Annotated in this window: 53 protein-coding genes (2 of these 53 cut by a window edge); 29 read left to right on the forward strand and 24 right to left on the reverse strand. The window is 71.1% G+C overall.

Features of this window, described 5'->3' with window-relative positions; translation table 11 throughout:
- Positions 1-922, reverse strand: partial view of a phosphoenolpyruvate carboxykinase (GTP) gene (locus tag ACGFZS_RS12155; RefSeq protein ID WP_355716892.1) — the 5' portion only. It extends 905 nt beyond the left edge of the window; the window shows 922 of its 1,827 coding nt (coding positions 1-922); the start codon lies at positions 920-922; its stop codon lies off the left edge, out of view.
- Between the two features lie 322 nt (positions 923-1,244).
- Here ACGFZS_RS12155 and ACGFZS_RS12160 point away from each other — a divergent pair, with 322 nt between their 5' ends.
- The 4 genes from ACGFZS_RS12160 to ACGFZS_RS12175 all read left to right on the forward strand — a co-directional run bounded on the left by ACGFZS_RS12160 (position 1,245) and on the right by ACGFZS_RS12175 (position 4,983).
- Complete coding sequence (locus ACGFZS_RS12160) at positions 1,245-1,931, forward strand: hemolysin III family protein (protein WP_365687062.1); 687 nt, start codon at positions 1,245-1,247, stop codon at positions 1,929-1,931.
- Positions 1,932-2,044: 113 nt separating this feature from the next.
- Positions 2,045-3,613 carry an MFS transporter gene (locus ACGFZS_RS12165; RefSeq protein ID WP_393795003.1) on the forward strand — a complete coding sequence of 523 codons (1,569 nt, stop codon included), beginning with the start codon at positions 2,045-2,047 and terminating at the stop codon, positions 3,611-3,613.
- Positions 3,610-4,224, forward strand: coding sequence for a TetR/AcrR family transcriptional regulator (locus ACGFZS_RS12170; RefSeq protein WP_393795004.1), 615 nt, complete (start codon positions 3,610-3,612; stop codon positions 4,222-4,224). The genes ACGFZS_RS12165 and ACGFZS_RS12170 overlap by 4 nt, the downstream gene beginning before the upstream one ends.
- A 42-nt stretch (positions 4,225-4,266) precedes the next feature.
- Positions 4,267-4,983, forward strand: a complete 717-nt coding sequence (locus ACGFZS_RS12175; protein WP_393795005.1) for a Mut7-C RNAse domain-containing protein — start codon at positions 4,267-4,269, stop codon at positions 4,981-4,983.
- 83 nt (positions 4,984-5,066) lie between these two features.
- Here the strand turns inward: ACGFZS_RS12175 and ACGFZS_RS12180 are convergent, their stop codons facing one another.
- The 6 genes from ACGFZS_RS12180 to ACGFZS_RS12205 form a co-directional block, all read right to left on the reverse strand.
- The gene (locus ACGFZS_RS12180; RefSeq protein ID WP_393795006.1) at positions 5,067-7,457 is read right to left on the reverse strand and encodes a galactose oxidase-like domain-containing protein; all 2,391 of its coding nucleotides are present in this window, start codon (positions 7,455-7,457) and stop codon (positions 5,067-5,069) included.
- Positions 7,454-8,626, reverse strand: coding sequence for a glycosyltransferase (locus ACGFZS_RS12185; protein WP_393795007.1), 1,173 nt, complete (start codon positions 8,624-8,626; stop codon positions 7,454-7,456). Before ACGFZS_RS12185 ends, ACGFZS_RS12180 begins: the two co-directional genes overlap by 4 nt.
- The gene (locus tag ACGFZS_RS12190) at positions 8,623-10,263 is read right to left on the reverse strand and encodes an ArnT family glycosyltransferase (protein WP_393795008.1); all 1,641 of its coding nucleotides are present in this window, start codon (positions 10,261-10,263) and stop codon (positions 8,623-8,625) included. The genes ACGFZS_RS12185 and ACGFZS_RS12190 overlap by 4 nt, the downstream gene beginning before the upstream one ends.
- The gene (locus ACGFZS_RS12195; RefSeq protein ID WP_393795009.1) at positions 10,260-11,528 is read right to left on the reverse strand and encodes a glycosyltransferase; all 1,269 of its coding nucleotides are present in this window, start codon (positions 11,526-11,528) and stop codon (positions 10,260-10,262) included. The genes ACGFZS_RS12190 and ACGFZS_RS12195 overlap by 4 nt, the downstream gene beginning before the upstream one ends.
- A 213-nt stretch (positions 11,529-11,741) precedes the next feature.
- On the reverse strand, positions 11,742-13,769 hold the full coding sequence (locus tag ACGFZS_RS12200) for a thioredoxin domain-containing protein (protein ID WP_393795010.1): 2,028 nt from the start codon (positions 13,767-13,769) through the stop codon (positions 11,742-11,744).
- Positions 13,750-14,340 (reverse strand): ArsR/SmtB family transcription factor, encoded by a 591-nt coding sequence (locus tag ACGFZS_RS12205; protein WP_393795011.1) that lies wholly within the window; start codon positions 14,338-14,340, stop codon positions 13,750-13,752. Before ACGFZS_RS12205 ends, ACGFZS_RS12200 begins: the two co-directional genes overlap by 20 nt.
- A gap of 170 nt (positions 14,341-14,510) precedes the next feature.
- On the opposite strand from ACGFZS_RS12205, the gene ACGFZS_RS12210 reads away from it, so the two are divergent.
- Positions 14,511-14,906, forward strand: coding sequence for a hypothetical protein (locus tag ACGFZS_RS12210; RefSeq protein ID WP_393662884.1), 396 nt, complete (start codon positions 14,511-14,513; stop codon positions 14,904-14,906).
- A 77-nt stretch (positions 14,907-14,983) separates the two neighbouring features.
- The gene (locus ACGFZS_RS12215; RefSeq protein ID WP_393795012.1) at positions 14,984-18,184 is read left to right on the forward strand and encodes a tetratricopeptide repeat protein; all 3,201 of its coding nucleotides are present in this window, start codon (positions 14,984-14,986) and stop codon (positions 18,182-18,184) included.
- Positions 18,185-18,190: 6 nt separating this feature from the next.
- On the opposite strand, the gene ACGFZS_RS12220 is transcribed toward ACGFZS_RS12215, so the two are convergent.
- Positions 18,191-18,418, reverse strand: a complete 228-nt coding sequence (locus ACGFZS_RS12220) for a hypothetical protein (RefSeq protein WP_359222184.1) — start codon at positions 18,416-18,418, stop codon at positions 18,191-18,193.
- A 1-nt stretch (position 18,419) separates the two neighbouring features.
- The gene (mca, locus tag ACGFZS_RS12225; protein ID WP_393795458.1) at positions 18,420-19,280 is read right to left on the reverse strand and encodes a mycothiol conjugate amidase Mca; all 861 of its coding nucleotides are present in this window, start codon (positions 19,278-19,280) and stop codon (positions 18,420-18,422) included.
- Between the two features lie 127 nt (positions 19,281-19,407).
- Here mca and ACGFZS_RS12230 point away from each other — a divergent pair, with 127 nt between their 5' ends.
- The 6 genes from ACGFZS_RS12230 to ACGFZS_RS12255 all read left to right on the forward strand — a co-directional run bounded on the left by ACGFZS_RS12230 (position 19,408) and on the right by ACGFZS_RS12255 (position 26,486).
- Complete coding sequence (locus tag ACGFZS_RS12230; protein ID WP_393795013.1) at positions 19,408-19,806, forward strand: DUF4307 domain-containing protein; 399 nt, start codon at positions 19,408-19,410, stop codon at positions 19,804-19,806.
- 168 nt (positions 19,807-19,974) lie between these two features.
- On the forward strand, positions 19,975-20,475 hold the full coding sequence (gene greA / locus ACGFZS_RS12235; RefSeq protein ID WP_365687113.1) for a transcription elongation factor GreA: 501 nt from the start codon (positions 19,975-19,977) through the stop codon (positions 20,473-20,475).
- A 140-nt stretch (positions 20,476-20,615) separates the two neighbouring features.
- Positions 20,616-21,443: an FAD binding domain-containing protein gene (locus ACGFZS_RS12240; RefSeq protein ID WP_393795014.1), complete on the forward strand. Its 828-nt coding sequence runs from the start codon at positions 20,616-20,618 to the stop codon at positions 21,441-21,443.
- Entirely contained in the window at positions 21,440-24,157 is a 2,718-nt protein-coding gene (locus tag ACGFZS_RS12245) for a molybdopterin-dependent oxidoreductase (protein ID WP_393795015.1), read from the forward strand. The genes ACGFZS_RS12240 and ACGFZS_RS12245 overlap by 4 nt, the downstream gene beginning before the upstream one ends.
- A gap of 6 nt (positions 24,158-24,163) precedes the next feature.
- Positions 24,164-25,138, forward strand: a complete 975-nt coding sequence (locus ACGFZS_RS12250) for an antibiotic biosynthesis monooxygenase (RefSeq protein ID WP_393795016.1) — start codon at positions 24,164-24,166, stop codon at positions 25,136-25,138.
- A 142-nt stretch (positions 25,139-25,280) separates the two neighbouring features.
- Entirely contained in the window at positions 25,281-26,486 is a 1,206-nt protein-coding gene (locus tag ACGFZS_RS12255; RefSeq protein ID WP_393795017.1) for a cytochrome P450, read from the forward strand.
- Positions 26,487-26,510: 24 nt separating this feature from the next.
- On the opposite strand, the gene ACGFZS_RS12260 is transcribed toward ACGFZS_RS12255, so the two are convergent.
- The 3 genes from ACGFZS_RS12260 to ilvA all read right to left on the reverse strand — a co-directional run bounded on the left by ACGFZS_RS12260 (position 26,511) and on the right by ilvA (position 29,742).
- Positions 26,511-27,290 (reverse strand): ABC transporter permease, encoded by a 780-nt coding sequence (locus ACGFZS_RS12260; RefSeq protein ID WP_355716950.1) that lies wholly within the window; start codon positions 27,288-27,290, stop codon positions 26,511-26,513.
- 17 nt (positions 27,291-27,307) lie between these two features.
- Positions 27,308-28,324, reverse strand: coding sequence for an ATP-binding cassette domain-containing protein (locus ACGFZS_RS12265; protein WP_393795018.1), 1,017 nt, complete (start codon positions 28,322-28,324; stop codon positions 27,308-27,310).
- Positions 28,325-28,512: 188 nt separating this feature from the next.
- Positions 28,513-29,742 (reverse strand): threonine ammonia-lyase, encoded by a 1,230-nt coding sequence (gene ilvA, locus ACGFZS_RS12270; RefSeq protein ID WP_393795019.1) that lies wholly within the window; start codon positions 29,740-29,742, stop codon positions 28,513-28,515.
- 161 nt (positions 29,743-29,903) lie between these two features.
- Here ilvA and ACGFZS_RS12275 point away from each other — a divergent pair, with 161 nt between their 5' ends.
- The 3 genes from ACGFZS_RS12275 (at position 29,904) to ACGFZS_RS12285 (ending at position 31,657) form a co-directional block, all read left to right on the forward strand.
- Complete coding sequence (locus ACGFZS_RS12275) at positions 29,904-30,404, forward strand: MarR family transcriptional regulator (protein ID WP_365687141.1); 501 nt, start codon at positions 29,904-29,906, stop codon at positions 30,402-30,404.
- Between the two features lie 501 nt (positions 30,405-30,905).
- Positions 30,906-31,412 carry a sigma factor-like helix-turn-helix DNA-binding protein gene (locus ACGFZS_RS12280; RefSeq protein WP_393795020.1) on the forward strand — a complete coding sequence of 169 codons (507 nt, stop codon included), beginning with the start codon at positions 30,906-30,908 and terminating at the stop codon, positions 31,410-31,412.
- Complete coding sequence (locus ACGFZS_RS12285) at positions 31,409-31,657, forward strand: hypothetical protein (protein WP_355716826.1); 249 nt, start codon at positions 31,409-31,411, stop codon at positions 31,655-31,657. The genes ACGFZS_RS12280 and ACGFZS_RS12285 overlap by 4 nt, the downstream gene beginning before the upstream one ends.
- Before the next feature lie 42 nt (positions 31,658-31,699).
- On the opposite strand, the gene ACGFZS_RS12290 is transcribed toward ACGFZS_RS12285, so the two are convergent.
- Positions 31,700-32,857: a cystathionine gamma-synthase gene (locus tag ACGFZS_RS12290; RefSeq protein ID WP_393795021.1), complete on the reverse strand. Its 1,158-nt coding sequence runs from the start codon at positions 32,855-32,857 to the stop codon at positions 31,700-31,702.
- Positions 32,858-32,999: 142 nt separating this feature from the next.
- On the opposite strand from ACGFZS_RS12290, the gene ACGFZS_RS12295 reads away from it, so the two are divergent.
- From ACGFZS_RS12295 to msrA (ACGFZS_RS12305), 3 genes are all read left to right on the forward strand, one after another.
- Positions 33,000-34,118 carry a hypothetical protein gene (locus ACGFZS_RS12295; protein ID WP_393795022.1) on the forward strand — a complete coding sequence of 373 codons (1,119 nt, stop codon included), beginning with the start codon at positions 33,000-33,002 and terminating at the stop codon, positions 34,116-34,118.
- Between the two features lie 121 nt (positions 34,119-34,239).
- Complete coding sequence (locus tag ACGFZS_RS12300) at positions 34,240-35,874, forward strand: M48 family metalloprotease (RefSeq protein WP_393795023.1); 1,635 nt, start codon at positions 34,240-34,242, stop codon at positions 35,872-35,874.
- 111 nt (positions 35,875-35,985) lie between these two features.
- Positions 35,986-36,654 (forward strand): peptide-methionine (S)-S-oxide reductase MsrA, encoded by a 669-nt coding sequence (gene msrA / locus ACGFZS_RS12305; RefSeq protein ID WP_393795024.1) that lies wholly within the window; start codon positions 35,986-35,988, stop codon positions 36,652-36,654.
- Here the strand turns inward: msrA (ACGFZS_RS12305) and ACGFZS_RS12310 are convergent.
- Positions 36,591-37,025 carry a winged helix-turn-helix transcriptional regulator gene (locus ACGFZS_RS12310; RefSeq protein ID WP_393795025.1) on the reverse strand — a complete coding sequence of 145 codons (435 nt, stop codon included), beginning with the start codon at positions 37,023-37,025 and terminating at the stop codon, positions 36,591-36,593. The genes msrA (ACGFZS_RS12305) and ACGFZS_RS12310 overlap by 64 nt on opposite strands.
- Before the next feature lie 94 nt (positions 37,026-37,119).
- Between ACGFZS_RS12310 and ACGFZS_RS12315 the strand changes: the two genes are divergently transcribed.
- Positions 37,120-38,049 (forward strand): NADP-dependent oxidoreductase, encoded by a 930-nt coding sequence (locus ACGFZS_RS12315; protein WP_393795026.1) that lies wholly within the window; start codon positions 37,120-37,122, stop codon positions 38,047-38,049.
- A gap of 209 nt (positions 38,050-38,258) precedes the next feature.
- Here ACGFZS_RS12315 and ACGFZS_RS12320 read toward each other — a convergent pair whose 3' ends face one another.
- The 3 genes from ACGFZS_RS12320 to ACGFZS_RS12330 all read right to left on the reverse strand — a co-directional run bounded on the left by ACGFZS_RS12320 (position 38,259) and on the right by ACGFZS_RS12330 (position 41,308).
- Positions 38,259-39,779: a lysyl oxidase family protein gene (locus tag ACGFZS_RS12320; RefSeq protein ID WP_393795027.1), complete on the reverse strand. Its 1,521-nt coding sequence runs from the start codon at positions 39,777-39,779 to the stop codon at positions 38,259-38,261.
- Positions 39,780-39,924: 145 nt separating this feature from the next.
- A complete protein-coding gene (locus ACGFZS_RS12325) occupies positions 39,925-40,284 on the reverse strand; it encodes a hypothetical protein (RefSeq protein ID WP_393795028.1) in 360 nt (119 codons plus the stop codon).
- A 397-nt stretch (positions 40,285-40,681) separates the two neighbouring features.
- The gene (locus tag ACGFZS_RS12330) at positions 40,682-41,308 is read right to left on the reverse strand and encodes a hypothetical protein (protein WP_393795029.1); all 627 of its coding nucleotides are present in this window, start codon (positions 41,306-41,308) and stop codon (positions 40,682-40,684) included.
- Between the two features lie 260 nt (positions 41,309-41,568).
- Here ACGFZS_RS12330 and ACGFZS_RS12335 point away from each other — a divergent pair, with 260 nt between their 5' ends.
- A complete protein-coding gene (locus tag ACGFZS_RS12335; protein WP_393795030.1) occupies positions 41,569-41,769 on the forward strand; it encodes a hypothetical protein in 201 nt (66 codons plus the stop codon).
- Between the two features lie 65 nt (positions 41,770-41,834).
- Here the strand turns inward: ACGFZS_RS12335 and ACGFZS_RS12340 are convergent, their stop codons facing one another.
- From ACGFZS_RS12340 to ACGFZS_RS12350, 3 genes are all read right to left on the reverse strand, one after another.
- Complete coding sequence (locus ACGFZS_RS12340; RefSeq protein ID WP_393795031.1) at positions 41,835-42,482, reverse strand: class I SAM-dependent DNA methyltransferase; 648 nt, start codon at positions 42,480-42,482, stop codon at positions 41,835-41,837.
- A 93-nt stretch (positions 42,483-42,575) separates the two neighbouring features.
- Positions 42,576-43,199, reverse strand: a complete 624-nt coding sequence (locus ACGFZS_RS12345) for a hypothetical protein (protein ID WP_393795032.1) — start codon at positions 43,197-43,199, stop codon at positions 42,576-42,578.
- Positions 43,200-43,369: 170 nt separating this feature from the next.
- Entirely contained in the window at positions 43,370-43,858 is a 489-nt protein-coding gene (locus ACGFZS_RS12350) for a hypothetical protein (protein ID WP_393795033.1), read from the reverse strand.
- A 312-nt stretch (positions 43,859-44,170) separates the two neighbouring features.
- Between ACGFZS_RS12350 and ACGFZS_RS12355 the strand changes: the two genes are divergently transcribed.
- Both ACGFZS_RS12355 and ACGFZS_RS12360 read left to right on the forward strand, forming a co-directional pair.
- Entirely contained in the window at positions 44,171-44,368 is a 198-nt protein-coding gene (locus ACGFZS_RS12355) for a hypothetical protein (protein ID WP_393795034.1), read from the forward strand.
- A gap of 17 nt (positions 44,369-44,385) precedes the next feature.
- Positions 44,386-45,051, forward strand: a complete 666-nt coding sequence (locus ACGFZS_RS12360; RefSeq protein ID WP_393795035.1) for a hypothetical protein — start codon at positions 44,386-44,388, stop codon at positions 45,049-45,051.
- A gap of 109 nt (positions 45,052-45,160) precedes the next feature.
- Here the strand turns inward: ACGFZS_RS12360 and ACGFZS_RS12365 are convergent, their stop codons facing one another.
- Positions 45,161-46,384, reverse strand: a complete 1,224-nt coding sequence (locus ACGFZS_RS12365) for a vanadium-dependent haloperoxidase (RefSeq protein ID WP_393795036.1) — start codon at positions 46,382-46,384, stop codon at positions 45,161-45,163.
- 353 nt (positions 46,385-46,737) lie between these two features.
- On the opposite strand from ACGFZS_RS12365, the gene ACGFZS_RS12370 reads away from it, so the two are divergent.
- Both ACGFZS_RS12370 and ACGFZS_RS12375 read left to right on the forward strand, forming a co-directional pair.
- Positions 46,738-47,844: a WD40 repeat domain-containing protein gene (locus tag ACGFZS_RS12370; RefSeq protein ID WP_393795037.1), complete on the forward strand. Its 1,107-nt coding sequence runs from the start codon at positions 46,738-46,740 to the stop codon at positions 47,842-47,844.
- A gap of 110 nt (positions 47,845-47,954) precedes the next feature.
- Positions 47,955-48,986 (forward strand): threonine/serine dehydratase, encoded by a 1,032-nt coding sequence (locus ACGFZS_RS12375; protein ID WP_393795038.1) that lies wholly within the window; start codon positions 47,955-47,957, stop codon positions 48,984-48,986.
- Positions 48,987-49,015: 29 nt separating this feature from the next.
- On the opposite strand, the gene msrA (ACGFZS_RS12380) is transcribed toward ACGFZS_RS12375, so the two are convergent.
- A complete protein-coding gene (msrA, locus tag ACGFZS_RS12380; RefSeq protein WP_393795039.1) occupies positions 49,016-49,528 on the reverse strand; it encodes a peptide-methionine (S)-S-oxide reductase MsrA in 513 nt (170 codons plus the stop codon).
- 197 nt (positions 49,529-49,725) lie between these two features.
- Between msrA (ACGFZS_RS12380) and ACGFZS_RS12385 the strand changes: the two genes are divergently transcribed.
- A complete protein-coding gene (locus tag ACGFZS_RS12385) occupies positions 49,726-50,880 on the forward strand; it encodes a serine hydrolase domain-containing protein (RefSeq protein ID WP_393795040.1) in 1,155 nt (384 codons plus the stop codon).
- A 36-nt stretch (positions 50,881-50,916) separates the two neighbouring features.
- Entirely contained in the window at positions 50,917-51,720 is an 804-nt protein-coding gene (locus ACGFZS_RS12390) for a hypothetical protein (protein WP_393795041.1), read from the forward strand.
- On the opposite strand, the gene ACGFZS_RS12395 is transcribed toward ACGFZS_RS12390, so the two are convergent.
- Entirely contained in the window at positions 51,702-52,085 is a 384-nt protein-coding gene (locus ACGFZS_RS12395) for a VOC family protein (protein WP_393795042.1), read from the reverse strand. The two genes, ACGFZS_RS12390 and ACGFZS_RS12395, sit on opposite strands and share 19 nt — an antisense overlap.
- 82 nt (positions 52,086-52,167) lie before the next feature.
- Here ACGFZS_RS12395 and ACGFZS_RS12400 point away from each other — a divergent pair, with 82 nt between their 5' ends.
- From ACGFZS_RS12400 to ACGFZS_RS12410, 3 genes are all read left to right on the forward strand, one after another.
- Positions 52,168-53,226, forward strand: a complete 1,059-nt coding sequence (locus ACGFZS_RS12400) for an ABC transporter substrate-binding protein (protein WP_393795043.1) — start codon at positions 52,168-52,170, stop codon at positions 53,224-53,226.
- Positions 53,227-54,219, forward strand: a complete 993-nt coding sequence (locus ACGFZS_RS12405; protein WP_393795044.1) for a FecCD family ABC transporter permease — start codon at positions 53,227-53,229, stop codon at positions 54,217-54,219.
- 101 nt (positions 54,220-54,320) lie between these two features.
- On the forward strand, positions 54,321-55,400 hold the full coding sequence (locus tag ACGFZS_RS12410; protein WP_393795045.1) for a FecCD family ABC transporter permease: 1,080 nt from the start codon (positions 54,321-54,323) through the stop codon (positions 55,398-55,400).
- Between the two features lies 1 nt (position 55,401).
- On the opposite strand, the gene ACGFZS_RS12415 is transcribed toward ACGFZS_RS12410, so the two are convergent.
- Positions 55,402-55,490, reverse strand: the final stretch of a protein-coding gene (locus tag ACGFZS_RS12415; RefSeq protein ID WP_393795046.1) for an NAD(P)-dependent alcohol dehydrogenase. It continues 955 nt past the right edge of the window; only the last 89 of its 1,044 coding nucleotides appear in the window; the start codon falls outside the window, past its right edge; its stop codon occupies positions 55,402-55,404.

Genomic DNA, 55,490 nt, shown 5'->3' on the forward strand with positions numbered 1-55,490 from the left:
CCTCGCCGAACCGCATCCAGGCGATGTCGTCGCCGATGGTCTCGACGGTCCACCCGGAGACGGTGGGCTCCAGCATGGCGAGGTTGGTCTTGCCGCAGGCGCTCGGGAAGGCGGCGGCGACGTACTTCGACTCGCCCTGCGGGGGCGTCAGTTTGAGGATCAGCATGTGCTCGGCGAGCCAGCCCTCGTCGCGTGCCATGACCGACGCGATGCGCAGGGCGTAGCACTTCTTGCCGAGCAGGGCGTTGCCGCCGTAGCCGGAGCCGTAGGACCAGATCTCGCGCGACTCGGGGAAGTGCGAGATGTACTTGGTCTGGTTGCACGGCCAGGGGACGTCCGCCTCGCCCTCGGCGAGCGGGGCGCCGAGGGTGTGCACGGCCTTCACGAAGAAGCCGTCGTCACCGAGTTCGTCGAGGACGGCCTGGCCCATGCGCGTCATCGTGCGCATGGAGACGGCGACGTACGCGGAGTCGGTGATCTCCACGCCGAGCGCGGAGAGCGGCGAGCCCAGCGGGCCCATGCAGAACGGGACGACGTACATCGTCCGGCCCTTCATCGAGCCGCGGAACAGGCCCTTCTCGCCGCTGAAGATCTCCCGCATCTCCGCGGGGTCCTTCCAGTGGTTGGTCGGGCCGGCGTCCTTCTCCTGCTCGGAGCAGATGAAGGTGCGGTCCTCGACCCGGGCGACATCGGTCGGGTCGGAGGCCGCGTAGTAGGAGTGGGGGCGCTTGATCGGGTCGAGCTTCTTGAAGGTGCCCTTCGCCACGAGCTCTTCGCACAGTCGCTCGTACTCGGCCTCGGATCCGTCACACCAGACCACGCTGTCCGGCTGCGTCAGTTCGACGATCTCGTTGACCCACGAGATCAGTTCCTGATGGTTGGTGGGGATGACGGTGGTGGGAGCCGCGATGTCGCGCGCCACGATTGCTCCTAAATGAGGGTTTTTTTGATCTTTTTGGTCCGCTGAGGACCTCGTTGCCCCGTGGGGGCCGCGACCCGGATGCTTCGTAGCCGCTCATCCGGTGCCGACCGCACTCATTTGATCCTCCGACTCGATCACCCATCTGTCCAGAGGGAGTCACAGATGAGCGACGTGAGGAACGCCACGGTTTCCGTGTTTTCCTGCGCTTCTTTGCGTCCACGTGGAGTTCAGCTTGAGATCTTTTTGCGAGAGATGAGACGATGGCCACTCCGGCAAGGTCATAAAGCGAGACCGACCCGTGACCTACGGTTCCGTAGGTACGATGCGGTGCATGACTGCGTCCGCCCCCGCCGCGCTCTCGTCCCTGTCGCAACAGGTCAAGCCCAAGCTGCGCGGCTGGCTGCACCTGGGCATGTTCCCGGCCGTACTCGTCGCGGGACTCGTCCTCACCGCCCTCGCGGACTCACCGCGCGGCCGGATCGCCTGCGGGATCTACGTCCTGACGGCCTGCCTGCTGTTCGGCGTGAGCGCGCTGTACCACCGGGGCGACTGGAGCCCGCGCATGGACGGCATCCTGCGCAGACTCGACCACGCCAACATCTTCCTGATCATCGCGGGCACGTACACGCCCCTGACGATGCTGCTGCTGCCCGGGGCGAAGGGGCAGTGGCTGCTGTGGGGCATCTGGGGCGCGGCGGCCGCGGGCATCGTCTTCCGGGTGTTCTGGGTCGGCGCCCCGCGCTGGCTGTACACGCCCTGCTACATAGCGATGGGCTGGGCGGCGGTCTTCTTCCTGCCCGACTTCATGCGCACCGGCGGTATCGCCGTGCTGGTCCTGGTGATCGTGGGCGGCCTGCTCTACAGCGCGGGCGGCGTGATCTACGGCATCAAGCGCCCCAACCCGTCTCCGCGTTACTTCGGCTTCCACGAGGTCTTCCACTCGTTCACGCTGGCCGCGTTCGTCGTCCACTACGTGGGGATCTCCCTGGTGGCGTACCAGCACGCGTAGCTCCCCCGCCTCTCCTCCGAGTGGCCACGGCTCCCCAGCCGTGGCCACTTTTTCACGCCCTGACATCGACTCCCCATTGACAGTCCATATATTTTGAGAGCTACTCTCATTTCATGGCTACTGTCACTCACTCCGAAGAGACACGTCTCGACCCCCGCCGCTGGTGGGCGCTGGGCGCCCTGGTCGCGAGCATGCTGGTGCTCGGCTTCGACACCACGATCCTCAACGTGGCGCTGCCGACCATGGCCGAGCAGCTCGGCGCCACCACCAGCCAGCAGCAGTGGATGGCCGACGCGTACGTCGTCGTCTTCGCCTCGCTGATGCTCCCGGCCGGACTGCTCGGCGACCGCTTCGGCCGCCGCCGGATGCTCGTCACCGGCCTCGTGATCTTCCTGGTCGGCTCGGTGATCGGCGCCCTCACCGGCGACGTGAACTGGGTGGTCGCCGCCCGCACCGTGATGGGCGTCGGCGCGGCCCTGGTCATGCCGCTGGCGATGTCCGTACTGCCCTCGCTGTTCGGGCCCGGCGAGCGCACCCGGGCCGTCGGCATCGTCTCGGCCGCCTCCGCGCTCGGTCTGCCGCTCGGCCCGATCATCGGCGGCTGGCTGCTCAACCACTTCTGGTGGGGCTCGGTCTTCCTGATCAACGTCCCGATGGTCGCCATCGGCGTCGCCGCCTGCGTCTTCCTGCTCCCCGAGACCAGCGACCCCGCCTCCCCGAAGGTCGACGTCCTGTCCACCGTGCTCACCGCGACCGGCCTCGGCACCCTGATCTACGCGATCATCGAGGCCCCCGACCGCGGCTGGGGCGACCCGCTGGTCCTGGTCCTGTTCGCCCTCGCCGTGGTCCTCGTCGGGGCCCTGGTGCTGCGCGAACGCCAGGTGGAGCGCCCCATGCTCGACATGGAGCTGCTCACCCACCGCGGCTTCCTGCTGAACGCGGCCGCGGCGACCCTGGTGATGTTCGTGCTCTCCGGCCTGATGTTCGTGCTGCCGCCCTACCTCCAGGCGGTCCTCGGCAACGACGCCTTCGGCACCGGCCTGCGCATGCTGCCCATGATGGGCGGCCTGATCATCGCCGCGCGGGCCGCGCAGCCGCTCGTCGAACGCTTCGGGGCCCGGGCCGTGGTCGCCGCGGGCCTGGTCGTCCTCGCCTTCGCCGCCCTCCTCGGTAGCCGTACGACCGTCCACGACGGCTACGGCTTCACCGCGCTGTGGCTCTCCGTCGCGGGCCTCGGCTTCGGCTTCTCCGTCGTCCCCTCGATGGACGGCGCGCTCGCCGCGCTGCCCGCGAACCGGGCCGGCAGCGGCTCCGGACTGCTGATGACCCTGCGCCAGGTCGGCGGCGCCATCGGCATCGCCCTGCTCGGCAGCCTGCTGGCCGACGCCTTCCGCGACCGCCTGGACACCGCCGGCCTGCCCGCCCCGCTGGGGCACACCGCCGGCGAATCCGTCGTCGCCGCCCACCTGGTCGCCGAGAAGACCGGCTCGACCCACCTCATCGCCTCGGCGAACGCCTCGTACGTCCACGGCATGGGCCTGGTCCTGCTGGTCTGCGGCATCGCCGCCCTCGCCACCGCGCTGCTGGCCGCCGCGTTCCTGCCCAACACGCCGACCGCCCACCGCCGCGAAGGAGACGAGTCCCCGGCCGTGGCCCCCGCCACCGCCGATGCCGGACAATGACCACCATGACGGCACCGCACACCTCCCCCCAGCCCAGCCTCCGCGAACGGAAGAAGATCAAGACCCGCGAGGCGATCCGTGAGGCCACCTACGGGCTGGTCGAGGAGCAGGGCTGGGACGCCACGACGATCGAGCAGATCGCCGAGCGGGCCGAGGTGTCGCCGTCCACGGTCTTCCGGTACTTCCCGACCAAGGAGGACATCGTCCTCACCGACGAGTACGACCTGCTGATCATGGAGGAGCTCCGGGCCCGGCCCACCGACGAGCCGTGGCCGGAGTCCCTCCGCTATGTGATGCACCGGGCGATCCGGCTGGGCGTGAAGGACGACCCGGCGGTCTCCCGACTGCGCACCCGGCTCATGGTCGAGGTCCCCGCGGTGCGCTCCCGGATGATGGAGAGCATGTCGTCCACCGGCCGCCTGCTCTGCCAGGCCATCGGCGAGCGCACCGGCCGCTCCCCGGACAGCCTGGAGGTCCGGGTCTACGCGATGTCCTTCATCGGCGGGCTGATGGAGGTCTCGATGTACTGGGCGGAGAACGAGCACGAGGGCGACTTCGAGTCCCTCGTCGACCGCGCCCTGAACGTCATCGAGCACGGCCTGCCCACCTAAAACCACTGAGGTCACGGCCGTCGCCCATGCCATCCTGACCGGGTGAACGCTCCCGAGATCCACGTCGAAGTCGCCCCCGAGCTGGCCCTGTTCGTCCCGCACGCCCGGCGCGTCGGCGCCCACCCGCTCGCCGTCGACGGCGTCTCGACGCTCGGCCACGTCATCGAGTCCCTCGGCATCCCCCTCACCGAGGTGGGCGCCCTGCTGGTGGACGGCCGCGAGGTCCCCGTCGCCCACATCCCGGCGCACGGCGAGCGGGTGACCGTACGCCCGGTCACCCGCCCCCAGCCCGTCCCCGGCGCCCCGCTCCGCTTCCTCCTCGACGTCCACCTCGGCACCCTCGCCCGCCGCCTCCGCCTCCTCGGCGTGGACACGGCCTACGAGTCCACCGACATCGGCGACCCGGCCCTCGCGACCCGCTCGGCGACGGAGCGGCGCGTCCTGCTCAGCCGCGACCGGGGCCTCCTCCGCCGCCGCGAACTCTGGGCCGGCGCCTACGTCTACAGCACCGCCCCCGACGACCAACTCCACGACATCCTCGACCGCTTCCGCCCCGACCTCCACCCCTGGACCCGCTGCACAGCCTGCAACGGCCTGTTGAAGAAGGCGACCAAGGAGGAAGTGGCTGCCCAGCTCAAGGGCGGCACCGAGCGCTCGTACGACGTCTTCGCCCAGTGCACCGACTGCGGCCGCGCCTACTGGAAGGGCGCGCACCACGATCAACTGGAGGAGATCGTGAAACGCGCCCTGGCGATGTAGCGCCCCTTTAGGGGCGCGGGGCAGTAGTCAATATGCGGCTACCGCCGCGTGGGCGCGACCAGCCCCCACCCACCCGCAGCCGACTACCGCACGTCAGCCCGCTCGCACACCACCCCGTTCCGATTCCGGTCAAGGCCCAGCGGATCGTCCTTCCCGTTCACCTTCAGCCGCCCGTACTGGTTCGTCTTCAACCACGCACACCGCGCCGCCGCCGTCTTCTTCACCGACCGCGGAAACACCGTAGGCACACACACGTTCACCGACCCGTAGTGCCGGTCGCACCCGGAGATCGTCGTGCTGACCGGCTGCGAGGACCGCTTCTGCGACGCCCCCGAGGTCTTCCCCGAAAGGGCGTCCGCGAAGGAGTGGACGTGCGCCGAGGCGTCCCCGAGCGCGGCCGGCCCCTGCAGATGCACCCACTTGGCCACCGACGGCACCCCGTTCGCGTCGACCGCGAACAGCATGTACCAGCCGGGCGGCGCCAGATTCGGGTTGCTGGTGACGTTGAGGTCGACGTTGTTGCCGTCGACGGACAACGGCAGGTCCACGAACCGCTGGTTCGGGTCGGACGAGTGCGTGACCGCCGCCGGACGGATCAGCTCCGCCTTGGCGATGGGCCGGTCGACGGTGATCCGCTGGGTGTCGCCGTACTTCCACTCCTGGTTGATGACGGAGGTGATCGTCGGCCGGGTGCCCTTGTACAGGTAGGGCGGCGAGTAGATCGACACGTTGTGGTTCCACGTGCCGTTGCCGGGGTTGTCGCCGGTGGCCATCACCCGCCCGTCGGGCAGCAGGAACGCCGAGGAGTGGTACCCCCGGGCCTCGGGATCCGCGGCCACGGAGTCGAACGTGTTGGTGTCCGGGTCGTAGAGCGACGACTCGTAGACCGGATCGGCCCGGTTGTGCAGCGCGCCGCCCGTCTCAAGGACCTTGCCGTCGGGAAGCAGCACGGCGGAGACGTACATCTTGCCCTGGTTCCCGGTCTCGGCCACCTTGCCGTTCCCCAGGTCCACCGTGCCCTGCGGCAGCGGCGGGCCGGCGACGTACGACGGGTTCGCGGCCTTGAGGTCGATGACGTCCGTGAGCCGGTTCGCGTCCGGGTTGGAGTCGATGTTGCCGCCGCCCAGCGTGAGCACCTTCTGGTCCTGCGCCGGAGGCAGCAGCACGCTCGCCGACTGGTCGCGCTCGTCCTTGTTCTGGAGCCCGGGGATCTGGGTGATGGTGTTGGCGTCGTAGTCGTAGACCGCGGAGCCGGTCCCGGGGATGTTGTTGCCGAAGACATGGCTGCCGGAGTAGAAGAGCCGCCCGTCCTGCATCAGGATCATCGACGGGTACAGCCCCCAGTACGACCAGGTCTGGTGCACGTCCCCGAGGCCCAGCCACTTCTGCTGGGCGTCGGACCAGTACTCCGCCGTCACCGAGCCCGAGGAGTCCTCGCGCAGGCCGCCGAAGGAGATGACGTCACCGTTGCCCAGCTCGGTCGCCGACGGGTACCAGTGGCCGTCGTTGAGGTCGTTGGTCTTGCTGTAGGTCTCGGTGACCGGGTCGAAGACGTACGAGTCCTTGTACCCCTCGTAGCCGTGCCCGCCGGCGACCGGGTAGGCCTTGTTGCCGCTCATCACGAGCACCCGGCCGTCCTGCAGCTGCACATGCCCGGAGCAGAACATGTCCTTCGGCGTCGGGATCACCTTGTACGTGCCGTTCGCCGGGTCGTACACCGCGCTGGTGAAGCTCCCCGCGGCGAAGTTCTCCTCGCTGTTGCCGGAGCCCGCGATCAGCAGCACCTTGCCGTTGTTGAGGACGACGGAGTGCATGGAACGGACCGGGTTCTGGGTCGGGAGGACCTCCCAACCGCCGTCCGCGCACTGGGCGGTGGTGCCCGTGCAGGTGGCCGGCGGCACGACGTCCGGCACCTGGTCCATGGTGTAGTCGTCCGTGGTCACCGAGCCCGTGCCGTAGACCGAGACACCCCAGGTGATGCGGTCGGTACCGGCGGGCACCTCGGGGGTGCGGACCGTCGCCTGGGTGTACGCGGACGCCATGTCGAGGGTCTTGAGGTCGGTCCAGTACTGCCAGCCGGCCGTCGTGTCGTGCCGGAACAGCGTGACGGCGGTGTCCGGGGTCGTCGACTTGTACCAGAGCGAGAGGTCGTACTGCTTGCCCGCCGTGACGACGGGCGCGCAGTCGGTCGACTCGGTGATCAGGGCTTTGCGGTCGCCGTCGACCCGGCGGGTCAGCGTCACCTTCATCGCGGCGGAGCCGGAGTGGGCGTCGGCGACGGTCGCGAAGTCGAAGTCGTTGTCGCCCCAGCCGGACTTCTCCCAGCAGTACGGCATGCCGTCCGTGCCCGTCGTCTCGAAGCCCGGGTTCTTCACGAGGTTGGCGGCCTCGGCGGACTGCGGTGCGGTGAGCAGCAGTCCGGCGGTCAGGGCGCCCACCCCGACCAGTGCCGTCCTTCTTCGGTACGGTTTCACGCGGCTCTCCTTGCGTCTTTCTTGCGTCGCGGCAGGTACACCAGCGCCTCGGTCCCCACGAAGCGCAGGACGAACGTCGTCACCAGCGCCAGCGCGGTCGCGGGCAGCGCCCCCATCCCGAACCGGCCGACGAGCAGGGCGATCAGCGGGATGCGCAGCACCAGGTCGGCGTTGGCGAGCAGCGCGAACCGGCCGACCCGGTCCCACCAGCGGCGATGGTCCCGCCGGTCGCGGAACAGCAGATGGTCGATGAGGACGAAGTTCCAGGCGACGCCGAGCTGGTTGGCGAGGATCTCGGCGGGGACGTAGTGCAGGCCGAGGGCGGTCAGCGCCCACAGCCCGACGAGGTTCGGCACGAAGCCGCTCAGGCCGATCAGCCCGAAGCCGATCATGCGGGCGGCGGGCGAGGCGGTGCGCAGCCCGGCCAGATGGCGCAGGAAGCGCAGGCCCTCCTGCGCGGTCGACTTGGACTCCCCGGCGAACCGGTCCTGGAAGACGAAGGGGACCTCGGCGACCTCGCGCGGCCGGCTCCGTACCGCCAGCTCCAGGAGGATCTTGTAGCCCAGCGGCTTCAGCACATCGGCCGTGACCACGCTCCGCCGGATCGCGAAGAAGCCGCTCATCGGGTCGCTGATGCCGTGCAGCCGGCGCGGGAACAGGGACTTGGTCAGCCAGGTCGCCCCGCGCGAGACGGCGACCCGGTAGCTGCCGGCGAGCCCGGCCCGGCTGCCGCCCTTGATGTACCGGGAGGCGACCACGAGCCCGGCGTTGCTCCGCTCCCCGGTGGCCACCAACTCCGGTACCAGGGACGGCGGATGCTGGCAGTCGCCGTCCATGACCACGACCCAGTCGGAGGTGGCGGCCTTCAGCCCCTCCACCACCGCGCCGCCGAGTCCGCCCACCGGTTCCTCGCGGTGCAGCACGGCCACCGGGAACGGGCAGTCCCGCGCGGCCTCGCGGATGACCTCGGGGGTGTCGTCGGTGGAGTCGTCGACGAAGACCACCTCGCAGGGCAGCCGGGCGGGCACCGACTCGGTGATCTGGCGCAGCAACTGCCGTACGTTCCCCGACTCGTTGAAGGTCGGTACGACGATGGTGACGGCGCCCGGTTCGGGAACCTCGGTGGCTTTGAGCCCCGGGACGGGGACGGTGTACTCGTGGCCGCTCATCGGACTCCCCCTGCGATCTGCCGGATCTCGATGCGGTCGTCGCCGGTGCCGAAGACGGCGACCGGGGTGGAGTGCCGGAGCGCGGCCTTGACGTTGGGCAGGTCGCGGGCGTCCCGCCGTACCGTCGGCGAGGCGACCACGTAGTCGAGGTCGCGCCAGCCGTGCGGCAGGGTCTTGGTGACGGCCGGGTCGAGGTCGGCCTTGTAGAACCAGATGACGCCGAGGCCGGGCCGGTAGCCCTGGTGGACGAGGTCGAGCCAGAGCGCGTCGTCGACGAGGACGCGGGTGTCGGCGGGGTCGGCGACCTTGCTGCCGAGCCACTTCGAGGCCTGCCGGTAGGGCGCGTTGGCGTCGGCGGTGACGGCGGTGCGGTCGCCGTCGTACCACTTCGGTACGACATAGGCGCCGGCGGCCAGGGCGAGTACGGCGGCCAGCGCGTACCGGCCGTAGGTCACGGCCCGCTGCTCGCTCGCGGCGCGCCATCTGCGCAGGGTGGCGTGGGCGACGGACGCGGTGGCGCCGGCGAGGACGAGGGCCAGGAAGGGCAGCGCGCCGATGATGTACATCGCGGGCAGATAGCCGTTCGGGCGCATCGCGACGGCGGTCAGGATGGCCACGGCGAGGGCCGGTCCGGCGAGGGCGCGGGCGGTGACCGACCAGCGGTGCGCGACGAGCAGGAGCAGGGCGCCGGCGAGTCCGCCGACGGGCAGCACACGGTCGTAGTACAGCCAGGAGTGCAGCACGCCGTACGAGCCGGAGGAGGTGTCCAGGAGGAAGCCCGAACCGGGCCGGGACATCTGGTACTTGACGCCGTCCCAGAGGGAGACGTGGCCGGCGCCCGGCAGCAGCTCGCCCTTGAGGAGGGCGAACAGGGGGTAGGAGAGGCCCGCCAGGGTGCAGGCGGTGATGGCGCCGGTGAGGGCGAACTTGCGGGTGTCGGCGTGGCCGTGGCGCCACATGGTGACCAGCAGCGCCGGGAGGACGACGAGCATCGTCTCCTTGGTCAGCACGCCTGCCGCCGCCGCGAGTCCGGCGCCGAAGTGGTGCCAGAGATGGCGGCTGGGCGAGGCGGCGAGGCAGAAGGCCAGCAGCAGCCACATCACGGCGATGTTGTCGAGGAAGATCTCGCGTTGCAGGACGACCGCGAGCGGCGAGAGCCCGAACAGGGCCATGCCGAGTCCGGCCGCCCAGCGGGGCAGCGAGAGGCGGCGGCCGAGGACGTAGACGAGGACCGCGCTGACGCCGCTGACCACGAGCATCGCCACGCGCATCGAGCCGACGGTCATCAGGGAGGGGTCGAGGGCGGAGGGTATCCAGGTGAGCAGGGCAATCTGGATCCAGCCGAGCGGCGGGTGGTCGTACCAGTAGGTGTAGTGGGCCAGGCCCCGGCCCTCCTGGACGGCCCAGGCCTGGGCGAGGTAGGTGCCCTCGTCGTCGCTGAGGGTGGGGTAGTCGGCGATGTTCCAGCCCTGGACGACGAGGATCACGAGCAGCAGGACCCCGCACAGGAGCAGGTCCGGGCGGGAGGAGCGGAGCCGGAGCGGTGAACTCGTTCGACCGGTCGAACCGGCCGCGGGCACAGGTCGGCGCTGCGCGGGGACCTTGGGAGCGGTCACCGCGGGAAGGGTGGAGGTCACGCAGGAACGTCCTCTCGGATCGTCTCGGCCGCGGTGAGGTGCGCGCCGACGTGAGTGGTCAACTCCCAGTCGTTCCGGCCGCGTTGCTCGCGCCACACTGCGCGGATCGCTGCTCCGGCGAGGAGGACCTGGTAGAAGGGGCCGCCGACGACGAGCTTCACGTAGTGCACGAAGCGGACGCGCAGCCCGTACTGCTTGCCGAAGTCGTGCAGCCCGACCACCTCGAAGACGAAGGTGACGGCGGCGGTGACCAGCGGCAGGAAGGTGAGGAAGGCGATCCCGACGGGGACGTCGAGGAAGAGGGCGACCGCCGCGTTGAGCGGGATGACGACGCCGGAGAAGGCCTGCAGGAACGGTGTCATCAGGGTGTAGCGGGCGAGCAGCCGCTGGCCGAAGCCGGGGAGTTGCTTCCAGTCCTGCTTGCGGTAGACCTGCAGGAAGCCCTGGTTCCAGCGGGTGCGCTGCTTGAGCAGGGACATGAGGGAGCCCGGGGTCTCCTCACGGGTCACCATGTCGGAGTCGTAGGCGACGACGACCTTCTTGCCGACGGACGAGAGCCGTACGCCCAGGTCGCAGTCCTCGGCGAGGCAGTCGGGGTCCCAGCCGTCGGCCTCCCTGAGCACGGCCGTCCGGACGAAGACGGTGTTGCCGCCGAGCGGGATGAACCCCTTCTGCGCGTGCAGGTGGAGCCGGGACCGGAACCAGAAGAAGTACTCCAGGCAGTTGCGCAGGCTGTACCAGCTGGAGTGGAAGTTGATGAGCTGGACGCCGCCCTGGACGACGTCGGCCTCCGTGGTGCGGAAGGCGTGGTCGACGTGGGCGAGCAGCTCCGGGTGGACCTGGTCCTCGGCGTCGAAGACCCCGACGACGTCGCCGCGGCAGTGCGGCAGCGCCGTGTTCATGGCCTTCGGCTTGTTCTTCTTCTCGTGGGTGTCGACGACGACCCGCACGCGCGGGTCGCGCTCGGCGGCCCGCTCCGCGACCGCCGTGGTCTCGGGGTCGTCGTGGCCGACGATGACGATGATCTCGAAGTCGGTGTGGCTGGACTCCAGCAGTCGTTGGATGGTGTGGTCGAGCACGGCCTGTTCGTGCCGCGCGGGCAGCAGCAGCGAGAACGACAGGTGTTCGCCGCCGTCGGGTCTGCCGAACCGGGTGGAGGCCAGCACTTCGGGCGTACGCCACGCGTGCATCTGCCACCAGAGAGTGAAGGCAGCCATCCAGAACAAGGCCAGCGAGACGGCAGCGATGAAGACAGACGTCAGCAAGGAAAGATCCCCCCAGATCCCAAAACCCCCTGTGCGCAACGGTGAGTTACACCCGTCGCGCATCTGTGGAGAGCCTAGGGGGGTTCTGTGAAGCACGGGAGCCGTTCCGATAAATAGCATGTTTCGGAACGGCGCTGCCGTAAGCGGTATCTATCCGAACAGACGCACAATTCCGACCGCCTGTTCACCCGTCAGGTCTGTCCTTCTTCGCCTTCAGCTCCGCAGTGCCGCTCCCAGCAGCTCCGGGTCGGTGGTCGGGGCGTCGCAGGTGAAGTGGCGGCAGACGTACGCGGCCGCCGCGCCGTCGACGAGCGGCCGGCCCGCCAGCAGCGGGAACTCGTCACTCTCCGGAGTCCCCACGGCCACGACCGCGCCGGGGGCGGTCCCGAGAAGTGCCGTGCGGTGCAGGGCGGTGGTGTTCCGGTCGTCCGCGCCGGGCCCGACGATCGCGACCTCGCGCGGTCCGTCGAGCAGCGCCTCGGCGACGGCGAGCCCCCATCCCACGAAGCGCGGCACCCGCGGCCCCAGTGTCTTGACGACCCCCAACGCGCGTTCCGCCGCGGTGCGGTGCGGCTCGGCACCGGTGTGGGCCGCGTAGCCCAGCAGGGCGCCCGCGGCGGCGGTCCAGCCGGAGGGGGTGGCGTTGTCGGTCGGGTCCTGCGGGCGGCGGATGAGTTGCTCGGCGTCGGCCGCGGTGTCGTACAGGGCACCGCTGTCCGGGTCGGTGAAGCGGGTGAGCACATGGTCGAGCAGCAGCCCGGCGAACTCCAGCCAGACCCCCTCACCGGTCACGGACGCGAGCGCGAGGAAGCCCTCGGCCACGTCGCCGTAGTCCTCCAGCACCCCGGCGTTGGCGCCGACCCGGCCGTCGCGGCTGGTGCGGGCGATCCGGGCGTGGTCGTCGAGGTGCAGGCGTACGAGGACATCGGCGGCGCCGACCGCGGCCTCGACCAGGTCGGGCCGGTCGAAGTAGGCGCCGGTCTCGGCGAGCGCGGCGACGGCGAGCCCGTTCCAGGCGGCGACCACCTTGTCGTCCCGGCCGGGGGCGGGGCGCCGCGCCCGTGCGGCCAGCAGCCGCTGCCTGACCGACTCGACCTTCTCCGCGTCGAACACGCCCTCCTGCTGCGGGAGTTGCAGAACGGACTGGCCGTGCTCGAAAGTGCCCTCCGCGGTGACGCCGAAGTACTGGGCGGCGAGGTCCGCGTCCTCGCCGAGGACCTCGGCGAGCTGGGCGGGCGTCCAGACGTAGTACGCGCCCTCGACGTGCGCGCCGGTCCCGTCGTCGCTGTCGGCGTCGAGGGCGGAGGCGAACCCGCCCTGGTCGGTGCGGAGTTCGCGGACCATGAAGTCGGCGGTCTCCAGCGCGACCCGGCGGGCCAGTTCCGACCCGGTGGCCCGCCACAGGTGGGCGTAGACCCGGCACAGCAGGGCGTTGTCGTACAGCATCTTCTCGAAGTGCGGCACGACCCAGTCGCGGTCGACGGAGTAGCGGGCGAAGCCGCCGCCGAGCTGGTCGTAGAGGCCGCCGCGGGCCATCCGCTCGCAGGTGTCCGCGGCCATCTGCAGCGCGCCCTCGGCGCCCGTGCGGGCGTGGTGGCGCAGCAGGAACTCGACGACCATGGACGGCGGGAACTTGGGGGCGCCGCCGAATCCGCCGCGCTGCGCGTCGTACTCGCGGGTGAGCCCGAGCAGGGCCTGGGAGAGTTCCTGCTCGCCGGGCGGCCCGTCGCCCTGGTGGCTGAGCTCCCGCTGGGAGAGGTCCCGGACGATCTTCCCGGCGACGTCGGCGACCTCGTCCCGCCGGTCGGTCCAGGCGGCCCGGACGCCCTCCAGGACCTGCCGGAAGGCGGGCATGCCGTGGCGGGGGGCGGGCGGGAAGTAGGTGCCGAAGTAGAAGGGTTCGGCGTCGGGCGTGAGGAAGACGGTCATGGGCCAGCCGCCCTGACCGGTGGCGGCCTGCACGGCCTCCATGTACACGGCGTCGACGTCGGGCCGTTCCTCCCGGTCGACCTTGACGCTGACGAAGTGCTCGTTGAGGTAGTCGGCGGTGGCGCGGTCCTCGAAGGACTCGTGGGCCATCACATGGCACCAGTGGCAGGAGCTGTATCCGACGCTCAGCAGAACGGGCTTGTTCGCGGTCCGCGCGGCCTCGAAGGCTTCGGCCGACCAGGGCCACCAGTCGACGGGGCTGTCGGCGTGCTGGAGGAGGTACGGGGACGTCTCATGGGCCAGTCGGTTCACCCTCCCACTCTCCCACGGGCTCCGGGGCCGCGTAGAAGCGCAGGTCGACCCGGCGCGCCCCGTCGGGTGCGGTCTCGCCGGGGTGGCCGTACCGGTCGAGGAGTTCCTGGTAGTCGCGGACGAAGGCGTGCAGTTCGTCCTTGGTCATCCAGGTGCCGGCGCGCCGGACCTGGGCCCAGCCGCCCGGTCCCCGGTACTCGCGGTGGGCGCGGCGGAAGAGCCGGGTGTCCAGCTCGATCTTGAGCAGGGCGAGTTGCTCGGCCGCCGCGTACTCCTCCGGGGCCATCGCGGCCGGGTCGGGTGTGGTGTGCCTGAACGGCAGGCTCCGCCACCAGCGTTCCCGGCCGCCCGACTTCTCCGGGATCTCCTCGATGAGCTTCTGCTCGGCGAGTTTGCGCAGGTGGTAGCTGGTGGTGCCGGAGCTCTCGCCGAGTTCGCGGGCGAGCACCGTGGAGTTGGCCTCGCCGTGCCGGCCGAGGTAGTCGAGGATCCGGCGGCGCAGCGGGTTGCCGAGTGACTTGTAGAGAGCGGTGCGTTCGACGCTGGTCATCTCGGACGTGCCGTCGGTCATGGCTCCACCGTAACCCCGAGAACCCTGAGACATCCCCGATGTCTGCCGAATTTTCTTTGCAGAATTTTCTCTGCGGTCTAGCGTGGGGGCATGCGGAAGGACCGCGGCGGGACGGAACAAGGCGGGGGCTGATCGCGTTGGGAACCTTGACTACGACGAAGGCGCGGCTGATGAAGCGGACGAAGCGGTGGGCCCTCATCCTGCTCGGCTCGTCCTCCGTGCTGCTCGTTCCGTGGACGGTGGTGCTGGCGCTGACGCTGCCCACCAGGACCGAGGTGCACAACTGGTCCCTGGCCTGGACAGGCCTGGACGTGCTGATGGCGCTCGGCTGCGCGGCAACCGCCTTACTGGGGTTGCGCGGTGATCCCAGGGCCCGGCTGACCGCTTCCGCGACGGCCTCGGTGGCGGTCCTGGACGCCTGGTTCGACATCACGACCTCGGCGGTGGGCACCGAGCTGCTGGAAGCCCTGGCGAGCGCGGTCGCGGAGGCGGGGCTCGCGGCGGCCTGTGTGTTCCTCGCGCTGTCCAAGGGCTGGGTGCGCACCAATTCCTCACCCGCCACCTGATCGTCGCCCCCTCGCCATCGCGCGCCTTCACAAGGACACTCGTACCCAACGGAGTTGCCGCTGGAGGGGGACGGGACATGCGGGACGCCCACCGGGCCGATGCCGATCGGCTGCTGGAACGGGCCGTGGAGGAGGAGGTCCGCCGTGCGGGCGGGCGCGTCGACGGGCAGGTGCTGCTGTCACGCGCGCGCGGCGGACTGGAGGAGATGGAGCGGACGGCCGCCGAGGAGTACGAGGCCTACACCCACGCCCTGGACGCGTCGGAGGCGGGCCGGCAGAGCTTCGGCCAGCGGTACGCCAGGGACGGCGCGGGAACTCCGCTGCTGGTCGCGGCCGTCGCGGCGGTCGCCGCCACCGTGGCCGACCTCTCCCTGGGCACCGGCGCGGCCACCGCGCTCGGCGCGGGCGTGGCCGTCGGCGTGGTCGGCGCGGCCGCCACGGTCGTCAAGGTCGCCGGTTCGCATCTGCCCGCCGCCCATCACCACGCCGGCGCGACCGGTCAGCCCGGCGGCCCGGAGCAGCTGCGGCTGCAGTGGCTGACCGCGCTGGAGGTGCGGGGCATCCGCCCGTTCCTGGACCAGCAGCGGGTGCTCAGCGCGTCCACGGGGCCGAAGAAGCAGGCCCCGGGGCTGCGCGGCGCGGACAAGAGCGCGGCGGCCCGCAGGCGTACGGTGCTGCAGCAGTCGTTCGGCCAGCTCCCCGAATCGGACGGCCCGTTCGCCGGCCGGCATCAGGAGCTGGCGCGGATCCGGCAGTGGGCGCAGGCGGCCCGGGCGACCACCGAGACCCGGCCGACGGTCGTCGTCCTGTACGGGGAGCCGGGCTCCGGGCGCACCGCGCTCGCGGTCCGGGCCACCCACGAGCTGAAGGACCTCTTCCGGGGCGCGGTCGTGGTGGACCTGCGCGGGGACAGCCGGGACGAGGTGCCGCTGCCCACCCGGGACGCCCTGCTGCATCTGCTCAACCGGCTGGGCGCGCCGCGCGAGCAGCTGCTGTTCCGTGAGCGTTCCTCCCCCGACCAGCAGGTCAAGCGGCTGAGCGAGCTGTACCACCAGCACCTCGCGGGGCTCGCGGTGACGATCGTGCTGGACGACGCCTCGGACCCCGACCAGGTGCGCACCCTGGTCCCGGAGCGCTCCGACAGCCTGGTCCTGGTCACGGCCCGGGAGCAGCTGGACCTGCCACTGGACCTGCCGGCCTGGGTGCACCAGCTGCCGGTCACCGCGCTGGACGCGGCGGGCGCGGAGGAGCTGCTGGAGGCCTCGGCGCAGGACGTGTCGGGGCCGTACGACGCGCAGTCCACGGACCGGATCCGGGAGCTGTGCGGCGGGCTGCCGCTGGCGCTGCGGGTCGCGGGCTCGTCGCTGGGCTCGCGCTCCCCGCTGCAGCTGGCCACGGATCTCGGCGCGTACGGCCCGGTGGGGCCGGTGGAGCGGGTGCTGTGGCTGCGGTACACCGACCAGTCGGACACCGGGCGCCGGCTGCTGCGCAGGCTGGCGCTGGCCGGGCGGGCCTCGCTGGGCGCGGCGGCCGCGGCCGCCCTGCTGGGCGCGGACGAGGCGGAGGCGACCCGCCAGCTGGTGGCGCTCTCCCGGGCCGGCCTGATCGACCACGTCCGGGGCAGCCGCTACCGGCTGCACGACCTGGTCCGCTCCTTCGCGCAGGCCCGCCTGCTGGACGAGGAGGAGCCGGCCGACCGGACGGCCGCGCAGCAGCGGCTGATCGTGAACTACGCGGAGCTGGCCGACTCGGTGCTGCGGCTGGTGGACGGCAACATGTCGACCCGCTCGGACCGGTTCAGCCCGCACGGGTTCACCTCGCTCGACGAGGCGCTGCGCTGGCTGGACGACGAGTCGAGCTTCATCACGGCGGCGCTGCGGCACGCGGAGGGCGTCGACCAGGCGGCCGTGCAGAACCTGCTGGGCGCCCTGTGCGACTACTGCCTGCTCCGCGGTGACCTCTACCGGCTGGGTGAGATCAGCGAGTTGGCGCAGGCGGTGGACCAGGGGCTGCTGGTGCGTTCGGTGCAGTGGCGGACGGGTATCGCGGCCCGTCAGCTGGGCGAGCTGGACAAGGCCCGCACCACCCTCACCTCGGTGGTCGACCTCTACCGGGAGGCGCACCACGACGCGGGCGTGGCACGCGCGCTGTGCTCGCTCGGGATCACCCTGCACCACCAGGGCAACCTCACCGAGGCGGCGGCCAAGCTGCAGGAGGCGCTGGATCTCCAGGCGGCGCCCGAGCTGGCGACCGACCGGGCGTGGACCATGCACGCGCTGGCGGCGGTGCAGCGCGACCGGGCCCGGCTGCCGGAGGCCATGGACCTGCTCACCCGCTCCCTCGTCCAGCACCGCGAGGGCGGTTCGGTGCACGGCGAGGCCTGGGCGCACTTCCAGCTCGGCCAGCTGGCGCTGCGGATGGGCGACGTACCGCGTGCCGAGCGGGAGCTGGGGGCCGCGCTGGAGCGTTACGGCCGCACCCGTGACGCCCGGGGCGAGGCCTGGGCGCTGACCCAGCTGGCCCGGGCCCGGCTGGTCGCCGGCGACGCGTCACCGGCGGTCGACGGGCTGCGGCAGGCGGCCGCCCGGCACCGGGAGAACGAGGACGCGCGCGGTGAGGCCTGGACGGTCTACTACCTGGGCCAGGCCCTGGAGGAGTCCGGGACCCTGGACCGGGCGGTCCGCGAGCTGGAGCGCTCGCGGACGATGTTCTCCCGGATGCGGGACGTCTACGGACTGGCCTGTGCCCGCCACCACTCGGCCCGGGTCACCCGGGACCAGCGGGCGGCCCAGACCGGTTCGCTGCGCAACTCCGGCTTCGCCCGGCAGCTCCTCGTCGACGCCCGCGCCGACTTCCAGCGCATCGGCGTCGTACACGGCGAGGCCTGGACCTGTCTGGAGCTGGCGGTGGTCGACGCCGGCAACACCCGCACCCAGCAGGCGCTGGCCCTGTGCGACGAGGCGACCACCCTGTTCACCTCCTACGGCGACCGCCGCGGCGAGGACTGGGCACGCTTCCTGCGCTGCACCCTGCTCCCCTACGCCGCGCCCGGCGGGGTGGAGGTGGGTACGGCCGTCGCCCAGGAGGACCTGGCCCAGCTCGCCCGGACCACGCATCCGCTGCGCGACGAGAAGCTGACCGAGTACGTCACGGCGTACGGACTGCTCCTGGAGCGCGGGGTGAACCTGGAGGCGGGCTGGCAGGCCTGGCGGCTGGGCATGGTGCCCAGCCGGCACTCCCGTGAGGTGATGGGGGTGCCGGTACCGGGCGGCGCGTGACGCCGGTCAGACCTTGGGATCGGCCGCCGGAGTCCCGGAGTCCGCCCTGGACTCCGGGGACGACTCCTTGAAGTCGACCTTCTGCATGTGCTTGTTCATGGACTTCATCAGCCCCCAGACCGCCACCGCCATCACCGCGAAGACGATGAAGCCGAGGACGCCGGGGGTGACCTTGTTCTCGTCGACCTCCTTGGCGAGGGGGACGAGGTGCGTCAGTGCCAGGCTTGCGCTCATGTCAGGCATTGTCGCGGATGCCCGCAAAGAGGTCGTCCTCGGGTAGGGAGGTGTCGACGAGCGACTTCGCGAGCTCGTACTCCTCGGTCGGCCAGACCTCCTTCTGGAGGTCCATCGGGACCTTGAACCAGCCGCCGTCGGGGTCGATCTGCGTGGCGTGGGCGATCAGCGCCTTGTCCCGGATCTCGTAGAACTCCGCGCACGGGATGTGCGTGGTCAGGGTCCGCTCGGTGCGCTCGATCTCGTTCCACCGCTTCAGCCAGTCCCCGTAGGGCGACTCCAGGCCGCGCTCCAGCATGGCGTGGTGCAGCGCCTCGGTGCGGGGGCGGTTGAAGCCCTGGTTGTAGTAGAGCTTCCGCGCCTGGTACACGGGGCCGAACTCGGCCTCGGGGTACTTCTCGGCGTCGGCCGCGCCCTCGAAGGCCACCATCGAGATCTTGTGGGTCATGATGTGGTCGGGGTGCGGGTAGCCGCCGTTCTCGTCGTAGGTGGTGATCACCTGCGGGCGGAACGCGCGGATCCTGCGGACCAGCTCGCCGGCCGCCTTGTCGACGTCCTCCAGGGCGAAGCAGCCCTCGGGCAGCGGGGGCAGCGGGTCGCCCTCGGGCAGACCGGAGTCGACGAAGCCGAGCCACTCCTGCTTGACCCCGAGGATCTCGCGGGCCTCGTCCATCTCCTTCTTGCGTACCTCGTGGATGTGTTCCTCGATGTACTTGTCGCCCTGCAGCTTGGGATTGAGGATGGAGCCGCGCTCCCCGCCCGTGCAGGTCACGACCAGCACGTCCACCCCCTCGGACACGTACTTCGCCATGGTGGCCGCGCCCTTGCTCGACTCGTCGTCGGGGTGGGCGTGCACGGCCATCAGTCGCAGCTGGTCAGTCAAGACTCAATCCTTGGTCAGTCGGCGCCCCGGTGTCATGGGGTGCGATCGGCGGCTTCTATAGTGACCGAATCGGGGGGCGAATAATTCCGGGGTCCGGAGGTCGATCATGAGTACCGCGAGTACGCGGCTGCCCGAGGGGCGCTACGGCGGCACCTCGGACGAGCGCGCCGACCGCAGGCTCAGGACCGCCGGTGTGATCCTGGGCGCCCTGTTCCTCGTCCTCGTCGGATACTGGGCGTACCACTACGTGGTGGAGAGCAGGATCAGCGCGCAGGTCGTCACCTTCGACGCCTCCGCCGACGCGGTCAAGGTACATCTCGAGGTCCACAAGGACTCCGGCACCTCCGGCTACTGCACCCTGCGTTCCCAGGCGGCGGACGGCTCCGAGGTGGGCCGGGCGGACTTCCGCTTCACCGGTTCCGCGACCCAGATCGACAGGGTGGTCACGCTCCGTACGACGGCCCGGGGCACCACGGCGGAGCTGCTCGGCTGCCACGCCGACTGACGTCAGCCACAATACGTAGACGCTGACCTGCGTTGACGTGATTCTGATGGCTTATGTCCTCCCCCTTCCGCCGTTGAATTGTTAGGCTCGTGGTTTCGCCCTTCCGTGAAGGAACATGCTTCTGGGTAGGGCGATGCTTTGTATTCCCAGTACCGACGAGGAGCACCTGTGACCCAGACCAGCGAGAACGTCACCTGGCTGACCCAGGAGGCGTACAACCAGCTCAGGGCCGAGCTGGAGTACCTGTCTGGTCCTGCGCGCACGGACATCGCCGCCAAGATCGCGGCCGCGCGCGAGGAGGGCGACCTGCGCGAGAACGGCGGGTACCACGCGGCCAAGGAGGAGCAGGGCAAGCAGGAGCTCCGTGTGCGCCAGCTGACCCAGCTCCTGGAGAACGCCAAGGTCGGCGAGGCTCCGACCTCCGCGGACGGCGCCGTCGCGCCCGGCATGGTGGTGACCATCGCCTTCGACGGTGACGAGGACGACACCATGACGTTCCTCCTCGCCTCGCGCGAGTACGCCAGCGCCGACATCGAGACCTACTCCCCGCAGTCCCCCCTGGGCACCGGCGTGATCGGGCACAAGGTGGGCGAGGACGCGGAGTACGAGCTGCCGAACGGCAAGAAGGCCTCGGTGAAGATCCTCAAGGCCGAGCCGTACTCGGGCTGATCCCGACCGGCACGACAGCCGCCCGCCCCCGGTGTCCGCGTGACGCCGGGGGCATTGTCGTGCCCTGGGGCCACCAGGACTCCTCGCACATGCGGCGATAAAATGTGACAAAGGTTTCAGTGCCTGCCAGGTCGGTTCCCATGGACCTCAACACCATCACCGAAGTGGTCCGGCGCCCCTCCGAGCGGCCGGGCACGGACTGGCACGAGGGCGACGCCTGGCTCGCCGGCGGCACCTGGCTCTACTCCACGGACCAGCCGGACCTGCGACGGCTCATCGACCTGACCGCGCTGGGCTGGGAGCCCCTGGTCCCGACGGCCGAGGGCCTGGAGATCGCCGCCACCTGCACCATCCGCGACCTGTACGCGTTCCCCTGGCCGCTGGAGTGGACCGCCGCGATCCTCTTCCGCCGCAGCTGTGAGGCGTTCCTCTCCTCGTTCAAGGTCTGGAACGCGGCGACCGTCGGCGGCAACATCTGCATGTCCCTGCCGGCCGGCCCGATGATCACGCTGGCCGTCGCGCTGGAGGCGCGGTACGAACTGTGGGCTCCGGACGGCTCCGTGCGGACCGTCGACGCCCTGGACTTCGTCACCGGCGACCACCGCAACATCCTCGCCCCCGGGGAGATCCTGCGGCGGATCACCGTCCCGGCGCACGCGCTGCGGGGGCGCACCGCCCACCGCCGCTTCACGCTGACCCGGCTCGGCCGCTCGACCGTGTTCCTCGTCGGCACCCAACGGCCGGGAGGGAACGACCTGTTGCTCACGGTCACCGCCGGCACCACGCGGCCGGTCCGCCTCGCCTTCGACTCGCTGCCCGACGCCCGGACCCTGCGGCAGCGGATCGACGCCCTGCCGGCCGGCGTCTGGTTCGCCGACCCCAACGGAACCCCTGACCACCGCAGGCATCTGACCCGGTACTTCGCCGAGGAGATCCGCCGCGAACTCACGGCCGGGGACCTGCCATGACGTACGTCGTGAACGGCCGGACCTTCGACCGGGAACCCGCCCCGGGCCAGTGTCTGCGCACGTTCCTGCGCGAACTCGGCCACTTCGGCGTGAAGAAGGGGTGCGACGCGGGCGACTGCGGCGCCTGCACGGTGTGGCTGGACGGCGCCCCGGTGCACAGCTGCATCACCCCCGCCTTCCGCGCGGACGGCCGGGAGGTGACCACGATCGAGGGGCTCGGCCGGCCCGGCGCCCCGCATCCCATGCAGCGGCAGTTCGAGGACGCCCCGGGGTTCCAGTGCGGTTTCTGCACCGCGGGCATGATCATGACGTCGGCGACCTTCACCGAGGAGCAGAAGGCGGATCTGCCCCGGGCGCTGAAGGGCAACCTCTGCCGCTGCACCGGGTACCGGGCGATCGAGGACGCCGTGAAGGGCGTCACCGCGGTGGAGACGGCGGCCCCGGGCAAGGCCGTCGGGACCAGCGTCGGCGCGCCCGCCGGCCACGACGTGGTGACCGGGCACGCCGAGTTCACCATGGACACGAGGATCGAGGGCATGCTGCACCTCAAGGTGCTGCACTCGCCCCACGCGCACGCCCGGATCCTCTCGGTCGACAGGAGCGCCGCCCTCGCGGTGCCCGGCGTGCACCGGGTCTACACCTGGGAGGACGTCCCGCGCAGACGCTTCACCACGGCGATCCACACCGACCACCTGGTCGACCCGGACGACACCTACATCCTCGACGACACGGTCCGCTTCGCCGGCCAGCGCGTCGCCGCCGTCCTGGCCGACACCGTCGGGGCGGCCGAGGAGGGCTGCCGGCGGCTCGCGGTCGCCTACGAGGTGCTGCCCGCGGTGTTCGACCCCGAGGCCGCGATGGCCGACGGCGCACCCCAACTGCACGGCTCCCACGACCCGTTCGTCCGCGACCCCGTCCACAACATCCTGCTCGAACTCCACGCGCACATCGGCGACGTCGACGCCGGATTCGCCGCGGCCGACGTGATCCACGAGGGCACCTACTTCTCCCCCCGGGTGCAGCACGCGCATCTGGAGACCCACGGCTCGATCGCCTGGATGGAGAACGGGCGGCTGAACGTCCGCACCAGTTCGCAGTCCCCGTCGATCGCGAAGGTCAAGCTGGCGTACCTGTTCGCGCTGCGCCCGGACCAGCTGAGGGTGTTCTGCAAGCGCGTCGGCGGCGGCTTCGGCGGCAAGCAGGAGGTGATCACGGAGGACCTGGTCGCGCTGGCCACCCTGGACACCGGGCGGCCCACCTGTCTGGAGTTCACCCGTGAGGAGGAGTTCACCACGGCCTCGCCGCGGCATCCGATGACCCTGACGGTCCGGCTCGGCGCGAAGGCCGACGGAACGCTCACCGCCTTCCAGGTGCGCAATGTGTCGAACACGGGCGCCTACGGCAACCACGGCGGCGAGACCGCGTACGCGGGCGGCGCCGCCGTCATGATCTACCGCTGTCCCAACAAGAAGTACGACGCGTACTCCGTCTACACCAACACCGTGCCGAGCGGGGCGCTGCGCGGCTACGGCATGACCCAGCCGGCCTTCGCCGTGGAGTCGGCGATGGACGAACTGGCCCGCGCGCTCCACCTCGACCCGCTGGAACTGCGCCGGCGCAACATCGTCCGGCCGGGCGAACCCCTGGTCGCCCTGCACGACGGCCCCGACGACGTGATCTTCACCGAGGACGGACCGGCCACGTGCCTCGACCTGGTGGGCGCCGCCCTGGCCCGTACGGCCGACCGGCCGCCGCCCGGTCCCGAGTGGCTCGTCGGCACCGGTGTGGCCAGCTCCCTGCACGAGACCGCGCCCCCGACGGAGCACCTCTCCGAGGCCTGGGTCACCCTGGGCGACGACCTGATCTACGAACTGGCCGTCGGCACCGTCGAGTTCGGCGAGGGAACCTCCACGGCCCATGTCCAGATCGCCGCCCACCAGCTGGGCACGACGCCCTCGCGGATCCGTCTGGTGCAGTCCGACACCGACCGCACGGGCTTCGACACCGGCGCCTTCGCGAGCGCGGGCCTCTTCGTGGCGGGCAACGCCGTGCTGCGGGCGGCAGGCGCCGTGCGCGACCGCGTCCTGGAATTCGCCGCGGCCCACACGGGCGTCCATGTCGTGCTCTGCACGATGGACGACGACGGTGTCCGCTGCGGGGACCGGCGGGTGTCGCTGGCCGAACTCGTCGCGCTGGCCCGGGGCCGCGGCATCCGTTTCACGGCCGCCCGCAAGGCCTACGGCTCGCCCCGCAGCATCACCTCCAACGCCCAGGGGTTCCGGGTCGCCGTGCACCGGGTGACGGGCGAGATCCGGATCCTGCACAGTGTGCAGGCCGCGGACGCCGGGGTGATCATCAATCCGGCGCAGGTCCGGGGCCAGATCGAGGGCGGTGTCGCCCAGGGCATCGGCTTCGCGCTCACCGAGAACCACCAGGTCGACGGCGACGGCGTCATGGTCAACCCGAACCTGCGGAACTACCGCATCCCCACCTACGCCGACATCCCCCGTACCGAGGTCCTGCTGGTGGGCTCGGCGGACTCGGTGGGCCCGCTGCGGGCGAAGGGGATGGCCGAGTGCTGCATCAACCCGGTCGCCCCCGCGCTGGCGAACGCGGTGCACGACGCCACCGGCGTCCGCTACCGCGCGCTGCCGCTGACCCCGGAACGCGTCTACGGCCGGCTCCCCGCGGAGCAGTCGGTGCGGGCGGGCTGAGCCGTCATGAACGCCGAGAAGAACGTGGCCGCGGCGGCGACGGCGATCATCGGCCAGAAGGTCCTGCCGGGGCGGGAGCGGGAGTTCGAGTCCTGGCAGGAGGGCCTCAACACCGCGGCCTCCTACTACCCGGGCTTCCTCGGCGCCGAGATCTCCCCGCCGACCGCCCTGCAGCCCGACTGGGTCATCGTCTACCGGTTCGACTCGGTGGCCCATCTGCAGGCGTGGATCAACAGCGGGACCCGGCAGACGTTTCTGGACGCCGGCCGGGAGTACTTCGACGGTCCGGCCACCCAGCAGGTGGTCAGCAGCGGCACCCAGGCACTGGATCCGCTGGTCACCGTCGTGGTCACGCACCATGTCCACCCGAAGCAGGTCGACGACTTCCTCGACTGGCAGCGCCGCATGGTCCAGGAGGAGAGCAGGTTCGAGGGGTTCCGCGGGACCGAGCTGTTCCGCCCCGTCGAGGGACTCCAGGAGGAATGGACCACCCTGTACCGCTACGACAGCGCAGAGCACCTGGAGGCCTGGCTGACCTCGCCCGAGCGGCGGGAGATCCTGGCCGAGGGCGAGAAGTTCAGCGACTTCACCCTGCGCACGATCGACAACTCCTTCGGCAGCTGGTTCGCCTTCGAGGGCAACGGCAAGGAGGCACCGCCGCCGCCCTCCGAGACCAGGACCTCCCTCGCCATCTGGGTCGGCCTGTACCCGACCGTCGTCCTGCTGACGCTCGCGCTGTCCCCGCTGCATCTGAGGCTCTGGATCGGCCTGCTCATCGGCAATCTGCTGTCGAGCTTCCTCATGAGCTTCCTGACCATGCCCTACTACGTGAACCCGCTGCTCGGGCGCTGGCTGCGGCCGCCGCCGGACGAACCGGCGGCCCGGAGCGACCTCCGCGGCCTTGGCATCGTCGCGGTGGCGATGGCCGTGTGGGCCGTCGTCTTCTACCTCGTCACGGTCCGGTTCTGGACCCTGCCCTGAGCCGGGGCCCCGGTGTTAGCCCACCTGGCCGGGTGCACCTGTGCCGGTCAGCGGTCGGGGCGGTATCCCGTGCTTGCATCCTGCGAGGAGGCCGATCGCCTCCGCACGCCGACGTCGCACCCATGCCTGGAGGAACCGGCTGATGGCCGCGGACAACGAGACAATCACCTGCTCGTTCGACTTCAGCGAAGCACTCGACTTCGATCCTGAGCTCGCGGCCCTGATGCGGCGCCGCTCCCCCGCGCGCATCCGGCTCCCCTATGGCGCCGCGGACGCCTGGCTGGTCACCGGCTTCGACGCCGTCAAGCAGGTGACCATCGACCCCCGGTTCAGCAGAGCGGGCGTCATCGGTCACGACTACCCCCGGATGACACCGGAGCCCATCGTCTCGCCGGAATCGATCAACGTGGTGGACCCGCCGCACAGCAGCCGCGTCCGCCACCTGGCCTCGCAGGCCTTCATCCAGCAGCATGTCGACGAGATGCGGCAGCGGATCGTCTGGCTCACGGACCGCCTGCTGGACGGCATGGAGAAGGAGGGCGCGCCGGCGGACCTGGTCCGGCACCTCTCCGAGAAGCTGCCCCAGCACGCCGTCCTGGACCTGCTCGGTGTCGAACGGGAGGACTGGCCCCGGATCCAGGCCTCCGTGCTCCAGCTGCTCGTCGTCGGCGCGGGCAACAAGGAGGCCGCCGCGAAGGCCAAGGCCGAGGTGACGGAGTACTTCGCCGGACTCGTCGCACGGCGCCGGACCTCACCCGGCCCCGACCTCATCAGCGCGATGGCCGCGGCACGGGAGGGCGAGGAGCAGCTCGACGACAGGGAGCTGGCGGTGATGGCGCTGACGCTGGCGCTCAGCGGCCAGGACACGGCGACCTGCCAGATCAGCAACATCACCTATCTGCTGCTGACCCGGCCCGAGCTGATGCGGCACCTGCGGCGCAGGCCCGAGAGCATCACCGACGTACTGCACGAGCTGCTCCGCTGGATCCCGTTCCGCAAGGGGGTCGGCATTCCCCGGGTGGCGCTGGAGGACGTGGAGCTGGAGGGTGCGCCGATCAAGGCGGGCGACTTCGTGCACGTGTCGTACCTGACGGCCAACCGTGACCCGGAGCGCTACCCGGACCCGCATGTCATCGACCTGGACCGCCCCACCGCTCCGCACATGACCTTCGGCTGGGGCGGACACCGGTGCATCGCGATGCCGCTGGCCATGGCGGAGCTGGAGGTGGCCATCGGCCGCCTGGTGGAGAGATTCCCCGGCCTGCGGCTCGCGGTGGAGCCGCAGGAACTGCGGTGGGACACGAAGACGATCAGGCGGTTCCCACTGGAGCTGCCGGTGGCCTGGTAGACCCGGCGTGCCGGGCCGCCGGGCTCAGCCGGCTGCCCGGCGGTACTTGCGGACCGCGAGCGTCCGGAAGGCCAGGATGATCACGACCGACCAGATCAGCGAGGCCCAGACCGGGTGCTGCATGGGCCAGGCGTCGGACGCGTTGAAGCCCGGCGGAAGGTTCCCGAACAGCTCCCGGCACGCCTGCACGGTCGCACTGAACGGGTTCCACTCCGCGATGTGCCGCAGGAAGGCCGGCAGGTGGTTCGCGTCCACGAACGCGTTCGAGATGAACGTCAGCGGAAACAGCCAGATCAGCCCGCCCGAGGTCGCCGCCTCCGGAGTACGCACCGACAGACCGATCAGCGCACCGATCCACGAGAACGCGTACCCCAGCAGCAGAAGCAGCCCGAACCCGGCGAGCACCTTGCCCAGGTTCTCGTGCGTCCGCCAGCCGACGATCAACGCCACGACCGCCAGGACGACGAGGGTGAGTGCGGTCTGCACCAGGTCGGCGAGGGTGCGCCCGGTGAGGACCGCACCGCGCGCCATGGGCAGCGACCGGAACCGGTCGATGAGCCCCTTGTGCATGTCGTCCGCGATCCCCGCACCCGCGCCCGCCGTGGCGAACGTGACCGTCTGCGCGAAGATGCCGGCCATCAGGAACTCGCGGTAGGCCTGTGTGGAGCTGGACGAACCGACCGTGATCGAGCCACCGAACACATAGGTGAACAGCACCACGAACATGATCGGCTGGATCAGCCCGAAGATGAGCATCTCGGGGATCCGGCCCATGCGGATCAGGTTTCTGCGGGCGACGACCATGGAGTCGTTCACGGCGCTCACTTCACGGCCTCCTTGCGGCTGTCCTTGCGGGGGTTGTGCTGACCGCCCTCTTCGCCGTCGTCCGCGGACCTCTCCTCGGCCGCGTGTCCGGTCAGGGACAGGAAGACGTCGTCGAGGGTGGGGCGGCGCAGGCCGATGTCGTCGATCTCGATGCCCCGGGTGTCCAGCTCGCGGATGACCTCGGCGAGCAGCTTGGCGCCGCCGGTGACGGGCACGGTGAGCTTGCGGGTGTGCTCCTCGACGGAGGTCTCGCCCTTGCCGAAGCCGGCCAGCACCTCGGCGGCGGTCGGGATGTGCTCGCGCTCGTGCACCACGACCTCGACGCGCTCGCCGCCGGTGCGTGCCTTGAGCTGGTCGGAGGTGCCCTTGGCGATGACCCGGCCGTGGTCGACGACCGCGATGTCGTGGGCGAGGTGGTCGGCCTCCTCCAGGTACTGGGTGGTGAGCAGCAGGGTGGTACCGCCGGAGACGAGGTCCTTGATGACCTCCCACAGCTGCTGGCGGTTGCGCGGGTCGAGGCCGGTCGTCGGTTCGTCCATGAACATCACGGGCGGTGAGACGACCAGGGCGGCGGCGAGGTCGAGGCGGCGGCGCATGCCGCCGGAGTAGGTCTTGGTGGGGCGGTCGGCGGCGTCCGTGAGATGGAACTGCTCCAGCAGCTCGACCGCGCGGGCCTTCGCCTGCTTGGCCTTCATCTGGTAGAGCTGGCCGACCATCTGCAGGTTCTCGCGGCCGGTCAGGTACTCGTCGACCGCCGCGAACTGCCCGGACAGGCCGATGGAACGGCGTACGGCGTCCGGTTGCTTCAGCACGTCTATGCCCGCGACGACCGCCTTGCCGCTGTCGGGGCGGAGCAGGGTGGTCAGGCAGCGGACGGTCGTGGTCTTGCCCGCGCCGTTCGGCCCGAGCAGTCCGAGGACCGTGCCTTCGGGGACATCGAGGTCGACGCCGTCCAGTGCCTTTACGTCGCCGAAGGTCTTGACCAGCCCTTCGGCATAGATGGCGCCTGGCATATCAGTCTCCACGTCGTTGGGGATGCTTCGGAAAAGGGCTTGGTTCGCACTCTTGGGGCCGCCTATGGTTTCTCGCCGGCGGGACGGCAGGCGGGCACGGCCACAGCCATGCGGCACACCATAACGCGATGTATCGCGTCCGTCGACGGATTTTCCCGAACGAGTGAATGAACGGATTCTGGCGGAATTCAGTCGATGACGGTGTATCCGGCCTCGCGCAGGGCGTGGCCGACCTCGGCGCAGTGTGCGGGTCCCTTGGTCTCAAGGTGCAGCTCGACCTCCGCCTCCGCGAGCCCGAGCCGAGGGTCGGTCCGGACGTGACTCACATCCAGGACGTTAGCGTCGACCACTGACAACACCCCCAGAAGCGTGGCGAGGGCACCGGGCCGGTCGGTCAGCCGCAGCCGAACCGCCAGGTAGCGGCCCTGCGCGGCCATGCCGTGCCGCAGCACCCGCTGCATCAGCACCGGATCGACGTTGCCGCCGGACAGCACCGCGACCACCGGTCCGGGGAAGGCACCCGGCTCGGCGAGCAGCGCCGCCACCGGGCTGGCGCCGGCCGGTTCCACGACCAGCTTGGCCCGCTCCAGGCACAGCAGCAGCGCGGCGGAGAGCTGGTCCTCGCCGACCGTGCGGACCTCGTCGACGAGATCCCGGACGATCGCGAACGGCACGTCACCGGGGCGTCCGACCCGGATGCCGTCGGCCATCGTCACCGGGTGCCGCACCGTGACCGGGTGCCCTGCGGCCAGCGAGGGCGGATACGCGGCCGCGCCCGCCGCCTGGACGCCGACGATCCGCACATCCGGCCTGATCGCCTTCACCGCGACCGCGATCCCGGCCGCGAGCCCGCCGCCGCCGACCCCGACGACGATCGTGCCGACCTCCGGGCACTGGTCCAGGATCTCCAGGCCGACCGTGCCCTGACCGGCGATGATGTCGGGGTGGTCGAAGGGGTGGATGAAGACCGCGCCGGTCTCGGCCGCGTACTCCTCGGCGGCGGCCAGCGTCTCGTCGACCACCTGGCCGTGCAGCCGCACCTCCGCGCCGTACTCCCGGGTGGCGCTGATCTTGGGCAGCGGGGCGCCCTTGGGCATGAACACCGTGGCGTGCACACCGAGCAGCGACGAGGCCAGCGCCACGCCCTGGGCGTGGTTGCCGGCGCTGGCCGCGACGACCCCGGCGGCCCGCTCCTCGGGCAGCAGCCCGGCGATCCGGACGTAGGCCCCGCGCAGCTTGAAGGAACCGGTCCGCTGGAGGTTCTCGCACTTGAGGTGCACCGGCGAGCCGACCAGCTGGGACAGGTGCCTGCTGCCCTCCATCGCGGTCGCCCGCGCGACACCCGTGAGCATCTTCTGGGCGCCGCGCACGTCGTCGAGGGTGACGGGGCGCAAGGAGTCAGCCGTGCCGTAGCTCATGACTCAAGTCTCGCAGTTCACAGGCCGCCGCCGCGGGTGTGACCAAGCTCCGAGACCGGTTTGCGCAGCGCCGGTACGGCTCGCCCCCTGTCCGCGTACTCTGTCCCCCACCACAGCACTCTTCATGAAGTGAGCCCCCCGCCATGCCCACAACACCTGAAATGTCGATGGACATGACGACCGTCGGTGACAGCGGTCTTCTCGACACGCTGCAGCACGAGGTGGCGGTGTTCGCCCGCCGTGCCGAACAGACCCGGCTCGGCGGCGTCGGACAGGTGCGCAACTCCATGGACCGCGCCGCGTACCTGCTGCTCAACCGCCTGGACAACGAGGGCCCCATGGGGGTCAAGGCGCTCGCCGCGAGCATGGGGATCGACTCCTCGACGGTCACCCGGCAGGTGGCTCCGCTGGTCGACACCGGGCTCGTCAAGCGCACCTCGCACCCCGAGGACGGGCGGGCCGTGGTGCTGCAGCTGTCCCCGCGCGGGCTGTCCCGGCTGGAGGAAGTGCGTTCGTCACGGCGCCAGTTGATGGCGGAGTTGACGCAGGACTGGGAGCCGGAGGAGCGCGAGACGTTCTGCGCGCTGCTCACGCGCTTCAACACCGCCCTCTCCGCGCGCATGGCCGTCCCCCCGGGCACGGACACCCCGCCGGCCGGCTGACCACCCGCCCCACACACCACCACCGCGCACAAGCACCCGCGCGGCCCGTACCGCCACGTGCACGGGCGGCCACCGACCCTCGTACCGCCACGTGTACGGACGGCCGCCGACCCTCGTACCACCGCCGCGCGCAAGCACCCGCGCTCCTCTTACCGCCACCGCGCACGGGCGTCCACCGACCCTCGCACCACCACCGCGCGAGGGCCCACCGCCTCTCTTACAGCAGCCGCGCTTCAAGGGCCCGCCGCCCCTTCTTTACAGCGGCCGCGCCACGAGGGCCCGCCGTCCCTCTTACAGCGACGCGCCACGAGGGCCCGCCGCCCCTCTCAGCGACGCGCCACGAGGGCCCGCCGCCTCTCCCGCAGTGGCCGCGCGCGGGAACCCGTGTATCCGGTACGCGCGCGTGCTGCGCGGCTCTTGACCGTGGGCCTGCCGCTGGCCTCATATGAGACCGGGCCCCGCCGTACCCGTGTCCCGGGGGCCCGTGGACGGGGAGGCACGGTGCGCGATCGGCAGGCGTTCCGAGACGCCCGCCGGGCCCGGGAGTTCGAGGCGTTCGTCGCGGGCGCGGCAGGACGGCTGCTGCATGCCGCCACCCTGCTCACCGCCGAGGCCCCGGACGCCAACCCCCGCGCGCGCCGCCTGCTGACCCGCGCGCTCGCGCACACCTACGCGTGCTGGGACCGGCTGCACGGCGAGGACCCGTACGACATGGCCCGGCAGTTCCTCGCCCTGCGCTTCGCGAACTCCGCGTGGCACGAGTACGGCGGCCCGCTGAGCCGCACCCGGCCGCACCCCCGCAGCGCCCTCGCCGTCCTGACCCCCCGGGAACGCCTGATCCTGGTGCTCCGCCTGTACGAGGGGGTCGCCGAGGAGCAGACGGCGGCCCTGCTCGGCCTGCCCACCGAACGCGTGCACATCCTCTGCGAACGGGCGACGGCCACCCTGCTGCACCCGCCGCGGAAGGCGGCGCCCAGGGTGGTGGGGGCGGAGGTGGCGCCGTCGTGAACCGCGTCGAACGCGAGGCCGCCGCCCGCCGGATCATGGAACGGACGCCGCCCCCGCTGCCGCCCGACCTCTACGGCGAGGCGCTGCGCCGGGGCGGCCGCCTGCTGCGGCGCAGGCGCCGGGTGCGCCGTCTGCTGTGGCTGCTGCTGTGCGCGGCGGCCGTCGCGTTCACCGTCTGGGCGGCGACGGTCCACCCGTGGGCGGAGCCGCCGTCCACGACGACCCCGCCCGTGGTCGGCTGGTGAACCGACGCTGAGCGGGTGGTCGGCCGGTGATGGGCCGGTGCTCTAGCCGAGCGCCTGCTGCAGGTCCTCCAGCAGGTCGTCGACGTTCTCGATGCCCACGGACAGCCGCACCAGGTCGGCGGGCACCTCCAGGGCGGAACCGGCCGCGGAGGCGTGCGTCATCCGGCCGGGGTGCTCGATCAGCGACTCGACACCGCCCAGCGACTCGCCGAGCGTGAACACCTTGGCGCGGTTGCAGACCTCGACGGCCGCCTCCTCGCCGCCGCTGACCTGGAACGACACCATGCCGCCGAAGGCCTTCATCTGCTTGGCGGCGGTCTCGTGCCCCGGGTGCTCGGGCAGGCCCGGGTAGAGGACACGCGTCACGCGCGCGTGCCGGCTCAGCATGTCGGCGACCTTCGTGGCGTTCTCGCTGTGCCGGTCCATGCGCACCGCGAGCGTCTTGGTGCCGCGCAGCACCAGCCACGAGTCGAACGGCCCGGCGACCGCGCCCATCGCGTTCTGGTGGTACGCCAGCTCCTCGCCGAGCGTCTGGTCCGACACGATCAGCGCACCGCCGACCACGTCCGAGTGACCGCCCATGTACTTCGTCAGCGAGTGCACGACGACGTCCGCGCCGAGCGCGAGCGGCTGCTGGAGGTACGGCGTGGCGAAGGTGTTGTCGACGACGAGCTTCGCGCCCGCGTCGTGGGCGACCTGGGCGACCGCGGCGATGTCGGTGATACCGAGCAGCGGGTTGGAGGGGGTCTCCACCCAGACCGCCTTGGTCTTCGGGGTGATCGCGGCGCGCACCGCGGCCGGATCGCTGGTGTCGGCCACCGACCACTCCACGCCCCACCGCGAGACGACCTTCGCGAACAGCCGGAACGTGCCGCCGTACGCGTCGTTCGGGATGACCACGTGGTCGCCGGGGCTGAGCAGCGTGCGCAGCAGGGCGTCCTCGGCCGCAAGGCCGGACGCGAACGCGAGCCCGCGCCGCCCGCCCTCCAGCGCGGCGAGGTTCTCCTCCAGCGCGGTCCTGGTCGGGTTGGCGCTACGGCTGTACTCGTAGCCGCCGCGCAGGCCGCCGACGCCGTCCTGCTTGTAGGTCGAGACCTGGTAGATCGGCGGTACGACCGCACCGGTGAGGGGGTCCGCCGTGTTGCCCGCGTGGATGGCGAGCGTCTCGAAGTGCTGACTGATGTGGTGCCTGTCGCTCATGGTGGACGAGCCTAGTGCTCCGGCGTCCCGGACGCGTTGTCCACAGGTCGCGGCGCCGGTCGTCCACAGGCCGGGGCACGCGTCGTCCACAGGCCGGGGCACCGGTTGGCCAATTGTCGGCGCCGTCTGGTTCGCTTGTGACATGGCGATTCTCTGGACCCTGATGGCGTTGCTCCTGCTGAGCTTCGCGCTGCTCCCCGTCCTGCGGCGGCGGCGCGGCATGATCGAGCGGGTCCACCCGAGCCACCCGGACGCCGCCGACCCGGCGGACTACGGTTTCGTGCGCGAGGAGGACCTGGACATCCGCATGCCCGGCCCCGACCAGGACCTGCTCGACGTCCTCGACGTCGTACAGCGCGGTCAGGACTACCACGCGGCCTCGCAGCTGCTCGCGGGCACCGAGATCTCGGGCGAGGTGCGCTGGCAGCGGGTGCAGGCCTTCGCCGGCGCGGCGGCGCTGGAGCTCCAGCAGCGGCCGGGCGGGGTCAGCGAGACGCCGGGCGGCCAGTGGCTGCGGGTGTGGCGCGCCGAGCAGCCCAAGGACGCGGGCGGCGCCGCCGTGCACGCCGAGTTCCTGGTCCAGCAGGCGTGGCGGACGTCGACGCCGGGCACCGACGACTTCCGGATCATCATGGAGGAGGCCAGGGACGCCTGCGGGCAGGCCGCGCTGCTCTCCCCGGGCGACCCGGTGCCGTACATCATCGAGCTGTCGGTGGCGCGCGGGCTGAACTACCCGCAGCCGGAGTTCGAGCAGCTGTGGCTGAAGATCCTGGACCGCGCGCCCACGCACATGGGGGCGCATCTGGCGGCGCTGCACTACTGGTGCGAGAAGTGGCACGGCTCGCGCGAGCTGGCGTACTCCTTCGCCGAGGCCGCCGCCGCGCGCGCCCCGCAGGGCTCGCTGCTGGCCGCGATGCCGCTGTTCGCGGTCTTCGAGCACCTCCCCGAGGTGAACCTGGTGGTGAGCTTCTACCAGAGCGAGGTCGTCACCAAGGCGGTCCACGGCGCCCTGCACGCGGTGCACGCGGCCCGCCAGGACGACCCGATGCTCGCCCACGTCCGTCATCTGCTGGTGTTCTTCCTGGTGCGCTCCGAGCGCTGGGCGGAGGCCATGGGCGAGCTGATACGCGTGGACGGGCATGTGGGGGCCCTGCCGTGGACGCTGTCCGCCGACCCGGCCGCCGAGTTCGCCCTCTACCGCGCGCTGGCGGTGGCGGGATACGAGGCGAACGGCGGCACCCCGGCGTCCCTGCACAGCTGAGTCCGTTCTCCTCTCTCCCTAGAATCCGTTTCTCCCTTGAATCCGTTTCTCCTTTGAGTCCGTTCTCCGTGTCGTTCGTTGTCGTTTCCCGTTTCCGGGATCCTGTGGGGGGATCTGCCCGATGGGCGCAACTCTGCGGGCGCTGCGCGCCCTCGTTCTGCTCTGCGGTTTCTATCTGCTGAGTCTCGTCCTGCTGGCGGCGCTGGCCGCGCTCGACGCGGCGGCGTTCGGCTGGGCGCCCGCCGCCGTCGCCGGGAAGATCGCGATCGTCTCGCTGCTGCTGGCGGTCCCGATCGTGCGGGGCATGGTCATGCTGCGCACGCCCAGGGGCGAGGGCCCGGCCGGCATCGTGGTCACGGAGGCCGACGAGCCCCGGCTGTGGGCCCTGGTGCGGGAGCTGGCTTCGGCGACGGGCACGCCCGCCCCGGACACCATCGTGCTCACCGGTGACGTCAACGCGGCGGTCAGCGAGGAGCCCCGGCTGCTCGGCCTGCGCCCCGGACCGCGCCGCCTCTACCTCGGCGTACCGCTGCTGACCGGGCTGACCGAGGCCCGGCTGAGGGCCGTACTCGCCCATGAGTACGGCCACTTCACCGGCGGTGACACCCGGCTGTCGGCCCTCGTCGTGCGCGGCCGGGCGCAGATCGGGCGGACCGTCGGCCACTTCCACGCGAGGGCCGACTCCAGGGAGGCGGCCGAGCGCGCCCGGCAGGAGCAGGCCGCCGCCAAGCGGACCGCGAAGGGCAGGAAGGCCAAGGAGATCGACACCGCCGGCGCCGGGTTCACGTACCGGATGATGGCGGCGGTCTACACGGCGTACGCGAAGCTCTACATGCGGGCCACGCTGTCGACGGCCCGCGCGCAGGAGTACGCCGCCGACCTGGCCGCCGCGCGGATCGCCGGCCGGGACGCGACCGCCTCCGCGCTGCGCGAGATCCCGGTGCTGGCCGCGGCGCACGGCTTCTACCTGGAGTCGTACGCGACACTCGGCCTCCCGGCCCGCCGGCTCCCGCCGCGCGGACAGTTCTTCGGCGGCTTCGGCCGCATGCTGACGGCACGCGCGGCGGAGCTGGCAAGGCTCCGGGAGAAACTGCCGACAGAGCCCGCCTCCCCGTACGACTCCCACCCGCCGATCGCCGACCGGGTGGCCCGCGTCGAGGAGCTGCCCGCCGACGGGCGCGGCGCCGAGGACGGCGACCCGGCGCTCGCGCTGCTCGCCGACCCGGCCCGGACGCTGGCCGCGCTGGAGGACGCGGTACTGACCGACGAGGTACGGCAGTTCGAGCGCGCGCCGGGGTGGGAGCCGCTGCTGGACTCGTCGATGGCGGTGGGGCTGGCCACGCTCGACACCCCGCTGCACCGGGCGCTGGCCTTCCACACCCAGGACCTGCCGACCCTGCCCGCGCTGCTCACGGTGATCGACGAGGGTCAGCTGTGGCAGCTGGCCCAGCGTCTGCCGCTGTCGGAGGAGGCGGCGGCCACGCAGGCCGAGGAGTTCCGGGAGCGCGTACGGCCGGTGCTGCGCGACTCCCTGCAGAGCATGGTGCTGGCGGAGTTCAGCGCGCGGTCGCTGCTGCACTGGGAGTTCTCCTGGTCGCGGCCGGCGGCGGTGCGCCTGCCCGGATCGGCGTCGGACCTCGACGGCGAGGCAGGCACGGAGGCCGCGCTGGGCGCCGCCGTGGACGCGGCTCTCGCCGACCACCCCGACACGGCCCCGCTGCGCGCCCTGCTGCCACCGGCTCCCCAGCCCGCCTGAACGAAATACGGACGGCACCCGCCACGTTGACGCCAGTGCCGCGGGTGTCGCAGCGGGGCAGGCAGGTGCTCCGCCCCACCCGCCCCGTCCCCAGCCCGACAGGGAGACCCCATGTTCTTCGGCCGCACGCCCCAGCTCCCCACCCCGGAACAGGCGCTCAAGGGCCGCCCCGGGCCCGCGTTCGAGGTCCCCGACCGCCACACCGTCCTGGGCACCCCGCTCCAGGGCCCCTACCCGGAGGGCCTGGAGATCGCCGACTTCGGCCTCGGCTGCTTCTGGGGCGCCGAACGCAAGTTCTGGCAGCTCCCGGCGGGCATCTGGACGACGCTCGTCGGCTACCAGGGCGGCTACACCGAGCACCCCGTCTACGAGGAGGTCTGCTCGGGCCTCACCGGCCACACGGAGGCGGTCCGCGTGGTCTACGACCCGAAGCTCATCTCCTACGACCGCCTCCTCAAGACCTTCTGGGAGTCCCACGACCCCACCCAGGGCTTCCGCCAGGGCAACGACGTCGGCACCCAGTACCGCTCCGCCGTCTACACCCACTCCCCCGAACAGGCAGCCACAGCCGAGGCCGCCCGCGCCACCTACCAGAACTCCCTCACCGCCGCCGGCCACCACCGCCCCATCACCACAGAGATCCTCCCCGCCGAAAACCGCCCCTTCTACCCCGCCGAGGCCCACCACCAGCAGTACCTCGACAAGAACCCCGCCGGTTACTGCGGGTTGGGCGGGACGGGCGTGTCCTGCCCGATCGGCGTTGCTTCCGCGGGGGGTTGATCGAACAGCGGCTCGGTGTCGGCGTCGAGTGCGTCGAGTACCGCGTCGCCGTGCTCTCTCGCCCACTCGGTCAGCATGTGGATCGGATCGATCAGTGTCGCCCCGAGCGGGGTGAGTTCGTACTCGACGCGGGGCGGCGCCTCGGCGTGGGCGTGGCGGCGGATGAGTCCGTGCGCCTGGAGCCGTCGGAGCGTCTGGGTGAGCATCTTGCGGGAGATGCCGCCGATCAGCTCGATCAACTGGCCATGGCGCACCGGGCCCTTGCTGAGGCCGTAGAGCACGACCACCGACCACTTGTCGGCGATCAGCTCGACCGCCAGCCGCGCCGGACAGTCGGCGAGAAAGGGATCGCCGGGACCGCAACCGCTCATGGCGCCCAAGATACCGGCGCCGAAGGTACTTGCCGGTTCCTGTCGGAAACCTAGCCTGGGTTCTCTCCCCCTCCCTTCCAGAGCCAGGAGAGTCATGCGCGTCATCACCCAGCAGTCGCTCGGCGGTCCCGAGGTGCTCACCATCGCGGACGCGCCCGAGCCCCGGCCGCTTCCGACCGAGGTTCTCGTCCGCGTCAGGGCGATCGGGCTGAACCCGCTGGAGGCGCGGCTGCGCGCCGGCGAGTTCCCGTTGCTCGGCCGGCCGCCGTTCGTCCTCGGCTGGGACATCAGCGGAGTGGTCGAGGACGCGTCGCAGTCGTGGCGGTTCAGGCCCGGCGACGAGGTGTTCGGGATGCCGCTGTTCCCGCAGGCGGCGAACGCGTACGCCGAGTTCGTGTCGGCGCCGGCGCTGCATCTGGTGCGGAAGCCGGCGTCGCTCTCGCACGTCGAGGCGGCGGCGCTGCCGATCGTCGGGCTGACGGCGTGGCAGGGCCTCGTCGACCTCGGCGGCGTGCGGGAGGGCGACCGCGTCCTGGTCCACGGCGGTGGTGGCGGGGTCGGCCACGTCGCGATCCAGATCGCGAAAGCACACGGCGCGCACGTGATCGCGACCGCCAGTGCGAGCAAGCGGAAGTTCGTCGAGGGGCTCGGCGCCGACGAGGTGATCGACTACACGGCGGTCGAGTTCACCGAGGCGGTCCGCGACGTCGACGTCGTGCTCGACACGATCGGCGGCGACACCGTCGAGCGGTCGCTCGAAGTGCTCCGCCCGGGCGGTCACCTGGTGACGGCGGTCGCCGAGGAGGATACGGCGCTCATCGCCAGGTACGAGGCGGCCGGCATGCGCTTCAGCGGCATCGGGGTCGACCCCGATCCGGTCGCCCTGCGCGGTCTCGTCGAACTCGTCGAACAGGGCAGGCTCCGGGTCCACGTGCAGGAGACATTCCCGTTCGAGCGCGTCACCGACGCGCACCGGCTGCTCGACGCCGGTCACCTCCAGGGCAAGCTCGTCCTCACCGTCTGATCCCGTCGCGGGGCCTCGCCGTCCCGATTGGGCACAGGAGGTGTTCGCCTCCACGACGTGCGCTCAGATCGCCCTCCCCCCGGCTCCGCGGGCGCTCGGGCTCAAGGCCTCGGGGCAGCCGGTCGTACGTCGTGCCGTACGACCGGCGACCGGCGCCCGGCGCCTCGCCGATGAGCGGGCGGAGGCATTCGCCCCCGCCCGCCGGGTGGTCAGGGAGCGTCGATGAGGCCGTACTTGGGCACGGTCACCGTGCGGGCGCCCGGCGTGCCGCCGAGGACGACCTTGCGGTAGGTGACGTTGTTGGCGGTGCTCCGCTCCTTGAGCCGGTTGTCGGGGTTGGCGATGACCTGGATGTAGTAGGTGCCGTTCGGCAGGCTCGTGACGTCGAAGGACTGACCGGGCCGGTACTGGCTGTAGGTGTCGCCGTTGCCGACGTCGAGCACCTCGCGCACCGAGATGGCGGTCTCCTCACCGCAGGCGGTGGCGAGGTCGGTGTTGTACGGGTGCCAGTTGGCGTTCTTCACCGTGTAGTCGATGGCGTCGGTGTTGGCCAGGCAGAACGCCTCCTTGCCGCTGCGGACGATCTCCTTCTTGTCCGCGCCGAGCAGCCGGTAGCTGGCGAAGTCGCTGAAGTGCCAGTGCTGGTGGCCCTCCCGCGGGTCCCACTCCATGGTGCCGGTGGGCGTGTACCCGACCTGCTTGCCCTTGGCGTCGTAGAAGTACTGGTAGGCGTCCATCTTCTCCGCGCCGGGCTTGCGGAACCCGTCGACGACCAGCGGCGAGGGGCCGCCGTTCCAGACGGTGGCGCTGAAGGCGAGGTAGTCCTTGCCGGCGACGGCACCCACTCCGCCCTCGCCCCCGTCGGTGATCGCGATGCCGTACGCGGGGAGGGCACGCAGGTCGGGCTTGGGCATGTCGGCGGCGACGGCCGCCTTGCCGACCGGACGGCCGGCGGCCGGCTTCAGGCTCTTCGACGCGCTCTTCCGCCAGCGCTCGGCGCCGGCCAGACCCTGGCCCCCGCCGGAGTCCTGTTGGCGGACCGTCACCTTGATGGTCTGTGTCTTGTCCGGTATTCCGAACAGGGTGCGGTACTTCTTCGCCACGGACACCTTCGCGGTGTAGACGCCGGCCGGCAGGTCGATCGCGTCGTCCCCGCGGAAGCCCTGGGACGTGGCGGCCGCCCAGCCCTTCTCGACACCCCACACCCCGCCGAGCGCGAACGGGTTGTCGGCGCAGCCGTCCGGGTACTTCGAGGTGGCCGGGGCGTCCGGCCGGATCCGGCCCGCCCGGTTGTTCGGGCAGAACGACTGCGTGGTGTCGACCTTCTTCACGCCCGACGCGTCGCTGATGCTGACCTTGAGGAAGCCCGGCAGGCCCGAGAAGTCCTTCACCAGGCCCTTCGGCAGGGTCTTGGTCACCGTCCGGCCGCCGGAGCGGATCACCTGCGACGCGACGACGGGGTCGTTGTAGGACTTGCGCGTCACGCGCATCTCGAACGGTCCCCCGTCGACCGTGATGTACGTACCGAGGTCCAGGTAGACCCCCGGCTCCCCTTCCCATCGGTCGACGGTCACCGCGGGGGCGGCGGCGATCAGCGCGAGCTTCGGCGTGCCCGCCGGTGTCGCCGCCCCCGCGCCGGGCGCGGCGAGGGTTCCGGCGGCGCCGACGGTGAGGGCGGCAGCGGCGATGAACGCCGAACGCCGTAAGGCATTGGGGTGGTGTCTGGTCATGGGTGCTCTCTCTGCGTCTGGTCGGGACGAGTCGTGCACGTTTCACAGGCACAGCAGGAGTTTCTTGTGTGCCATCTGTGAAAAGGGGGAGAAGCCGGCTCCGGTTGCCTGCCGACCGAAAGTCGCGGACCGGTAAGCGGCTTTGTTACGGCTCGACTCCCCCGCGCAGTCCCCACTCGTCGAGGCCCGAGTAGACGAGCGCGCTCCGGCCCCGGGGGAAGGACAGGCATTCGGCCTCCCCGGAGTAGATCGCCACCAGTGAGTCCCGTCCCCGCCACCAGGTGTCCGCGAGCCCCCGCACCTCGTGCACGGGCTCGTAGCCGTCCAGGGCGATGCCGTCGACGTCGTCGCCGGTGACCCTGGTGATCCGCCTGGCCCACATGGACGCGTGGTGCGCCAGTGCGAGCGACTCGATCCATCCCTCCACGGTCGCGTGCAGGGGTGTCCACCGCTCGGCCTGGATGCCGAACTCATCGCCCGGCCCGATCATGAACGAGTAGGGCACGGAGGTCCGTTGGTCACCTGCCTCGAAGCACCATCCTTCGGCCGACGACCCTTCGGGCACGTCGGGAAAGGCCGCCATCCGGTCGATCACCGCCGCAGGAACCTCCCGGTCGAGCCACCACTGCCTGTGGCTCCGCCACCGCCCGGACACCCACCTTGACGCCGTGCACCCCGACGAAATACCGAGCCCTTCGACTCAGCCCGTCCGGCACGTCGTTGACCAAGTGACGCCTCCCTCATGGAAGGACCACACCATCAGATCCGCGCGACCTACGCGGCCCGGGAGGACAGGCCCCTCGTGGAGGCGGGACAGGATGACGTGAGTCATCGAGCCGCGTTCACACAACTCCGTCCGCAACCAAGGTGCATCGTGCCGTCCCGGTGACGTGGATGAACCTTCACAGTTCTCCCGAAGGTCCGGCCCATCGGGCTTGCCAGAGGGATCGCAGCGTAGCGACCGCTCGTTGCGCCGCCTCGCCGCGCTCGGGACGCGGTGAGAGGGTCCTCGGGCCGGCCAGGTCCCGACCGCTGAGTGACCGGGCGGGGACGGCGGTCCAGTCAGCTCGGTCCACCACGGCGACGTGTCCGTTCTCGTGCGCCGCCTCGTCCTGCCAGTCGTCGGGCGGTGCCATGAGGAGACGCAGCGACTGTGCGTCGAGCCACTCCAGTCCCAGAACCTGACGACCGAACTCGTTTTCGATGAGAGAAGTCACCGCGCCCGATTTCAGGTGCAGAAGTAGTAGCTCCCCCTCGAAGAAGTAGCCACCGTCGTACCTACCGGTACCTATCGCGAGCAGCGGGTGCCGGGGATGGAAGGCCAGTGCGTGGACGGGGAAGCGTGAGTGGATGAACGCGCGGCGGACGAAGGAACGACTGTCGTAGACCGCGACCGGCGTAGCTTTGCCGTGTGCATGTGTGCCTGCCACGGCCACAAGGCCGCGCTGCTCGTAGTGGGCAACCAAGAACGGGTCACCGACCCCCAGGAAGGACCAGCCATCGGGGGGATGTTCGTTGCAGGCTGCCATGCCGTGATCCTCTCAACTGCCCGGCTTCGTACGGTAGCCAGCCAAAACGAGATCATGAAGAGATGACGAGACAGATCAAGAGGGCAGCGGAGCGACCGGTCCACTCCCGTCGAGAAGGCATGGTGATGGACGAAGACGAGAGCCTGCACCGCTATGGCCTACCCCCCCCAAAGGCGCGGACCTCGACGAAGTGCGAGACCTGTTCACCGCACAGACGCGGCTGGAGAAGCGTGCGCAGGGGGACGGCGACAACCGCCAGCATGGACGCGGACGGCTCGATCGGCATCCAGCTGTTGTGCGGAAGCGGATTGGTCAGGACCAAGACGTTCCTGTCGGGCCAGCGGCTGCCCGAAGCCGAGGCGGCGCTGCAACGGCTGATCCGCTGCGAAGCGGCCGGCGACTTCGATGGCTTCTCCGCCAAGGAACACTCCGCCCGGTACGCCGACTACTACGCACCGTGACGCACGAGGCCGACCCTTCACTTGAGCGGCCGCTTCCGCGGCAGTGGTGGTGGCACGCGCGGGACTCAAGGGGACTGACGGCGCGCGAAGAGGACTGCGCCTGGAACGTTCTCGTCAGGGTCGATCAGCATGTGGGCCTCGACGGCAAACCCGGCATTGCGTAGCCAGGCCGCTACTTGGTCAGGCCGGCGGCGGTGGATGTGGACGTTCATCGGGTGGCCGCCGTAGCCCTGCGTCTTCAGCCTCGACCCGTCGCCGACGTGAAAGCCGAGCAGCAGTGGTCCACCGGGACGCAACACGCGCCGGAAGTGGCCGAAGACCGTGGGCACTGCTTCGTCGGGGACGTGAATCAACGACCAGAATGCGAGTAGGCCGACGACTGAAGCATCGGCGAGGTCGAGGTCGGTCATCGAGCCCACGTCGAACCGCAGGCTGGGGTGGTCACGTCGAGCCACGTCGATCATTCCGGATGACAGGTCGATGCCAAAAGCGTCCAAACCCAGCTTGTGCAGGTGAGCGGTGACGTGCCCCGGTCCGCAGCCCACGTCCGCCACCGGCCCGCCGCCAGCGGTGTGCACCAAGTCGGCGAACAGCGCCAGAGCCGCCCGAAGATACGGCGCTCCAGCCAGAGCCTCGCGCAGCTGGTCAGCATAGTTGTCCGCGACCGTGTCGTAGGAGGTCCGGGTGTCTGCCAACCAACGGTCCGCGTTCATGGCTCGACAGAGTAGTGCAGTGATCAGGATCGCGAATCAGGCCAGGTGAGATCAACTACGGTTCAAACCGGGCCACTTGAGAGGGGACGGAAGTCAGTCGAACGCCACGACCAGGCGGACTCCGTCGTCACCGAATCGGCCGGCCAGAGCCTTCATCACAGCGAAGACGTGCGGCCACTGAGTCCCCGCCCCCAGGACAGCGCCCGCGGTCAGTGGTTCGTAGACACAGACCAGATCGCGGGTGGACCACTCAACAGGTTCTGAAGGGTTGCGACGGTCGAGCGGCGGCACGCCCACCAGGGACACGAACTCCGATGACCACTGATGGGATACCGGCCGGCGGTGCCGTATCGACGGCAGCGACTTCTCGTACCAGGTCACGCGGCCGACGAATTGCTCGGGCCCGGTCGTGGGATCGAGAGAGGCGAGCTCGCCCCAGCTGACCCAACTCGCGGCGTCCATCTCACCCCGCTCGATCCAGGAGCCCAACTGCAAACGCATACCGCTCGACAGATCGGCGGGAAGACCACGACCGGGTGCGAGCGGCGGGAAGCCCGCGTAGTTGCGTACTCCGAAGAGAAGACCGAAGGCCGTGTAGTCGGTCTCGTCATACAGCGGCCACAGATCCATGGCAGCCACCCATGGCTCGCCGTCGTAGTCGTCGGTGCCGGCATAGGTATGACGAAACTCGATCCCGCCGTATATGTCCGTGCCCATGACGGCGCACCCTAACGGCCTTGGCCTGCACGACGCACACCACTATTGAAGGTCGGCGACAGAGCGGGTCCACGTCCCGCTTGATGCGCAGTCTGCCGCAGCTCCGGCCCTCGCATCAGTGGCGGCCGGGCGAGGGGTCCTGTCGTGGACGCGGTCGCCGGGTTCCCCTTTCAGAGGCCGGCCGGGTGGCCGGAGAGCCAGTCTGCGTGCCGGTCACGGACACGGTCGCGCTCGCCGGGCGAGGCGAGGATGATGTCTGCGCCGCCGTCGTACGGGTGGTGGATGCGCCGAAGTTCCGTGTCGGTGAAGAAGACTTCGGCGAGTGCATCGTCCGCGACGGCTCGCAGCAACTCGTCGGCGCAGCCGCGTTCCCACGGGCGTCGGTCGACGTACAGACGCGTGTGAATGCGGGACTCGGGGTCGGGATCGTCGTGATCCGGCTCGATCCACCAGCGGATGCCGTCAGGATGCAACGCCTGCCGTAGATTCGAGTGTCCGGCGGGACCGGTCGGTGTGCTCGACCAGTCCATGGTCACCACGAACACATCCGTACCCGCGAACAACTCGTCGAGGATGGTGTTGTACCGGTTCAGCACGATCGCGTACTCGTCCTCGGACTCCGGGTAGCGCTTCGAGCCGGGGAGGCTGTGAAAGCGCACCCAGCGATCCGCGTACCTGGTGCGGAACGTGTGAGCGACGGGAGGGCCCGACGGGTGCCGTTCTCTCCACAAAGCCGCCAGGAGAGCAGGGTCCATGGCGAGACTCACCCCTTGGCTGGAGCCACACCGATCGGACGGGAAACGCCGGTTCGCCGTGGCCGTTGACGTTGACGTTGACATTGCGGTCAAGATACTGCTGGTGGTGGCCGTCTGCCGGGCGGAACGTATCGCCCGCCAAGCAAGGCGAAGTGGAAGAAGGAGACGCCCCGGTCGGGCAGTCCGGTCAAGAGCCCGAACTCTCGGCCTGTCAGCGTGCGATGCGGAACCGGCTTCGCGACGGCCCCCGACACCGGCCACGATGTGGTGATGGTGGTCTCCCACGACGGACACGGTCTCTCCGACGCCGTCGCCGACCTGTCCTGTCGTCGGAGTCCGGAAGTCGTCGCTCCGGCCTGGCCGAACGATCGGATCCTGCTGTCCCGTACGGACGATCGTCATACCGACGGCTGAGACTTGCCCGGGTTCCGGTGGAGGAGCAGAAGGGGTCGGAGATGAGCGTCACAGGTGTGTGGATCGTCGGCGCGGTGTCTGAACAGGAGGTACGGAGTCTGCTGAGCGCTTCGGGCCGGAACTCGGCGTCGGCAACGGGGCACTGTGACGTGGCTGGGGAGCTGGCTTGGTGGCGAAGCACGGCGCAGTCGTCCATGTTCACTCCGCCGACGAGCTCTCCCGGCGACTGGAGCGCCGCCGAGGACGCCTTCCGGCTGAGCGCGTTCTTCGACGCCTGCTACGACGACTCCGAACACGCGGAGAGGCTGCGTGACATGGTCATGGATCAGTTTCCATGCGACGTCGAGGAAGGTCTGTTCGCGGCCACGGCACGCAAGGCCGGCCCGTTCTCCGCCTTGGCCTACGCGCTGGGTCCCGACGCGACGCTGCGGCTACCAGGCTGGTTCGGGGAGTTTCTGCTCAACGCCGAGCAGGTCCGCGCTCATCTGCCTACCGTTGAGAAGAGCCTTGTCCTCACGGGAACCGCACGCCGTGACGCAATCGAGCGGATCAACGCGTGGATGACCGGCCTGGGTGACGATCCCGCCCACGACGCGGACGAGCTTCTTGACGGCCCGCTGCGGGTTCTCCGTCACGCCGCGCTCACAGGGCAGGGAGCAGCCGGCCAAGTCCGCTGGTACTGAAGCCGCCGAACACTCGCTCGTGCGTCCCGACCCCGTGGTCCCACGCGGCTAGGTTCAAGGTGGGGGCGGAGGCCCCGGCTCGGTGTCGGGATCTCCGCGGGGCGGTGGTTCAGTCGGTGTGGTTGGTGCATTTCGGCTCGGTGAGGGTGTGGGGGTGGGTTGTTCGTTTCGGCGGGGTGGGGTGGAAGTAGTGGTCCAGAGCCCAGGCGGCCAGGTGGGTGCCGGCTCGGCAGCCGGCGAGGTCCGCGGTGCGGGAGTGGACGCCGCCCCAGACGCGGGCGTCGATGACGTCGCGGTTGAAGTCGTCGGCGGATCCGTAGAACCGCGTGGTGCCGGTGGCGTCGGAGGGGACGTGGAGGTCGATGTGCGAGGTGCCGAGGACGCCGGTCAGGACGCGGGCCACGGCGGCGGCGACGGTCGTGTGACCGGCGACGTAGTCCGGGTGCGGCGGGGTGACGAGCAGCGGCTCCCAGGCAGGGTCCGCCGTCGTCGCGGGGTTGCCGTCGGTGTCGGCGAGGCGGATGGCGGTGATCGGCCGCCAGGTGCCGTAGTGGAGCTTGGCGTCCCAGGCCGTGACGGCGGCGTCGGTCGCCGCCGCGTTCACCGCGGCGAACAGCCGGGCCGTCTCGGTGACGCCGAGCCGGTGCCGGGCGGCGTGGTCCCGTACCGCCGCCTGGACCTGTTCGACCAGGTTGCCGCTGAAGAAGAGGGCGGTCTCGGTCTGCTGCGCGCTCCGGCCCGAGCCGGTCTTCGCGCCCATGGTCTTCAGCTCCTGGATGTCCTCGGCGTAGGCGGCCGAGGAGAGGGCGGGGGGCGCGCCGGGGCGGAACTGTTGCGGGGAGGTGAGCAGGAGGGGGCGGAGCCTGGCGAGCCAGGTGTCGATGAAGGGCTGGAACGCGGGTGGGGTGGGCCGCCAGACCCCCGGTGCCGGGGAAGCGGTGAAGGGAACGTCCGCGAACCGTCCGTCCCCTTCCCGGAGTTCGACGACGCGGGCGGCGGCGCGCTTTCCGTAGGTCACGCCCTGGTCCCTGGCGTGACCGGCCGGGAGAGCGGCGAGCGAGTCGGCGTAGGCGGTGTCGAGTCGCGTCTTGGCGGCGGGGAAGCAGGTGAGCAGCACGTCGTGGGCCGCGGTGGCGGCGGCCGCGGCGGAGGACGCCTTGGCCGGACCGCGCTCGTGCCACTTGTACAGGGCGTAGCCGCCCTCGATCCCCACCACGGCGTTGTACACGGCGACGGAGACGAACCCCTCCCAGATCGCCGCCTGCCCGGAGGGGCGTGGGCCGAGGCCGGCCTTGATCGTGTCGGTGGCGGTGGCGTTCCACTCACGGACCACGGCTGCGGGGTCCGCCGCGGTCCGGGGGTGCGCGTCGGAGAGAGTTTCGGGGGCTTCAGGGGGAGTTGTCGCGGCGGTGAGCGTCACGAGGGCGATGGCCGCGACGGCGCTGATGAATCCCCGGACACGTGAACGCGGCGGAGCGGGAGGAACGGGAGGAGGGGGCTTTTGATGCATAACTTGCTCCCTTGAGTCGAATGCACAAAATGCCCAAAAGGCTTAGCAATGGCTCACCGAGGGAGCAAGACAACTCGCCGCGAGGCGGGAAGGTCGAAAAGGCGCCGTCGAAGGCGGAAGGCGGTGCTCCGCCTTCCCCGTGATTGCGGATCGCGCGAGACTGCACCATGGCACTCGTGGGACAGCCGTCGCCGCCTCCGACGTGGGGACCGGTCGCCACCCTCAGCGCGCACGGCAGAGCGGTGAACGGGGTGGCGTTCAGCCCTGACGGACGCCTGCTGGCCTCCGGGAGCAGCGACAGGACCGTGGTTCTCTGGGATGTCACGGACGCATCCCACCCGGCCCGGGCAGCCGGCCTCACCAGCCATCGCGGGGCGGTGAACGGGGTGGCGTTCAGCCCGGACGGACGGCTGCTGGCCTCCGGAAGCGCCGACTGGAGCGTGATCCTGTGGGACGTCACGGACCGGGCGCACCCGACCCGGTCGGCGACCCTTGTCCATGAACGCCCCGGCTGGTTGTTCCGCGACGGCTGGCGGCAAGGCGGTGTCCACGCGGCGGGTTTCAGCCCGGACGGACGGTTCATCGCCTGCGCCAGCGACCGTGCCGTGATCGTCTGGGACATCTCCGACCCGGCACGGCCGAGCCGGGGCGCCCCTGTCACCCACCAGCGGCATGTCTGGCGGTCGGGTCCCGTCAGGGCGGTGACGTTCAGTCCGGACGGACGGCTGCTGGCCACGGGTTCCGACGGCGACAAGAACACCGGAGTGCTGTGGGATGCCGGCGAGCCGATGCGTCCGGTCCGAACCGCCGTCGTCCGGCCGCAGGCCCGTGAATGGCCCAAGGCGTTCCTGTCGGGCGGGGCACCTGCCGTCCATGCGGTGGGATTCAGCCAGGACGGGCTGTTACTGGCCACCGCCAGCGGGGATGTGGGCGTTGTCTCCGGCACCAACGGGTCGTGGCGGGACGGAGCCGTCATGGTCTGGGACGTCAGTGACCCGGCGTATCCGGTGCGAACGGGCACCGGCAGCCTCCCCCTGGCCGGTGGTGGGGACACGGGACAGATGTACGCGGTCGCGTTCAGCCCGGACGGACGGCTGCTGGCCTCCGGATGCGAGAACGCGGCCGTCACCCTGTGGGACGTCACCGACCCCACGCACCTCACAGCGACCGCCCACCTCACCGGCCACCGCAAGGCCGTACGAGGTCTGGCGTTCAGCCCGGACGGACGGCTGCTCGCCGGCTGCGGCGTCGACACCACGGTGAGGCTCTGGGAAACGGGCTGACGGTACGGCATTTCCCGATGCGCGCGGTGAAGGTGCGTCCCGCACCCGCCCACGGGATCCGCGTCCTCCCGCCCGAGGAAGCCGTGTCGGCGGCGCTACGCTGCTCCGTCATGCAGAAGACGCGCCTCGACACCGCCCGGATCCGGGCGGCCCGGCAGGTGATCGACCCGGTTTTTCTCGATACCCCGCTGTACCGCTGCGAGGCGCTGGAAGCGGTCCTCGGGTGCGCGGTGAGTATCAAGCTGGAGACGGCGAACCCGGTCCGCAGTTTCAAGGGCCGCGGCACCGAGGTGGTCGTGAGCATGCCGGCCGGGCAGGGTGGGGCGGCCGTGGTGTGTGCGAGCGCGGGCAACCTCGGTCAGGCGCTCGCCTGGTCCGGCCGCGGCCGGGGACTGGACGTGACCGTGGTGGCCTCGCGGTTCGCGACCGCGGCCAAGCTGGAGCGCATCCGCGCGCTGGGTGCGCGGCTCGAGCTGGTGGACGGCGATCACGAGGCGGCTCGGGAGCGGGCGGCGGCGATCGCGCGGTGCGACGGCATCCGGCTGGTCGAGGACAGCCTGGACATCGAGACCTGCGAGGGCGCGGCGACCATCGGCCTGGAGCTGGTGGACGCCGCGCCGTCCTTCGACGCCGTGCTGATCGCCCTGGGCGGCGGGGCGCTGGCCACCGGGGTGGGGCATGTGGTGAAGGCTTACGCGCCGCACGCCGAGGTGATCTGCGTCCAGCCGCTGGGCGCACCGGCGATGACGCACTCGTGGCGCCGGCGGCGCGTCGTCACCACCGACTCGGCCGACACCATCGCCGACGGCGTCGCCAGCCGGTACCCCATCCCGGCCGTCCTGGACGACCTTCTCCTGGTCGCCGACGACGCCGTCCTGGTCCGGGAGTCATCGATCGTCGCCGGGATGCGGATCCTCCTCGACCACGCCGGCCTGGTCGTCGAACCGTCGGCCGCGCTCGGCGTCGCGGCGGTCCTGGAGGACCGTGACCGCTTCGCCGGCCGGCACGTGGTCACCATCGTGTGCGGCGGCAACGTCGACCCGGACGCCTATCGGCGCTGGGTCACCGCGCCCCTCGTCCACCCATCAGGCGAGGCCCACGAATCAGGCGAGTCCCGCGAGTCCGAGTCCCGCGAGTCCTGACACCTGCTCCCGGGACGACGCTCGCGGTGTCAGCCCTCCGCGCGGGCGGGCAGGCGCCAGCCCGGGCGCGGGAAGTGGCAGGTGTAGCCCTCCGGGTAGCGCTCCAGGTAGTCCTGGTGCTCCGGCTCGGCCTCCCAGAAGGGGCCGACCGGCTCCACCTCGGTGACGACCTTGCCCGGCCACAGCCCGGAGGCGTCCACGTCCGCGATCGTGTCCTCGGCGATCCGCTTCTGCTCGTCGTCCACGTAGTAGATCGCCGAGCGGTAGCTGAGGCCGATGTCGTTGCCCTGGCGGTTCTTCGTACTCGGGTCGTGGATCTGGAAGAAGAACTCGAGGATCGCGCGGTAGTCCGTCTTCTCGGGGTCGAAGAGGATCTCGATGGCCTCCGCGTGCGTGCCGTGGTTACGGTACGTGGCGTTCGGCACGTCACCCCCGGTGTAGCCGACCCTGGTCGCCGTCACCCCCGGAAGCCGGCGGATCAGATCCTGCATCCCCCAGAAGCATCCGCCCGCCAGCACGGCCCGCTGCGTCTGCGCAGTCATTCCGGCTCCTCCCACATCTGTCAGCTCGGTCAGTTCGGTCAGTCACCTGCCCAGCTCAACGCGCGAGAGGCCCCCGCAATTCCGCACCCGAGGGCGCTCGGCACACGAGGGTACCGACGGTCCGCGTGACGGCGCCGACGTTCCGCGTGACGGGAATTCGGTTGCGTCAGCGGGTGGCGACGGGCTCAATGGCGCCCATGGCCGACATTCACGGGTCCTACGACGAACTCTTCACCGCCGTGCCCGCCCTGCTCTCCACGCTGCTCGACGAGGGGGACGCGGGCGGTGCCGTCGCCGTCTTCGTGGACGGGAAGCCGGTGGTCGACGTGTGGGGCGGGTTCGTCGACGCCGGACGGAGTGTGCCGTGGGAGCGGGACACGCTCGTCGGCGTGTACAGCGTGACCAAGACGATGACCGCGCTGTGCGCGCTGGTGCTCGTCGACCGGGGTGAGCTGGATCCGGAGGCTCCCGTCTCGCGGTACTGGCCGGAGTTCGCCGAAGCCGGGAAGGAGCGGGTGCTCGTACGGCATCTGCTCGCGCACACCGCGGGGCTGCCCGACTGGGAGGGCCCCGTGGCGGAGCTGTACGACTGGGCCGCCGCCACGGCGCGGCTCGCCGGTCAGGCGCCGCGCTGGGAGCCGGGGACCGCCGCCGGGTACCACTCGCTCACCCAGGGGTTCCTCGTGGGCGAGGTGGTGCGGCGGATCACCGGCCGCGGCCTGGGCGAGTTCTTCGCCGCCGAGGTGGCCGGGCCGCTGGGCGCGGACTTCCACATCGGGCTGGGTGCCGAGCACGACGGACGGGTGGCGCTCACCGTGCCACCACCCGGCAAGGACGAGAACTACGCGGCCGGCGCGGCGAGCAGCGAAGCCGCCGACGCGGCGAACGGAGAAGCCGACGGCGAGAAAGACCCCGGCGCCCCCGCCCGCACCGCCACCACCCTCCGCCTCCGGGACGGCAACAGCCTCGCCTGGCGGCGCGCGCAGATCCCCGCGGCGAGCGGCTACGGCAACGCCCGCTCGGTCGCCCTCGTCCAGTCGCTGCTCGCCTGCGGCGGAACCGTCGGCGGGGTGCGCGTGCTGTCGCCGGAGGGGTGTGCGCGGGCGCGGGAGGTGCAGTTCGAGGGCGAGGACCGCGTGCTGGGCATGCCGGCCCGGTACGGCCTGGGCTACGGCCTGTTCGGCAACGCCCTCGGCTGGGGCGGCTGGGGCGGCGCCCTCGTCTGGGTGGACCCGGAGGAGCGGATGACGCTCGCGTACGTCACGAACCAGATGCGCGAACCCGCCGCCGACAACCGGGGTGTCGAGCTGGTCATGGCCGCACAGGACGGCCTCAAGGGCCTGCACGCCTGACCGGGCGGAGGGCTTCGCAAGGAGGGGAAAAGCGCAATGAGCGGTGGGGTTTCCCTCATCGGCGGGGGCTGGGACGCGCCCGAGGTGTACGGGCCGTTGCTGCGGGCCGCGGGCGGCGGGCGGATCGGCTGTGTGCTCGTCGACGAGGGCGACGGGGAGGAGCAGTTCGCGCGGTACGCGGGGGCGTTGCGGCGGGCCGGGGAGTGCGAGCCGGTGGCGTTGCCGGTCCCGGTGGGCGGGCGGTTCGAGGCGGATGTGCTCGTGAAGGACGGCTGGGACGGGATCCTGGTCTGCGGCGGTCTGACGCCCGCCTACCAGGACGTGTTCGCCGGGTGCCTGGAGCGGCTGCCCGAGGTGCTCGCCGAACGCGGCATCCCGTACGCCGGTTTCTCCGCCGGTGCCGCCCTCGCCGCCCGGCGGGCCGTGCTGGGCGGCTGGCTGGTGGACGGCGTCCCGGTCTGCCCGCCGGACACCGCCGAGGATCTTGAGGAGGTCGAGGTACGGCCGGGGCTCGGGCTCGTCCCCTTCGCGGTGGACGTGCACGCGGCGCAGTGGGGCACGCTGGGCCGGCTGGTCGCGGCCGTGTCGCGCGGCTCGGTGCCGTACGGAGTCGCGCTCGACGAGAACACCGTGCTGGAGGTGGACGGCGGGGAGGGCCGGGTCGGCGGGCGCGGACAGGTCCACCTCGTACGGCCGACACACGACGTACGACCGGCCACCGAACCGCCGGACGACGGCCACGACGGTCGCGGCAGCCACGACGGTCGCGCGGCGGGTGCGGTCGTACGGTCCTACGCGCCCGGCGAGTCCGTGCCGCTGGGTCAGCCGCCGCTGCCGTAGGGCCTGGTGAGGATCTCCAGGCGGTGACCGTCGGGGTCGTCGAAGTAGGTGCCGCGGCCGCCGTCGTTGGTGTTGATCTCGCCGGGGCGGCTGTGGGACGGGTCGGCCCAGTAGGCGAGACCGGAGTCGCGGATGCGGGTGAAGATCTCGTCGAAGTCGTCCTCGGAGACGAGGAAGGCGTAGTGCTGGGGCGGGATGTTCCCGGGGGTGTCCATGTAGTCGAGGGTGACGCCGTTGGGCAGCGCGACCGGGGCGAACGGGCCGTAGTCCGCGCCGACTTCCAGCCCGAGGACGTCGGCGAGGAACCTGGCCGACGCGTGCTTGTCGTGGGCGGCGACGATGGTGTGGTTCAGGTTCACGGTCATCGTGGGACCTCCTCCTGTCCAACGTACTCCCGGTACCGGTTAAGGTAAGCCTTGCCTTAGTTACCGATCGGGAGAGTCAGTCGTGCGCGCATTCAGGTTGAGGGCCGTCCTGGCCGTGTCCGCCCTGTCCGTGACGGGCGGTCTGCTGGCCGGCTGCTCCTCGTCCGACGGTGACAACGATGCCGGTGCCACGCACGGCGACGGGACCGTGAACAAGGTCGCCGGTGCCTCCGAGGGCCCCTCCGCCGCGCCGAGCGCCCTCTCCGACGGCATGGGCTCCGACACCGCGGCCGACGGCGTCTTCCCGCGCACGATCACCCACTTCGAGGGCACGACCACCATCAAGGCCCGGCCCGAGAAGATCGCCGTGCTCAGCACCGGGCAGCTCGACGACCTGCTCACCCTCGGCATCGTCCCGACCGCCTCCACCCGCGCCGAGAACGCCGGACTCGTCCCCGACTACCTCGCCGACGCCTTCCCGAAGGACAAGAAGAAGCTCGCCGCGATGACCGACGCGGGCACCCGCACCGCGCCCAACCTGGAGTCGCTGGCCGCCGCGAAGCCCGACCTGATCCTGGTCAACGACTCGCTCGGCGACCTCTACCCCCAGCTGTCGAAGATCGCGCCCACCGTGGTCACCGCCGGCCAGGGCATCAACTGGAAGCGTGACCTGCTGCTGGTCGGGGACGCCGTCGGCGAGGGGCAGAAGGCCCAGGAGCTGCTCGACGGCATCGTCGGCAACGCCGAGGCCAGCGGGTCCGCGCTGGACGGGCGGACCACGGTGTCCATGGTCCGCTTCACCCCCGACCGGACGCGGATGTTCGGCGTCTCCTCCTTCACCGGCTCGATCGCCGTCGACATGGGCCTCTCCCGCCCCGCGTCCCAGCGGTTCAACGCCATCTCGCAGGACATCAGCGCCGAGAAGGTGGACACCGCCGACGGTGACTGGATCTTCTACTCCGTGCAGGGCGACGCGGCGAAGACGGACGCGGCGACCGTGCTCGCCGGGCCGCTGTGGAAGTCCCTGAAGGCGGTCGAGGCCGGGCACGCCGTCCAGGTCGACGACGACCCCTGGTACCTCAACGCCGGTCCCACGGCCGCCCGTCTCGTCGTACGACAGCTCGCCGAGCACCTCCGGTAAGTGCGCCGCGTCCTCGTCTGGCCGACGGCCGCCCTCGCGGTGGCCGTCGTCGCCCTGCTCAGCCTCGCCGTCGGCACCCGTGCCGTACCGCCGGCCACCGTGCTCGACGCCCTGCTGCACGGCGGGTCGTCACCGGACGCCCTGGTCGTACGGTCCCTGCGGCTGCCCCGCACCGAGATCGGCCTCACCGCGGGCGCCGCGCTCGGCCTCGCCGGGGCCACCCTCCAGGCGGTCACCCGCAACCCGCTCGCCGACCCCGGCATCCTCGGGCTGAGCCAGGGCGCGGCGGCGGGCGTGGTCCTCGCCCTCGTCCTCGGCGGTGCCGCCCACGGCTTCGGGGCGTACGTCTGGTACGCCTTCACCGGGGCCGTCCTCGCCGCGTGCCTCGTCTACGGGATCGCGGCGCGCGGCCGGGGCGGGGCGTCCCCCGTCAAGCTGGCCCTCGCCGGCACGGCCCTGTCCGCGATGACCGCGGGCGCCACGACCGTCGTCCTCACCTCCAGCTCCGCCACCCTCGACCAGTTCCGGTTCTGGCAGGTGGGTGCGCTCAGCGGGCGCGACGCCGGGACGGTCGTACGGATGCTGCCGTTCCTCGCGGCCGGCGCGGTCCTGGTCCTGTCCTGCGCCCGGGGCCTCGACGCACTCGCCCTCGGCGACGAGACGGCCCGCGCGCTCGGCCACCGGGTCCACACCGTCCGGGCCTGCGCGGCGCTGGGGGCAACGCTCCTGACGGCCGCGGCGGTGGCGGCGGCCGGGCCGATCGCGTTCGTGGGGCTGGTGGTGCCGCACCTGGCACGGCGGGTGGTGAGGGGCGGCGGGTACGGCCGGGTACTGCCGCTGTCGGGGCTGCTGGGAGCGGGCCTGCTGCTCGCGGCCGACGTCCTGGGGCGGGTGGTGCGGGCTCCTGCCGAGGTCCCGGCCGGCGTGATGACCGCGCTGGTGGGGGTGCCGGTGCTGGTGGCACTGGTACGCAGGAAAGGGGCCGTGACGTGAGGCGTACCCGGCGTAGGGGCGTTTCGCTCACCGGCGCCGCCCGGGTGCCGCTGCGCCCACCCGTGCCGCCCCTAGCGGCACGCATGCCCGCAGCTAAGAAGATGCGGCGACTGCAGCGCCCCGTCAGGGGCGCGGGGAACTGCGCGACCAGCCCCCACCGGCCCGCGGCCATAGCACTACGCCCCCACCCCCGCCTTTCCCTTCTCCTCCACAAGCGATCAATGATCGTCGCCCTCGCCCTGCTCGCCCTCCTCGCCTTCGCGATGACCGCCTCCGCCTGCCTGGGACAGACCTCCCTGTCCCCCGTCACCGTCTGGCGCACCCTCCGCGGCGAGGACACCCCCTACACCCTGATCGTCAACGAGCTCCGCGCACCCCGCATCGTCGTGGGCGCCCTCGTCGGCGTCTGCCTCGGTCTCGGCGGAGCCCTCGTGCAGACCGTCACCCGGAACCCGCTCGCCAGCCCGGACGTCATCGGCGTCGGGCACGGCGCCGCCGCCGCGACCGTGCTCGCGCTGGCCACGGGAGCGGTCGCCTCGCCCTCCGCGATGCCCCTCGTCTCCGTCGGCGGCGGACTGGTCGCCGCCGCTCTCGTCTACGCCCTCGCGTGGCGCCACGGCATGCAGCCCGCCCGCTTCGTGCTCACGGGTGTGGGGATCGGCGTCGCGCTGTCCGCCGTCGTCCAGCTGTATCTCACGGACAGCGAGCTGGACGCGGCCGAGCAGGTCAAGCTGTGGCTGACCGGGAGTCTGAACGGGCGGGGCTGGGCGCAGGCCGGCCCGCTCGCCGTCGTCCTCGTGCTGACCCTGCCGGGGCTGGTGTGGGCGGGCCGGGCGGCGCGGCCGCTCGGGCTCGACCCCGAGACCGCCGCCGGTCTCGGGGTCCGCGTCGACCGCGTCCGCCTCGGCCTCACCGCCCTCGGCGTCGTGCTCGCCGCCACCGCGACCGGCGCCGCCGGGCCGATCGGGTTCGTCGCGCTGACCGCGCCCCAGCTGGCCCGGCGCCTCACCCGCACCCCTCAGCTGCCGCTGGTCTGCTCGGCGCTGACGGGCGCGGTCGTGCTGGTGACCGCCGACCTGGTGGCCCGCACCCTGGTGCCTCCGCTGGAGATCCCGGTGGGTGCGCTGACCTCCCTGGTCGGCGGTCCCTACCTGCTGTATCTGCTGGGCAGACGGAGGTGACTCAGATCGTCGCGGTGTCGATCACGAACCGGTAGCGGACGTCGCTGTGCACGACCCGCTCGTAGGCCTCGTTGATCTGGTCGGCGCCGA

Source organism: Streptomyces sp. NPDC048288 (assembly GCF_043201555.1).
Classification (GTDB): domain Bacteria; phylum Actinomycetota; class Actinomycetes; order Streptomycetales; family Streptomycetaceae; genus Streptomyces.

What these genes read in the sequence shown, in the direction of transcription:
- ACGFZS_RS12205 (WP_393795011.1), bottom strand. Translation starts at nt 14,340, where the DNA reads ATGACCGACGGCACGTCCGAGATGACCAGCGTCGAACGCACCGCTCTC.
- ACGFZS_RS12315 (WP_393795026.1), top strand. Translation starts at nt 37,120, where the DNA reads ATGCGCGTCATCACCCAGCAGTCGCTCGGCGGTCCCGAGGTGCTCACC.
- ACGFZS_RS12245 (WP_393795015.1), top strand. Translation starts at nt 21,440, where the DNA reads ATGACGTACGTCGTGAACGGCCGGACCTTCGACCGGGAACCCGCCCCG.
- ACGFZS_RS12250 (WP_393795016.1), top strand. Translation starts at nt 24,164, where the DNA reads ATGAACGCCGAGAAGAACGTGGCCGCGGCGGCGACGGCGATCATCGGC.
- ACGFZS_RS12295 (WP_393795022.1), top strand. Translation starts at nt 33,000, where the DNA reads ATGGCGATTCTCTGGACCCTGATGGCGTTGCTCCTGCTGAGCTTCGCG.
- mca (WP_393795458.1), bottom strand. Translation starts at nt 19,280, where the DNA reads ATGGCCGTGCACGCCCACCCCGACGACGAGTCGAGCAAGGGCGCGGCC.
- ACGFZS_RS12215 (WP_393795012.1), top strand. Translation starts at nt 14,984, where the DNA reads ATGCGGGACGCCCACCGGGCCGATGCCGATCGGCTGCTGGAACGGGCC.
- ACGFZS_RS12165 (WP_393795003.1), top strand. Translation starts at nt 2,045, where the DNA reads ATGGCTACTGTCACTCACTCCGAAGAGACACGTCTCGACCCCCGCCGC.
- ACGFZS_RS12170 (WP_393795004.1), top strand. Translation starts at nt 3,610, where the DNA reads ATGACCACCATGACGGCACCGCACACCTCCCCCCAGCCCAGCCTCCGC.
- ACGFZS_RS12185 (WP_393795007.1), bottom strand. Translation starts at nt 8,626, where the DNA reads ATGAGCGGCCACGAGTACACCGTCCCCGTCCCGGGGCTCAAAGCCACC.
- ACGFZS_RS12275 (WP_365687141.1), top strand. Translation starts at nt 29,904, where the DNA reads ATGTCGATGGACATGACGACCGTCGGTGACAGCGGTCTTCTCGACACG.
- ACGFZS_RS12260 (WP_355716950.1), bottom strand. Translation starts at nt 27,290, where the DNA reads ATGGTCGTCGCCCGCAGAAACCTGATCCGCATGGGCCGGATCCCCGAG.
- ACGFZS_RS12395 (WP_393795042.1), bottom strand. Translation starts at nt 52,085, where the DNA reads ATGACCGTGAACCTGAACCACACCATCGTCGCCGCCCACGACAAGCAC.
- ACGFZS_RS12310 (WP_393795025.1), bottom strand. Translation starts at nt 37,025, where the DNA reads ATGAGCGGTTGCGGTCCCGGCGATCCCTTTCTCGCCGACTGTCCGGCG.
- ACGFZS_RS12335 (WP_393795030.1), top strand. Translation starts at nt 41,569, where the DNA reads ATGGACGCGGACGGCTCGATCGGCATCCAGCTGTTGTGCGGAAGCGGA.
- ACGFZS_RS12300 (WP_393795023.1), top strand. Translation starts at nt 34,240, where the DNA reads ATGGGCGCAACTCTGCGGGCGCTGCGCGCCCTCGTTCTGCTCTGCGGT.
- ACGFZS_RS12390 (WP_393795041.1), top strand. Translation starts at nt 50,917, where the DNA reads ATGAGCGGTGGGGTTTCCCTCATCGGCGGGGGCTGGGACGCGCCCGAG.
- ACGFZS_RS12375 (WP_393795038.1), top strand. Translation starts at nt 47,955, where the DNA reads ATGCAGAAGACGCGCCTCGACACCGCCCGGATCCGGGCGGCCCGGCAG.
- ACGFZS_RS12230 (WP_393795013.1), top strand. Translation starts at nt 19,408, where the DNA reads ATGAGTACCGCGAGTACGCGGCTGCCCGAGGGGCGCTACGGCGGCACC.
- ACGFZS_RS12385 (WP_393795040.1), top strand. Translation starts at nt 49,726, where the DNA reads ATGGCCGACATTCACGGGTCCTACGACGAACTCTTCACCGCCGTGCCC.
- ACGFZS_RS12320 (WP_393795027.1), bottom strand. Translation starts at nt 39,779, where the DNA reads ATGACCAGACACCACCCCAATGCCTTACGGCGTTCGGCGTTCATCGCC.
- ACGFZS_RS12210 (WP_393662884.1), top strand. Translation starts at nt 14,511, where the DNA reads ATGAAGCGGACGAAGCGGTGGGCCCTCATCCTGCTCGGCTCGTCCTCC.
- msrA (WP_393795024.1), top strand. Translation starts at nt 35,986, where the DNA reads ATGTTCTTCGGCCGCACGCCCCAGCTCCCCACCCCGGAACAGGCGCTC.
- ACGFZS_RS12290 (WP_393795021.1), bottom strand. Translation starts at nt 32,857, where the DNA reads ATGAGCGACAGGCACCACATCAGTCAGCACTTCGAGACGCTCGCCATC.
- ACGFZS_RS12340 (WP_393795031.1), bottom strand. Translation starts at nt 42,482, where the DNA reads ATGAACGCGGACCGTTGGTTGGCAGACACCCGGACCTCCTACGACACG.
- msrA (WP_393795039.1), bottom strand. Translation starts at nt 49,528, where the DNA reads ATGACTGCGCAGACGCAGCGGGCCGTGCTGGCGGGCGGATGCTTCTGG.
- ACGFZS_RS12410 (WP_393795045.1), top strand. Translation starts at nt 54,321, where the DNA reads ATGCGGCGACTGCAGCGCCCCGTCAGGGGCGCGGGGAACTGCGCGACC.
- ACGFZS_RS12345 (WP_393795032.1), bottom strand. Translation starts at nt 43,199, where the DNA reads ATGGGCACGGACATATACGGCGGGATCGAGTTTCGTCATACCTATGCC.
- ACGFZS_RS12160 (WP_365687062.1), top strand. Translation starts at nt 1,245, where the DNA reads ATGCGGTGCATGACTGCGTCCGCCCCCGCCGCGCTCTCGTCCCTGTCG.
- ACGFZS_RS12220 (WP_359222184.1), bottom strand. Translation starts at nt 18,418, where the DNA reads ATGAGCGCAAGCCTGGCACTGACGCACCTCGTCCCCCTCGCCAAGGAG.
- ACGFZS_RS12255 (WP_393795017.1), top strand. Translation starts at nt 25,281, where the DNA reads ATGGCCGCGGACAACGAGACAATCACCTGCTCGTTCGACTTCAGCGAA.
- ACGFZS_RS12330 (WP_393795029.1), bottom strand. Translation starts at nt 41,308, where the DNA reads ATGGCAGCCTGCAACGAACATCCCCCCGATGGCTGGTCCTTCCTGGGG.
- ACGFZS_RS12240 (WP_393795014.1), top strand. Translation starts at nt 20,616, where the DNA reads ATGGACCTCAACACCATCACCGAAGTGGTCCGGCGCCCCTCCGAGCGG.
- ACGFZS_RS12265 (WP_393795018.1), bottom strand. Translation starts at nt 28,324, where the DNA reads ATGCCAGGCGCCATCTATGCCGAAGGGCTGGTCAAGACCTTCGGCGAC.
- ilvA (WP_393795019.1), bottom strand. Translation starts at nt 29,742, where the DNA reads ATGAGCTACGGCACGGCTGACTCCTTGCGCCCCGTCACCCTCGACGAC.